We start from the raw sequence: 57671 nt of genomic DNA on the forward strand, positions 1-57671 counted from the left end.
CGCGTGTACTCGGCGTTGCGCTGGACATCGCGGCCGATCATCACCGCACCGATGATCACGCCGATGATGACCAGCACCACGGCCATTTCGACCAGAGTGAAGCCGCCCTGGCGGCGCTTGGATCGCATTTGCATTGAAGAGCCCCTTGTGGAAGAACCTGAGTACCCGGCGCGGATGTGTAGCGGCGACGGATTTGTTTCAGCGGACTAGATACGAGGCCGGCGTAAGACGTGCGTAAGAGCGGTGCCTGGGCTATCGTCGAAACACCTCCACGTTGGCCACTGCCATGCTGCGTACTGCGCTGTTGCTCGCTCTATCCACGATGCCGGCGACGGTGCTGGCTGCAGACCGTGTCACCGGTCACGAATTTGCCACCCGTTCGGAAGTCATCGCGCCGCATGCGATGGCTGCTACCTCGCAGCCCCTGGCCACACAGATCGCCCTGGACGTGATGAAAGGCGGCGGCTCGGCGGTGGATGCGGCCATCGCCGCCAATGCCGCACTGGGATTGATGGAGCCCACCGGCAATGGCATTGGTGGCGATCTTTTCGCCATTGTCTGGGATCCCAGGACAAGCAAGCTCTATGGCTACAACGGCTCGGGCCGCTCACCGCGTTCGTTGAGCCTGGCCGAATTCCAGCGTCGTGGCTTGAAGGAAATCCCCGCGACTGGGCCGTTGCCGGTATCGGTGCCTGGCGCGGTCGATGGTTGGTTCGCTCTGCATGAGCGTTTTGGCCGCAAGCCAATGGCCGACAATCTTGCACCGGCCATCGCCTATGCGCGCAACGGTCACCCGGTGTCCGAGGTGATTGCGTACTACTGGGACCGCTCGGTGCCCAGGCTGTCGCCGTATCCGGGTTTCAAAGAACAGTTCACCATTGACGGCCACGCACCGCGCAAGGGGCAGATGTGGCGCAACCCGAATCTGGCCAATACCCTGCAGCAGATCGCCGATGGTGGACGCGATGCGTTCTACAAGGGTGCTATCGCCCGCAACATTGGTGACTACTTCAAAGCCAATGGCGGCTACCTGAGTTACGAGGATATGGCTGCACACCAGGGCGAGTGGGTGGAGCCGGTCAGCAGCAACTACCGTGGTTACGACGTGTGGGAGCTGCCACCGAACAGCCAGGGCATCGCCGCACTGCAGATTCTCAATGTGCTGGAAGGCTACGATTTCTCGAAGATTCCGTTTGGCTCGCCTGAGCACATCCACTTGTTTGTCGAAGCCAAGAAACTGGCATTCGCCGACCGCGCCCGCTTCTATGCCGATCCCGCGTTCTCACCGGCACCGGTACAGCGGCTGATTTCCAAGGATTATGCCGCGCAGCGACGTGCGCTGATCTCGATGGACAAGGCCTTGAAAGAAGCGCAGCCGGGCACGCCAAAGCAGTTGGAAGAGGGCGATACCATCTACATGACCGTGGCCGATGCCGACGGCATGATGGTGTCGCTGATCCAGTCCAACTACCGCGGCATGGGCAGCGGCATGGCTCCGCCCGGCCTGGGCTTCATCCTGCAGGATCGCGGCGAGATGTTCGTGCTGCAGAAAGATCATCCCAATGGCTACGCGCCGGGCAAGCGGCCGTTCCAGACCATCATTCCTGCCTTCATCACCAAGGACGGCAAGCCGTTCGCCAGCTTCGGCGTGATGGGCGGTGCAATGCAGCCGCAAGGGCATGCGCAGATTGTGATGAACCTGGTCGACTTCGGCATGAACCTGCAGGAGGCCGGTGATGCGCCGCGCATCCAGCACGAGGGCTCAACCGAACCGACCGGGCAGGCCACCGCGATGAGCGATGGTGGCGAGGTCAATCTGGAAACCGGGTTTGCCTATGAAACGGTACGCAGCCTGATGCGCAAAGGTCACCGCGTGGTGTTTGCCGATGGGCCCTACGGCGGCTACCAGGCGATCATGCGTGATCCGGACAGCGGCGTTTACTACGGTGCTTCGGAAAGCCGCAAGGATGGGCAGGCGGCGGGGTATTGAGCCTTGCTGCTTGGGGTTGTGGCGGGGGCAGAGCCAGAGCCAGAGCCAGAGCACCCCTCCCCAACCCTCCCCTTCGCTGCGCGAAAGGGAGGGGGCTGTTCTTGGCGATCTGCAAGGTTGCGGCGGAGCCGCTTCTACTCCCTCCCTTTCGCGTAGCGAAGGGGAGGGGCCGTTCTTGGCGATCTACAAGATGGCGACGGAGCCGCTTCTACCCCCTCCCTTTCGCGCAGCGAAGGGGAGGGTTGGGGAGGGGTAGCGCTTCGCTGCCGTCCTTGTCACCCAATTGTTCAGAAGCACTACGCAACTGGACGCCTGGCCAGCTGCACGCACCGCGTTGATTCACAACCCAACGCAGCTTCCGTCTACTTGTCCAAGCCTGACGAATGCTCACCCGCCGCACGTGCTTCTTCCTGCGCAGCCTGCTCACGCTCGATCCAGGCCTCGACAATGTGCCGCGTGCGCAGCGCAAGCCGGCGCTGGCGGTTGTGTTCGGCATCAAGCACCCGGTACAGCGACACCATCACCAGTACCATCAGCAACGCGAATGGCAGCGCGGCGATGGTGATCATGCCCTGCAACGCCTCCAGTCCGCCGGCGAGCAGCAACACGGCGGCAATAAGCGCAACGGCGACGCCCCAGACCAGTTTGCGTGACAACGGCGGGTCGCCGGCTTCGTCGGTGGACATGCTGGCGAGGACCAGCACCGCCGAGTCGGCCGATGTCACGAAGAAGATCACCAGCAGTACCAGCGCCAGCCCAGACAGCCAGAGCGAGGCGGGCAGACTGTCGAACAGCGTGAACAACACGGTTTCATAGCCATTGCCGAGCGCCTGCACCAGGTCCGCATGGCCGAACAGCTGCGACCACAACGCGGTGCCGCCGAACACGGAGAACCACAGGAAGCCCAGCAGGGTGGGGGCAAGCACGACGCCCACCACGAACTCACGCACGCTGCGGCCGCGCGACACACGTGCGATGAACGCGCCGACGAACGGTGCCCAGGCAATCCACCAGGCCCAGTAGAAGATGGTCCAGTCCGCGACCCAGGTGCTGCCGGAGAAAGGCGACATGCGCAGACTCATCGTCACCAACTGGTTGAGATAGGAACCGAGCGTGGTGGTGAAGGTGTCGAAGATGAAACCGGTGGGGCCAAGCACCAGCAGTGCGGCAAGCAGCAGTGCAGCCAGTGCCAGGTTGAAGTTGGACAGCCACTTGATGCCGCGATCAACGCCGCTGGTAGTTGAAAGCATGTACAGGACGAAGGCCACCGCGATGACCGTCATCTGCAGGGGAACCCCTGCCTTGACGCCAAACACGCGCTGCAGGCCGGCGGCGATCTGGATGGTGCCGAACCCAAGTGTCGTGGCCACACCGATGGCCGTGGCGACCACTGCGGCGATGTTGACCAGCTGGCCGAACCAGCCGCGATGATGGCGGCCGATGATGGGTTGCAACATGTCGCTGATCAAACCGCGTCCGTTGCGGTTGTACTGGAACCACGCCATCGCCAGCCCGATCAGTGCATAGATCGCCCAGGGATGAAGGCCCCAGTGGAAAAACGCATAGCGCATGGAGGCGCGCGCGGCGTCCATGCTCTGCGGCGGCAACCCTTCCGGTGGGCTGACGAAGTGCGATATGGGTTCGGCGGCGCCCCAGAACACCAGCCCGATGCCCATGCCGGCGGCAAACAGCATCGACAACCAGCTGGCGCGGGAGAAATCCGGTTCGGCATCTTCACCGCCGATGCGCAGGCTGCCAAAGCGGCCAAACGCCAGATACATCAGAAAGATCAGGGTCAGGAACACGATCAGCAGGTACATCCACCCTGCTCCGCGCACAACCTGGCCCAGCATGGCCTGGACCACGTCGTTGAAGGGCCCGGGGGCGAAGCCGGCAATCAGCACCAGCAGTGCGACCAGCGCAATGGAGACACGGAACACCATCGAGGAGCTTCTCCGATCAGGTGGGCGAGAGGAACTCGCCCGGGCCGGCAGGGCAGCCGGCGGGCGCCCCAGCAGGGGTCAGGAGGGCGGGCCGGCAATTGCCGCGCGGGCGGCGTTGGAAGGGCCCATGAGCGAATGCTATGTAATCTGGCGTCACGACTGCGTTAGCGCGCCGTCTGCGCGGGTGTGGCCCACGCAGCGCTGGGTTAATGCAGGGCCAGCTGCTGCGGTCTGTCGCACTGCGGTTAAACACGTGCATGCACGCCACAGCCGGCTTTTTGCCGGGTTGGCTTTCCCGCCGATTGCAGGTCTAATGGCGCCCGAAGCGGGGGTACCGCGGCCATTGGGTCGCGGTTGAGACATACCCTTCGAACCTGATCCGGCTCATACCGGCGTAGGGAAGCTTCGTGTGCTGCCAGCCGCTGCGCCCGTAATGGGCCGTGTGCGGGTAGCGTGCGCCTTCGCTTCGTTCCGCCATGCGAATCCCTCGCGTGGCCTTCGCACCCCGTGTGCGGATCGACCAGGACGAATGCCAATGAATGCACAGCCCAGCCTGCAGCAACAGGCCCAGCAACTCTCCGAATCCGTGACCCGGCCGATTCCCGGCTCGTGCAAGGTCTTCGTCAGTGGTTCGCGCCCGGACCTGCAGGTACCGATGCGCGAGATCGCGCAGACTCGCACGCCCACCTTGTTTGGCGGGGAGGAGAACCCGCCGGTCACCGTATATGACACCTCCGGCCCGTATACCGATCCGCAGGCCAATATCGATCTTGCCGCCGGACTGGCAGCGGTGCGTGCACGCTGGATCGAGGAACGTGGTGATACAGAGCAGCTTGCGGGTTTGAGTTCCGACTTCGGCCGTGCCCGCCAACACGATGCCAGGCTCGATGCGGTGCGCTTCCCGGGGCGCATGCTGCCGCGCCGCGCCATCGGCGGCGCCAATGTCACCCAGATGCACTACGCGCGCCGCGGCATCGTTACCCCGGAGATGGAATATGTCGCCATCCGCGAGAACCAGCGGCTGGATGCCGTGCGCGATGCCGGCCTGCTTGCACAGCATCCGGGGCAGAGCTTTGGCGCCAATATCCAGCAGATCATCACGCCCGAATTCGTACGTGACGAGATCGCAAGGGGTCGTGCGGTGCTGCCGAACAATATCAACCACCCGGAAAGCGAGCCGATGATCATCGGCCGCAACTTCCTCACCAAGATCAACGCCAACATCGGCAACAGCGCGGTGTCTTCCGGTATCGCCGAGGAAGTGGAAAAACTGGTGTGGGCCATCCGCTGGGGCGGCGATACGGTGATGGATCTGTCCACCGGCAAACACATCCATGAAACCCGCGAGTGGATCGTGCGCAATTCGCCGGTGCCGATCGGCACGGTGCCGATCTACCAGGCCTTGGAGAAAGTGGATGGCCGCGCTGAAGAACTCAGTTGGGAAATCTTCCGTGACACGCTCATCGAGCAGGCCGAGCAGGGCGTGGACTACTTCACCATCCATGCCGGCGTGCTGCTGCGGCATGTGCCGCTGACTGCCAAACGCGTTACCGGCATCGTTTCGCGTGGTGGTTCGATCATGGCCAAGTGGTGCTTGGCGCACCACAAGGAGAACTTTCTCTACACCCACTTCGAGGACATCTGCGACATCATGAAGGCCTACGACGTGTCCTTCAGCCTCGGTGACGGGCTGCGCCCAGGCTGCATTGCCGATGCCAACGATGCGGCGCAGTTCGGCGAACTGGAAGCACTTGGCGAGTTGACCAAGATTGCATGGAAGCACGATGTGCAGACCATCATCGAAGGCCCAGGTCACGTGCCGATGCAGCTGATCAAGCAGAACATGGACAAGCAGCTGCAGGAGTGTGGCGAAGCACCGTTCTATACGCTGGGGCCGCTGACCACCGATATCGCGCCAGGCTACGACCACATCACCAGTGCGATCGGTGCGGCGATGATCGGCTGGTACGGCACGGCGATGCTCTGCTACGTGACGCCGAAGGAGCACTTGGGCCTGCCCAACCGACAGGACGTGCGCGACGGCATCATGGCTTACAAGATCGCAGCGCACGCCGCCGATCTGGCCAAGGGCCATCCCGGCGCGCAGGTCCGCGACAATGCATTGAGCAAGGCGCGTTTCGAGTTCCGCTGGGAAGACCAGTTCCACCTCGGGCTGGATCCGGAGAAGGCCAAGGAATTCCACGACGAAACCCTGCCCAAGGACGCGCACAAACTGGCCCATTTCTGCTCGATGTGCGGCCCGCACTTCTGCTCGATGAAAATCACCCAGGACGTGCGCGAGTACGCGGCCGAGCAGGGTGTGGAGGAAGCGCAGGCGCTGGCGACAGGCATGGCTGAAAAGTCGGCGCAGTTCCGTGAGCAGGGCGCGCAGGTTTACCGCGTCGAGTAAGGCGGCAACCGGTAGCAGGGCATCCTGTCGGGTGCCCTGCTGGCCACTTGACGCCGGGACGGGTACGGACGTGCTAGCTTGCAGCCGTCCACACCAGGGGTCTGCCATGAAAACTCGCGTCATTGCACGGTTTTTCGTCGTCTCGTTGCTGCTTCTGCTGGCCGCCTGCGCCAGCACCCCGCGTGTCGCCAGCCAGGCCGATCCCAGCGCCGACTTCTCGCGCTACCGCAGTTTTGCGTTCTTCAGCCCGCTGGCGCTTGAACAGCACGGCTATACCACCATCACCAGCAACCGCATCCGTGCGTCGGTGCGCACGCAGATGGAGGCCCGCGGCTATGTGTTTGATGAAGCAAATCCGGATCTTTGGGTGAACCTCAACGCCTATCTGCAGGACAAGACCCAGGTCACCACCATGCCGGAAGTGGATTACGACTATTACTACAGCTACCGCGCGCGCAGCTATGTCGCCGTGCCCTATTGGCGTGATCGTACCGATGTGCGCCAGTACACCGAAGGCACCTTGAATGTCGATGTGGTCGATGCGCGGCAGAAGCGTCTGGTCTGGGAAGGCGTCGCGGTCGGCACGGTAGGGCGGATGAAGCCTGAGCAGCGGGGCGAGCGGATTGATGCGGCGGTGGCGGCGATCTTCGCCGACTACCCGTACCGTGCCGGGATGTCGGCCAAGTCGACGCCCTGACACCGGCTTCGGCCGGCAACACGCCCGCAACCCACCGCAGCATTGGCCAGTGAGCGAGAAGGAAGCGTATGTATTCGCGCTTGAGATGGATCGTCATGGCGCGCAAGCATCCCTCGGCCTGGCTGCTGGCGGTGCAGTTGCTGGGCGTGCTGCTGTACCCGGCCATGGAACATACCCCGGCCGGGCGCGCCTTGTTCGGCGTGTTTGGCATGGTGGTGCTGGGCCTGGCGGTGTGGGTGGTGCGGCGCAGCCCGCTGGGCATCTGGATGGCGTTGACGCTGGCCGTTCCGGCGGTGGTGTTCTCCATCGCCGGGGCATTGCTGGAACGGCACTCGCTGATTGCCGTGTCGCAGGTGTTCGAGTGCCTGCTGTACTTCTACACCTCGTGCAGCCTGATCGCCTACATGCTGCAGGACCACAAGGTCACGCGCGATGAGCTGTTCGCGGCGGGTGCCACCTTCACCTTGTTGGCCTGGGCTTTCGCGTTTGCTTATTCGGTCTGTCAGCACTTCTACCCAGGCAGTTTTGTCGCCACCAGCGAGGGTGATTTCAGGAGCTGGGTAGAGCTGCTTTATCTGAGCTTCAGCTTGTTGTCAGGGGTAGGCCTGAGCGACGTCGTGCCGGTACATCCGCAGGCACGCGGGTTGGTGATGCTGGAGCAGTTTGCAGGCGTTATGTACGTAGCTTTGGTGGTTTCCAGGCTGGTAGGCCTGACCATTTACAAGGCCGAGAAAACTGAACGCTAGATAAAAAAATCGCGCCATACGGCGCGAATCATGTAGCTGATTATGTAATTACGTCGGCGAGAGAGAGCCTGATGTCATCCACGTGCAGGCACGCGGGGAACGCCAGTAGAGTAATATCCATTTCAGACGAAACATTTGCTCTTTGCGTTGATGCCTTTTGCGGAACTTGGCGGCTTATAGGGCTTGAGCCCGGCGAGCTGGACACAGGATGAGTGTCCGCCAGCGACTTGATTGACCGCGATGGCACTGAATCTCACAGAAAAAAATAGCTCTGACCGACTGCGCGTCGGTGAGTGTCTGGTGGTGCTCTCCTCACGTGAGGTGCATCTGCCAGGGACACGCAAAACCCCACGGCTCACTCCCAAATCGGTAGGCGTGTTGCTGGCGCTTGCGCGTAATCCCGGGCAGGTCGTCACGCGCGAGGAGTTGTTCGCCGAGGTCTGGCCGGACACCATGCCGACCAACGACGTGCTTACCCAAGCCGTTACCCAGTTGCGCAAGGCCTTTGCCGCAACCGGTGCGGAGGAGGGCGCAGGTTATATCGAAACCATCGCCAAGACCGGCTATCGCCTGCTGGCGCCGGTGGCGTGGGAAGCGAGTACTGACGCGGCAACGATCGATGCGCCCACGGCAGGCGGAGTTTCCGTAGCGGAGGCCGCCGTTGCACCCGTGCAGCCTGGTGTACGCGGCAAGCACCGCCGGCTGCGTCGTCATGTATTGCTGGTGCTCGGTATCGTCCTGCTGCTCAGCACCGTGGTGATGGCCTGGTTGCTGTGGGGTCGTGCTGCGCCGGCAGCGCAGGACACGACGGTTGCCGAAGGCAATCGCGTATTGGGCAGCCCTGCGCGTCCGTATCGGCTGATCACCGCCACCGAGGATGTGGAGGTCAACCCATCGCTTTCACCCGACGGTGCCTTGGTGGTGTTCGCACGCGAGCGCGACAACCGCTCCAGCCTTTGGATACAAAGCGTCGGCAATGCCACCGCAACACCGCTGCTGGCCACGCCGACGGGCGCCTCGGACCGCTTCCCGGTGTGGTCGCCCAATGGCCGCAGCGTCGCATTCGCCCGGTTCCTGCCGCAGGGTGATTGCGAGGTGTTGGTGGTATCGGCTACCGGTACCGGCCTGCGCCGTGTCACCCGTTGCGATGGCACCGACATGCTCAGCTTTGACTGGGCGCCAGATGGCGGCAGCCTGCTGTTCGGCTCGATGACCGGGCGTTATGCCAGCCGTGGTATCCGCAGCCTGGACCTGGCATCCGGGCGCTGGTCCTCGTTGCAGTACGCGATGGGCGCCGACGATTTCGACTATGCACCGCGCTATTCGCCCGATGGCAAGAAGATCGGCTTTGTGCGCAATCCACAGGTAGGCGATATGTGGATGATGGATGCCGATGGCAGCAACGCGCAGCGCTTGACCGACGACGCAGCGGAGATCCGCGGCTGGAGTTGGCTGGGTTCGGACGAGATGGTGTTCGGCCGGCGCATCGACAGCGAATCGCGCCTGTACAGGCTGGATGTGGCTACCCGGCTGTTGCGCGACATGGGTATCGATAACGCGCAGAGCCCGGCGGTATCGCGCGGCGGTGGCAACCTGGCCTTCATGCGCAGCCAGTTCCAGTCCGGCCTGTTCCGCATTCCGCTGGGCGCGAATGGTGGGCCGCCGCAACGGCTGTTTGCCTCCTCGGCGCGTGATGGGCAACCCATGGTGTCGCCCGATGGCGCGCAGCTGGCGTTCACGTCCGACCGCTCGGGCACGTTCGCACTGTGGTGGGCACGTTTGAATGAGCCGGCTTCGTTGCAGGTGCTGGAAGGCGTGCGGCCGGAGGCGCGCCAGCCAATGGACTGGGCCGCCGATGGACGGCATCTGCTGGTGACCGGGCGTGATGCCGACGGCGCCCCCGGCATCTATGAGGTGGCACCGGAGGAAGGGCATTGGGTGAAGCTGGCCGTACCGGCGGCTGAGCCGCTGCAGGCGGTCTACGGCGCAGCGCCCGATACTCTGCTGGTGGTGGAGCGGGGCGATGAGGAGCGCATGACGTTGACCCTGTTTGATCGCAGCCAACAACCGTGGAAGCGGCTAGCTTCGCTGGAAGGGGTATCGCAGGTGCGCTATGACCGTGCCGGGCAACGCATCCTGTTCACGCGTCTGGCCAGCGGTGGGCTGTGGCAGGCGGCGCCGGACCTGGCGGCGGACAGCGTTGAACCAGTGCATGCCGAGCTGCCCAGCCGCTGGCGTTACCGCACCTGGGCAGTCGCTGCCCATGGTGCGGTGGAGTACCAGGACATCAGCCGCGAGTGCAGCAGCAGGCTCACCGCCATTGCCGGCGACGGGACCAGCCAGTGCCTGGACGCAAAGCGCTTCAGTGCCGGCAATGGGCTGAGCCTGGCGCCGGATGGCAGTGCGGTTTTCATTGCCTTGGCACTCACCGACAGCGCCGATATTGGGATGATGCGCATTCCCCTGCGCGCACCTCGACGGGTGATGGGCTTGGCTAAGTGGTTGTCGCCGTAAGGAAATTTTCCTTCGGAAGTTTTTCGTACGCTCTATCGGGAAGAATTCGGAGCATTCTCGCCGGACTTTCCTGACCAACGCCGCCAAAGTTGGCAAAACGTTCGCCCAATGAAGGCAAACGATGGTGTGCGACATGCGGCAGGTTTCGTGGGTGGATCGTGGTCAGTCGGTTTCGTTCGAAAAGCAGGCAGAGGATGGACCGCGTCCGGCCTGTGTCGGCGTGGCCCGGCTGGGCAGCCTGCAGACCTCCGGCACGGTATTCACGGTATGGCTGCAGCTGCGTGGCACCGCCTGGGTGGAATCCAAGGAGGGCAAGTTCCGCCTGCGTCAGCGCGAATGGATTGCCTTTGAAAAGGAATCGCGCCCGCTGATCCAGGCGGGCCGTGATGGCATGTGCATTGGTATCAGCCTGGATGCCGATGCGCTGCGCATGTTGGGCACCTTGGCCGACAGCAGCGTCTATACCGGACGTGGCCGCATGAGCCTGGGTGAGGCGCGGCTGGCGCTGCGCCTGTGGCGCGAAGCACAGGCGCCGGGCGCCACCATCCATCAGCTGCGGCCCTTGCTGCTGCATCTTGCCTCCCTGCAGCGTGACCTGGCCGGCACCGTGCAGCGCTGCCCGGGCCGCTCGCGCATCCGCAAGCGTCAGGTATTTGGCCGCATGCAGCGTGCGCGCATGTATCTGGAAGGCAACAGCCACCGCGTCGTGCGCATTGGTGAGCTGGCCGAGCTGACCAACTTCTCCAGCTGGTATCTGTCCAAGACCTTCCAGGCACTGTATGAAGAAAGCCCGCAATCACTGTCGGCGCGCCTGCGACTGGAACGTGCAGCGATGCTGTTGCGCGATACCGACATGATGATCGGTGAAGTGGCCTCTGCCAGCGGATTTGATAACTGTTGCAGCTTTGCGCGTGCTTTTCGTGCACGTTTCGGTGCATCCGCAACGCAGTACCGGGAGATGCCAATTGCGTTGAGGCCAGATTCGGCAAAGTTTAAGGATGGCTTGAGCAAAACCAAGGCGGCAGTACGAACGTAACGTTCAGGGGTGTTTAACACACCGCTAACTTTGTCGTTTGTTTTAGCTCTTTGGAGAGATTGATGAAGCTTCGTAATTCTGCAGTGCGGTTGGGCTTGCTCCCGGCCGGCATTGCTATTGCCTTGACCCCCTCTTTTGCGTCGGCGCAGGAAGCTGCTGCCGGTGCCACCACTCTTGATCGCCTGGAAGTCACCGGCTCGCGCATTCGTGGCGCGAACATGGAAACCCAGCAGCCGATCCTGACCCTGAGCCGTGAGAACCTGGAAAAGCAGGGCTTCACCTCGGTCGCAGACGTACTGCAGAACATGACCTCGGCCGGTTCCCCGGCAATCTCGCGTTCGGAAGCCCTGGCTTCGGGCGAGAACGTGGGTGGTTACTACATCGACATCCGTAACCTGGGCGCTACCCGCACCCTGGTGCTGATGAACGGCAAGCGTCTTGGCGCTACCTCGGGCGGTTACCAGGATCTGAGCCAGATCCCGATGTCGGCCATCGAGCGTATTGAAGTGCTGAAGGACGGCGCCTCGGCCATCTACGGTTCGGACGCCATCGCCGGCGTGGTCAACGTGATCACCCGCAAGCGTTTCGACGGTGCTGAAGCCCAGGTCTATCTCGGCCAGTTCGGCGAAGGCGACGGCGAGACCAACCAGTACTCCTTCACCATGGGCTCGGAAGGCGAGCGTGGTGGCATCACCCTGTCTGCCGAGTATTCGAAGCAGGATCCGGTGATGGCCAAGGATCGCTGGTTCTCGAAGGGCGGCGCCAAGGGCCCGAATTCGACCACCGCTGACTGGAGCGCACTGAGCCAGAACGGCACGTGGTGCGACCCGCGCGTGTTCAACGACTGCATCAAGCAGGAAGGCGAAGTAAACCCGGTTTGGCAGACGCTGAACCCGGGTGGCGATCCGAAGAACCCGAACGACTACCACCCGATCACCGGCGCCGAGTTCGCAAACTCGAACCAGCAGATGATGCTGCAGACCGGTATCGAGCGTAAGTCGGTCTATGTGAACGCTAACTACGACTTCACCGACAACGTGTCGTTCAACGCCGACATCCTGTACAACGAGCGCACCACGGACCAGCAGATTGCCGGCTATCCGTACCAGTCGCAGGCGTTCGACACCCCGCTGACCGCAGGTAGCGCATTCAACCCGATCGGCCAGGACGTCGAGTTCCGTCGCCGCCTGTGGGAAATGCCGCGCACCACCGAAAGCAAGCTGAAGACCCTGCGCTTCGCGCCGACCGTCAGCGGCTTCTTCGAGTTCGCCGGCAAGTCGTTCGATTGGAACGTCGGCGCGCTGTTCAACCGCAACGAGTCGACCAAGACCAACCACGGCGACATGAGCCTGATCGCTGCACGTCAGGCCCTGGGCCAGTCGTTCATCGATGCTGACGGCGTTGCCCGTTGCGGCACCTCGGCCAAGCCGATCGATGGCTGCCTGGCGTGGAACCCGCTGTTGCCGGCCGGCGTTGCTGGCCCGGGTTCGTTGGACAACAAGGATCTGCAGACGTTCCTGTTCCCGACCTTCACCACCACCGGCGTGACCAAGACCACCTCGTTCACCGCTGACCTGGCTGGCTCGATCGTGGCCCTGCCGGCTGGTGATCTGGGCTTCGCCATTGGCGTTGAGCACCGTGAAGAAGAAGGTCGTTTCGTCCCGGACGCATTCATGCAGTCGGGCGAGTACACCGGTCTGGCACAGACCACCACCAATGGTAAGTATGATCTGGACGAGGTCTACCTCGAACTGAACATCCCGGTGCTGGCCGACATGGCCTTCGCCAAGGAACTGACCATCAACGTTGCTGGCCGTTACTCGGACTACAGCAACTTCGGTGACACCGTCAACGGCAAGTTCGGCGTGACCTGGCGTCCGCTGGACGAACTGCTGGTCCGCGGTACCTACGCTGAAGGCTTCCGCGCTCCGTCGGTCGACAACATGTACGGCGGCACCGGCTCGAGCTTCGAGAAGTACACCGATCCGTGCTCTGTCGGCGTTGCCGGCTCGATCGCTGGCAGCCCTGCCTGCACCACCGCAGGTGTTGCTCCGAACTACGTCCAGCTGGGTCAGGGCCTGGAGCCGTGCACCACCTGGCCGTGCGCCACCCCGGACCAGTTCATCTCGGGCTCCAACCCGAACCTGATGCCGGAAACCTCCAAGAGCAAGACGGTAGGTATGGTGTGGAGCCCGCGTTGGGTGCAGGGTCTGGACATCTCGCTTGACTGGTACAACTACCAGATCAACGACATGATCATCACCGACAGCGTCGATCGCATCCTGCGTGATTGCTACGTGCTGGGCGATGCAGCGCGTTGCAACGGCATCGTGCGTGCTGCCGACGGTCACATCACCCAGCTGTTCTATGGCCTGGCCAACCTGGGTCAGATGGAAACCGAAGGTTACGACCTGGGTGTGAAGTACCGTCTGCCGGAACTGGCCATCGGTCAGATCAGCCTGGATTGGCAGACCACCTACGTCGCCAAGTATGACGAGCAGGGTCAGAATGCGGCCGGTGAGACCATCACCAGCGGCTTCGTTGGCAGCCCGGGTATCTTCCGCGTGCGTTCCAACCTTGGCGTCAACTGGGAACTGGGCGATTGGGGTGTCAACTACACCGCGCGCTACTACTCGGGCATGAACGAGAAGTGCGTCTCCCTGGCTGATGGCTGGTGCGACCAGCCGAACCGTTACCAGAACGGTGAGAAGGCTCCGCTGCGCAGCACCGGTTCCAACACCTTCCACGATCTGCAGGTGAGCTACAAGGCGCCGTGGGATGCGACCATCGCTCTGGGTGCGAACAACCTGTTCAACCACCGCGGTGCGCTGCAGTACTCGGCACCGAACAGCGATTACGCCTACTACGGCGGCTTCGACATCGGTCGTTACGTGTACATGAAGTACACCCAGCGCTTCTGATCCATCGAAGCTCTGTGATGCATGACAAAGGGTGGGCCGAAAGGCCCACCCTTTTTCTTTGCGCGGATCAGCGAAGACTGCGGTCGCATCACGGAAGTCATGCAAGCTGCTGCAACGCGCTCAAGTCCGTAGCCGGGGTATGCACAGCGCAGCTAGGGCAGCAGAGTCACATGAAGCATTCGTAGCTCGGGCAATTAGCCCGGGTAAGCGCAGCGCAGCCGGCACCTGGCAGAACCACCCAAGGCAGCAGTCTTGGCAATGCTTGCCGCGTTCGATCCACACAAACAACAACGGCCGCATCTGCGGCCGTTGTCATTCAATCGCTGTCCCGCAGTTGCTGCGGATCAGGCTCAGGCGTCGACGCTCAAGCCCATCATTTCATCGGCTATCGCGCGCCATTGCTCCAGCTTCGGCAGCACGCCGACGCGGGCCAGGTACTGCTCATCCACCTCGCTGCCGGAGGCCAGCGCGCTAGCCACGTGGACGGCACCGGCCACCCAGAAGCTACGGACATTGGAGCGGCCTGGCTGCAGCTGGAAGGCGACGGCTTCGATGATCGGCATCGGCAGGCCCCACAGGCCCATCAGATAGGCACCGGCTTCGGCGTGACCGGGCCGGGTTTCTTCAGCATCGGCAGGCTGGCGCTCGTCGCGCACGCCGGGCAGCAACAGGCCGATATCGGCCAGCAGCGCCGCCGTGGAGCCCAGCTCGGCGCTGGCGGCTGGCAGCATCTTGGCGGCCAGGCGCGAGGCCAGCAGCGCGCGTGACTGCATGGCGTTGCGATCAGGGCCGGACATGCCCGGCAGGGCGAAGACTTCGCTGGCCAGCACCAGGTCGCGCAGCGTCGCCATGCCCAGCCGGGTCACCGCGCCGCGCAGGTCGGAGATCGCGCGGCCATTGTTGAAGAACGCCGAGTTGGACAGCTGCAGCACCTTGGCGGCGATGGCCGGGTCGGCGGCTACCAGCTTGGCGACTTCCGCGGCGTTGCTGTCCTCGTCGTCTTCCAGCGCGTGCATCAGGCTCAGGTAGAGATGCGGCGGCGAGGGCAGCTTCTCGATGCGGCCGATGGCTTGGCGCAGACGCGGGCTGTCCAGCAGCTCGCGCAGTTCTTCCAGGCTGGTCAGCGCCTCAAGCAGGACTTCCGGCGGCAGCGGCAGGGGCAGGAAGCGATGGGCCACGCCAATGATCCGCGCCGAAGGCACGCGCTGGCTGTTGTCGCCATCGATCAGGGCGATGCGGATGGTTTCCGGGCGCAGTGTCCGGATCTGGCCGAGCAGGGTGGCCGGGGCCAGGTCGGGCAGCACCGGGGCGACGATGACCGCGTCGATCGTGGCGGAGGACACCGCAACGATGGCGGCGCTGCCGTCCGGAACCGACTCTACTTCCCACTCGTCGCCGAGATCGCCGATGTACTCAAGCAGCTCGGCCGACAGGCTGGCTTCGCCGCCGACTAACAGGATTCGCAAGACACTTCCCCTTGGACAAAACGCAAAATCCGAACAAAAAACAGGCCGGAAACCGGCCTGTCAATGTAGCTGCTCGCTGGCAAAGGGTCATGCCCTCTGCAAGGAAAACGTGATGGTTGTCGCTGCGCGGGGCCAGGTATTACGACCGCACGCAGGGCAAATCAGACGTCCTGTTCCTGGGTGGCGAGGTAGCTCTTGTGAGCTTCGACCAGGATGCGCTTGGCTTCAGCAGCGTCGCCCCAGCCTTCGATCTTGACCCACTTGCCCTTTTCCAGATCCTTGTAATGCTCGAAGAAGTGGCCAATACGCTCCAGCCAGTGGCTGGACACCTGGGCGATGTCTTCGACATGGGCGTAGCCGCTGAAGATCTTGGCGACCGGCACGGCCAGGATCTTCTCGTCGCTACCGGCCTCGTCGCTCATCTTCAGCACGCCGACCGGACGGCAGCGCACCACCGAGCCCGGGACCAGCGGCAGCGGCAGCACCACCAGCACGTCGGCCGGGTCGCCGTCGCCGCACAGGGTCTGCGGCACGAAGCCGTAGTTGCAGGGGTAGCGCATCGGGGTGGACAGGATGCGGTCGACGAACATCGCGCCGCTTTCCTTGTCCATTTCGTACTTCACCGGCTCCGAATCCTTCGGGATCTCGACGATGACGTTGATTTCTTCCGGCGGGTTCTTGCCCGGCGAGACCAGTTTCAGGCCCATTGCGCTGACTCCGAATCGTTGTTGGTTGAAAAAGAGCTCCATTCTACGCCCACGGCTATTGCGGCGCACCAAACCGCGGGGGTGGGCGGGGTAGCGGGGATTACAGTCGATGTCGTAATTGAGAACAATTGTCATTAACTCGCGGTTTTGGCGGTGCGAGGCGGTTTGAAACAGTGTCCTAAGCCGGCCGCACCGGGCCAGCCGACAGCGCAGGGCGAGCCAGGCCGCCAGAACCAGCTTCGGGCGGGGCACCGGGGGCAGGGGCCCAGGCATCGGCGGCAGGCAGGCCAGGGCGTGACGGGGCGGCGCCACTGTTCATAAATCGTGGGTAGGGAGCAGGTGCCGGGGCGGCCGTCCGATATGGCGTGGGAGCAGGACTGCAGGCGGGCTGCGCCATTCGCCCGCAGCGCGTAGCGGTGATCAGGCATTGCCACCAGGCATTCGCTCCAGCCAATGAGCACGCGCGTCGCGCAGGCATCGAAGTCTGTGCGCCTGCGTCAAAGTGCATCCGCCGATGCCGGCAGGTAGCCTGCAGCAATGGATTCCCTGATTGCGGCCTCTGCCCGCGCCCTGGCCAGCGGTGATGTCCTTACCGCGCTGAAGCATGTTGCCCTGCGTGACGATCCCCCTGCATTGGCCCTGCGCGGCATCGCGATGGCGCAGCTGGGCGAGCTGCCGCTTGCGCGCGAGTTGCTGCGGCGTGCGCAGCGGGGTTTTGGCGCGCATGAGGTCGTGGCGCGTGCGCGCTGTGGACTGGCCGAGGCCGAGGTGGCGCTGGCGTTGCGCGAACTCGGTGGTTCGTCCGAGCCGCTGGCGGCTATTGCCGCCCAGCTGGATTCCCGTGGCGATACGGCAAATGCATTGCAGGCATGGTTGATCCTGGCGCGGCGTTTGCTACTGCTGGGCAAGCTGCAGGAAGCCGCCCGCGTGCTGAGGCTGCTGGAAAACCGGCCCATGCCTGCGGCCTTGGCGGCGATGAGCGCGTTGACGGCGGCGACGCTGGCGTTGCGCACGTTGCAGACCGAACAGGCACGCACGGCGCTTGAGCGTGCCCGGGTCGCGGCCGCGCAGGCCGGTATTGCCGCGCTGCAGGCGGAAGTCGACGAGGCACTGCTCAAGCTGGATCAGCCGGCTGCACGCTGTCTGGGCGGCGGTGCCGATGCGCTGCTGCGCATTGATCAGGCGCAGGCGCTGCTGGCTTCGGGGGCGTGGGTGGTGGATGCCTGCCGGCGCGGGCTGAAAGTGGGCAGCCGTTGGCAATCGCTGGCAAGGCGCCCGGTGCTGTTCGCGCTGGTTCGCGCCTTGGCGGAGGCGTGGCCAGGCGACGTCGATCGCGATGTCCTGATCCTGCGCGTGTTTGGCAGGCGCGACAGCGACGAGACCCTGCGCGCGAGGCTGCGGGTGGAGATCGGTCGCCTGCGCGCGCTGATCGCCAGTCATGCGCGCATCGAAGCCACCTCGGCGGGCTTCCGGCTGTCGCCGTGTACTGCAACGCCGGTGCGGGTACTGGTTCCGCCCATCGAGGGCGAACAAGCCGCGTTGGTGGCGCTGCTGGGCGATGGCGCAGCGTGGTCCACGTCGGCCTTGGCACTGGCGTTGGGCGCTGGCCAGCGCAATGTGCAGCGGGCGCTGGTGGCGCTGGAGTTTGCAGGGCAGGCGCGCTCCAGCGGGCGCGGCCGGGCGCAGCGCTGGCGGTCGATGCCCTTGAACGGATTCACGACCATCTTGTTACTCCCTGCTGCGCTGCCGATTGACTAGTGTCGGTGGCAGGCAGCCAATCGCGGACATGCCAGGAGATTGCAGCGATGAACAGTGAAACCCTGAGCCCGGCCAGGACCGTGGCGAGTGTGCATGCCGCCGAGGTGGTGCGCGAGTACGGGCCATTTGCCGGCTCGGACCCCATCAATGGCGTCAGCTTCGATGGACAGAATGTCTGGGCGGCGACCGGCGCGGCGCTGGTCGCGTTCGACCCGCGCAATGGTGAACCGGTACACACGTTGGCCGTGCCCTGTGACGCCGGCACGGCATTCGACGGTACCTATCTTTGGCAGATCGCCGAAGCACGTATCGACAAGATTGACCCGCGTAGTGGCGAGGTGCTGGCTTCGATTCCCGCGCCGGGCGCAGGGACGGATTCCGGCATGGCCTGGGCCGAAGGCAGTCTATGGGTAGGGCAGTACCGGCAGCGCAGAATCCACCAGATCGATCCGGCCAATGGCGCGATCCTGCGCACCATCGAATCGGACCGTTTCGTCACCGGCGTGACCTGGGTGGATGGCGCGCTTTGGCATGCGACCGGCGAAGGCGGGCAAAGCGACATCCGCCGCTTGCAGGCCGATACCGGCGAGGTGCTGGAGCGTCTGCAGATGCCGGACAACATCAGCGTCAGTGGGCTGGAAGCCGATGGCGGCGGGTTGTTCTATTGCGGTGGTGGTGATGACGGCCGGGTGTATGCGGTGAAGCGGCCGCGTTGAGTGGTGTTGTCGTGCTTTTACGGGTAGCTGATGTGATGTCAGCTTCGCGGCTTACGCCGCTCCCACAAGTGCTGCTGGTTGCCGAAGCACTCCGCACACCTACCAACCTTCCAATCGCTGGATACGAGAGCCCCTCTCCCGCATGCGGGAGAGGGGTTGGGGTGAGGGCAGCTTTTCGCTGCCAGCGTGGATTACAGCAATGGCACAAGCAGCAACGCGAAAATATTGATGATCTTTATCTGCGCCTGCGGCGCCCCCATCCCGTTCCCTTCCCCCGCGAGCGGGGGAAGGGCGAAGGTGCCGTGCGCAGTCGGCTTCGATCAGAGCAGCGGCACCAATAGCAACGCGACAATATTGATGATCTTGATCAATGGATTGATCGCCGGCCCAGCGGTGTCCTTGTACGGATCGCCAACCGTATCGCCAGTTACCGCAGCCTTGTGGGCTTCACTGCCCTTGCCACCGAAGTGACCATCTTCGATGTACTTCTTGGCGTTGTCCCAGGCGCCGCCGCCAGTGGTCATCGAGATCGCCACGAACAGGCCGGTCACGATGGTGCCGATCAACAAACCGCCCAGCGCCTTCGGCCCAAGCAGCAGGCCAACCACCACCGGTACTGCGACCGGTAATAGCGAAGGCACGATCATTTCCTTGATCGCCGAGCGGGTCAGCATGTCCACTGCCTTGTGATATTGCGGCTTGGCGGTGCCTTGCATGATGCCGGGAATCTCGCGGAACTGGCGGCGTACCTCTTCCACCACCGCACCCGCCGCGCGGCCCACGGCTTCCATCGCCATCGCGCCAAACAGGTAGGGAATCAAACCGCCGATCAGCAGGCCGATGATCACCGTGTGGTCGGACAGATCGAAGGCAAAGGTTTCGCCCGGATGCGCCATCTGCAGGTTGTGCGTGTAGTCGGCAAACAGCACCAATGCTGCCAATGCTGCCGAACCAATCGCATAGCCCTTGGTCACCGCCTTGGTGGTGTTGCCTACCGCGTCCAGCGGATCGGTGATGTTGCGGATTTCCGGCGGTAGATCGGCCATTTCGGCGATGCCACCTGCGTTGTCGGTGATGGGTCCATAGGCATCAAGCGCGACGATCATGCCGGCCATCGACAACATTGCGGTTGCGGCGATGGCAATACCGTACAGGCCACCAAAGTGGAACGCCGACCAGATTGCCGCACACACCGCAATCACCGGCAAAGCGGTGGATTTCATCGACACACCGAGGCCGGCGATGATGTTGGTGCCGTGACCGGTGGTTGATGCCTGCGCCACGTGCTGCACCGGCTTGTACTGGGTGCCGGTGTAGTACTCGGTGATCCACACGATCAAACCGGTCAACACCAGCCCGATCAGCGCGCAGATGTACAGGTTGGTGGCGCCGTGGCTGTTGTCGGCCATCAGCTGCGTGGTTACCGGCCAGAAGGCGATGGCCGCCAACACGCCGGAGACAATCACGCCCTTGTACAGCGCGCCCATGATCGAGCCACCGGCCTTCACCTTGACGAAGAACGCACCGATGATCGAGGCGATGATCGATACCCCGCCAAGCACCAGCGGATACAGCACCGCATTGCGGCCAACCTCCGCCATCATCATGCCGCCGAGCAGCATGGTGGCGATCACCGTCACCGCATAAGTCTCGAACAGATCGGCGGCCATGCCGGCGCAGTCGCCGACGTTGTCACCGACGTTGTCGGCGATCACCGCCGGGTTGCGCGGGTCGTCTTCGGGAATGCCGGCTTCGACCTTGCCGACCAGATCCGCACCGACGTCCGCACCCTTGGTGAAGATGCCGCCGCCCAGTCGCGCGAAGATCGAAATCAACGAGCTGCCAAAGGCCAGCCCAACCAGCGCGTGCAGGTTGTCGGCCTGGCTCAGGCCCATGCGTTGCAGAATCAGGTAATAACCGGCCACGCCAAGCAGGCCCAGGCCGACCACCAGCATGCCGGTGATCGCGCCGCCACGGAACGCCACATCCATGGCTGCACTCATGCCATTGCGTGCGGCTTCGGCAGTGCGCACATTGGCGCGTACCGATACGTTCATGCCGATGTAGCCGGCAGCGCCGGACAGCACCGCGCCGATCGCAAACCCAATCGCCGTATACCAGCTGAGGAAGAAACCTACCAAGACGAACAGCACCACGCCGACGATGGCGATGGTCAGGTATTGGCGGTTGAGATAGGCCCGCGCGCCTTCCTGGATGGCGGCGGCGATTTCCTGCATGCGGGCATTGCCGGCAGGTTGGCGTAGGACCCATTGGGCCGAGATGATGCCGTAGACGATGGCGACAGCGGCGCAGACAAGCGAAAGCACAAGACCGTACTGTTCGAGCATGACCCCTCCAGCGTTGGTGGATGCCATCCAGCTGTGGATGAAGCGGGGACACGCCGGGTAGATCGAAGCACTGGAACAGACCCGGGCCGCATGCGGCTGTGGTACGTGTCGCTGTGTTCAAACACTCTGAGGCCGCCCGAGTATGACTGGCAGCTGTCTCCACCGCCAGCGGCCGCTTCTTGCTGCTCGGTTCAGTCAAGGGGTGGCAACGTCGGCGCCTGTCCTTGTGGAACTGCTGCCGATGAAAGCCCTGCTTACCCTTGCCGCGACGGTGTTGTTGCCGCTGCCATTGCTGGCGGCCCCCACCAAACCCGAGATCGAGCGCCCGGCAGCCACAGCGCAGGCCATCGGTGCAGTGCACACCGTGCGGCAGATTCCCGAAGCCTGTACCCGCATCGAAGGGCGCTTTACGGATACGGCGGCGCAGCCGTATGACATGCAGCTGGTGCGCACCAGCGCGCAGTGCCAGCCGCGCGCCTTGTTTCTGGATGCCAGCAAGGTCAATCCAAGCGAGGCGAGCGGTTGGAAACTAAACGAAGTGGTGCGCGTACCGTCGGCGGCCTGTAGTTCACAGCAGGCGCTGATTGAAGTGTGGCGCAAACCGGCGGGCCAGCAGGTGGCGCTGGACGGACAGGGCCAGAACCGTGTCTATCTTGAAGACGCCAAGGCGGAGGCTGCGGCGGGTCGTCTGGCGGCGTTGCCGGCGTACTCCGCGAAACTGGCAATGCAGGGTGCCGCCTGCCGATGACGCTTGCTGTGTTGCGAGCTCAGTGTTGTCGTGCGGGGGCGATATCGCCGTCGTGCTGTGCGATCTGCTGGCCGACGCGGTAGCCCGCAGCGGCCAGGACACAGACGGCAAAAAAACCAAGCATCCCGATCAGTATCTTGCGGAACATGGTGCACCGCCTGTGTGGAGACCCTGGGCGGAGGATGCGCCGCCGACTGCGGCGGCACACCTGTCTGAAGTCATGGCCTGCGCCCGGAGCGGGAGCGCCGAACCATGCTCGGCTAAAGCGCCTCACCTGTAGAGCCGAGCCATGCTCGGCTGGGGCTCTATCGGGAAAGCCTCTGCCGAGCATGGCTCGGCACTACAGTGCAGCCGCCTCTGCCGAGCATGGCTCGGCACTACATTTTCTGCTTAGCCTTCCCAGCCCACCAGCTTCTTGGCTACTGCCACATTCTTCAACGTCACGTACTTGGGCAAACCATCGCGGCCATAGGGCAGCGGCGCTTCGCCGCGGATCAGCGGCTGCAGGTAGCGGCGCGCTTTCTCGGTGATGCCGAAACCATCCTTGCGGATGAAGCCGGCCGGCATCTTCTTCTCGTGGTTGGCAACCTTGGACAGCGGCGCTGCCTCGATCTTCCAGCGGTAAGGCACATCCGAGCTGCGCACGATCACCGGCATCACCGAATTGTGCCCCTTCAGCGCGAACTGCACCGCTGCCTTGCCCACGGCCTGCGCCTGTTCCCAGTCGGTCTTCGAGGCGATATGGCGGGCCGAGCGCTGCAGATAGTCGGGCAGGGTCCAATGCACCTTGTAGCCGAGTTCGGCCTTGACCTTGCCGGCCAGGTAGGAGGCCACGCCGCCGAGCTGGGTATGGCCGAAGGAGTCCTTGACCCCACCGGCGTCGGCAACGAACTGGCCGTCGGCGGTGTGGATGCCTTCGCTGGCCACCACCACGCAGAAGCCAACCTTCTCGACGACCTGCTTCACCTTGGCCAGGAATACCGGCTCGTCATAGGCGCGCTCCGGCAGCAGGATGATCTGCGGTGCATCGTCGGGGTTCTCGCCAGCCAGGCCGGCGGCCGCCGCCAGCCAGCCGGCGTGGCGGCCCATCGCTTCGTAGATGAACACGCGGGTGGAGGTTTCGGCCATTGCCGCCACATCCAGCGCCGCTTCGCGCACCGACACGGCGGTGTACTTGGCGGCTGAGCCGAAGCCGGGGCAGGTGTCGGTCACCGCCAGGTCGTTGTCGATGGTCTTGGGCACGCCCACGCAGGTCAGCGGGTAGCCGTATTCCTTGGCCAGCTGCGAAACCTTCAGTGCGGTATCGGCCGAATCGTTGCCGCCGTTGTAGAGGAACCAGCGCACGTCATGCGCCTTGAAGACCTCCAGCAGCCGCTCATATTTGGCGCGGTCGGCATCCAGCGACTTGAGCTTGTAGCGGCACGAGCCGAAGGCCCCGCCCGGGGTGTGGGCGAGCGCCGCTATGTTGGCTGCCGACTCCTTGGAGGTGTCGATCAAGTCCTCGCGCAGCGCGCCGAGAATACCGTTGCGCGCGGCCAACACCTTGATTTTCTTCGATCTTGCTTCAGCGATGACGGCCGAGGCGGTGGCATTGATGACGGCGGTGACGCCGCCGGACTGCGCATACAGCAGGGTGCCTTTGGACATGGGCAATACTCTCCAGACTGGGGGACATTCCGGGACATTGGCCGGATGCGGTAAGCTGCACATATTGCGGTGCAGCGTGAATCGGCCCATGAGTCTAACGCCGCTGTCCGTCCCGTTTCCTCAAAACATATGGGAGTCAGGAATGCGATTGGTTCTGTTGGGACCGCCCGGTTCGGGCAAGGGCACGCAGGCAACGAGCCTGAAGGAACAACTGCAGGTTCCGCACATTTCCACCGGTGACCTGCTGCGCGCCGAAGTGGCCGCCGGCACCGAACTGGGCAAGCAGGCTAAGGCGGTGATGGATGCCGGCAACCTGGTGTCCGACGATATTCTGCTGGGCATGCTGGAATCGCGCCTGTCGCAGGCCGATACCTCCAAGGGCTTCATCCTGGACGGCTACCCGCGCAACGTGGCCCAGGCCAATGCGCTGGGCGAGCTGCTGGCCAAGCTGAACCAGCCGCTGGACGCCATCGTGCAGCTGGATGTGCCGACCGAACTGCTGGTCGAGCGCATCGCTGGCCGCGCCCAGGAGCAGGGCCGTGCCGATGACAATCCGGAATCGGTGCGTCAGCGTCTGCAGGTCTACAACGATTCCACCGCACCGGTGATCGATTTCTACGCTGCCAAGGGCACCTTGGCGCGCGTTGACGGTGTTGGCGCGCTGGACGAAGTGCTGGCCCGCATCCTGGCGGCGATCAAGCGCTGAGGATGCCGCGCTGTGGCGGGTGACCGTCGCAGCGCACAGCGGCCTGGCCGCTCAGGACGCCGCACATACTGAAACGCCCGGATCCATGAGCTGGATCCGGGCGTTTCGTTTGTAAAAGCCAGCTAAGGGCGTGCTCACGGCCCCATCAGCATGAGCTCCCTGGGGATGGCCTCTTGGGGAGTAGGACCTGAGGGATACTGAGGCTGGCGTCACGTATTCTCACTGTGAAGCGTGTGTGACGGTATCGGGGAATCCCCTACAGACGTTAGGGGTACACCTACACGGCTTCAGGCTTACCCCTTGGCGGCGCGCATCGGCGACAATCTGCGGATGAGCAAGATCCATATTCTCGGCATTGCCGGTACTTTCATGGGCGGTGTGGCCGCCTTGGCCCGCGAACTTGGCCATCAGGTCGAAGGCAGCGATCAGGCGGTGTATCCGCCCATGTCCACCCAGCTGGAAACGCTGGGGATCAAGTTGGCGCAAGGGTATCTACCCGGCAATATCAGCCCGGATTGCGACGAAGTGGTGGTCGGCAACGCGCTTTCGCGCGGCAACCCGGCGGTGGAGGCGGTGCTGGACTCGGGGCGTCGTTATACCTCCGGCGCGCAGTGGCTGTCCGAGCAGGTACTGCCCGGCCGTGACACGCTGGCCGTCGCCGGTACCCATGGCAAGACCACCACCACCACCATCCTGGCCTATCTGCTGCAGGCGGCCGGGCGCGAGCCGGGTTTCCTCATTGGCGGTGTGGCCGAGGATTTCGGGGTGTCGGCGCGGTTGGGAACGGGGCGCGAATTTGTTGTTGAAGCCGACGAATACGACACCGCGTTCTTCGACAAGCGCAGCAAGTTCGTCCACTACCGGCCGCTGGTTGCCATCCTCAATAATCTGGAATTCGACCACGCCGATATCTTCCCGGACGTGGCCGCGATCCAGCGCCAGTTCCATCATCTGGTGCGTACCGTGCCGGGCCGTGGCCGCCTGATCGTCAACGGCGAAGACAAGCACCTGGCCGAAGTGCTGGCGATGGGCTGCTGGACGCCGGTGGAACGCTTCGGCTTCGATCACTCGCTGGAATGGAGCGCTCGGCTGATCAATGCCGATGGCAGCGTCTTCGCGGTGCTGCATCGGGGTACCGAAGTGGCGACGGTGGAGTGGTCGCTGCTGGGCCGGCACAACGTGCTCAATGGTCTGGCGGCGTTGGCCGCAGCGCACGCGGTCGGCGTTGATGTGGCCAGCGTCGCGCCTGCGTTGGCGGGCTTCCATAGTGTCAAGCGGCGCATGGAGGTCATCGGCCAGGCGCAGGGCGTCACCATCTATGACGACTTTGCCCATCACCCCACCGCCATCCACACCACGCTGGAAGGCTTGCGCGCCAAGGTGGGCGCTGCGCGCATCGTGGTGGCGATGGAGCCGCGCAGCAATTCGATGCGGCTGGGCGCGCATTCGCAGGCCTTGGCGCCGTCATTGGATATCGCCGATGCAGTGGTGTTTCTGGCCCGTCCGGAGCTGCCCTGGGATGCTGCCAAGGTGATCGAGGCGGTGCGTGGTGATGCACTGGCCGTTGCCGATACCGATGCATTGCTGGTCAAACTTGGTGATGTCGCGCGTGCAGGCGACCACGTGGTGTTCATGTCCAACGGTGGTTTTGATGGCGCACCGCGGCGCTACCTTGCGCAGTTGCAAGGCGGCTGATGCGGTGTGATTGCAGCCGGGTTGCGTGCAACCCGGCGCTGCACTGAGTGCAGTGAAGTGGGCGATGAATTGTCGCCACAGTGCGGTGGAGTACCATCGCTACTGTCTGCCGAATATCTGTAGTTGCCCGGATGATGCAATCGTCAACTCTTGCTTTGTTTCCCCTGCACGCGGTGTTGTTGCCCGGTGCGGCTTTGGGCCTGCGCGTATTCGAACCGCGCTACCTGGACCTGGTGCGCGAATGCGGCCGCAACGGCAGCACCTTCGGTGTCTGTCTGATACTTGAGGGAGAGGAAGTCGGCGCGCCGGCGACCCCGGCGGCCTGGGGCGTTGAGGCCGTGGTCGAGGATTTCGATGTAGGTGCCGACGGCGTGCTGGTATTGCGGCTGCGCGGTGCGCGTCGCTTCCATGTGGTGGCAACCCACGTGCGTGACAGCGGCCAGGTGATGGCCGAGGTGGAGTGGTGCGAGCGCGACAGCGACGACGAGCTGCAGCCCGAGCACGGTTTGCTGGGCACCTTGTTGGAACACATCCTTGAACAGGTCGGCGGTGCGTATGCCGCTGCTGGTCCGGCGCAGTTGGATCAGGCCGCATGGGTGGGTTGGCGGCTGGCCGAGTTGCTGCCGCTGCGCGAGACCCAGCGCCTGCAGCTGGTGCAGGAGAACGATCCACGCGAGCGCTTGAATCGCCTGCTGGAATGGATCCCCGAACTCGATGTGCCCATCGAAGAAGATTTGTAGGGCGAGCGTTGCTGGGCGCCGTTTGCGGTTGCTGTTTGTAATTGCAGCTTGTGGGAGCGGCGTAAGCCGCGAAGCCGGGATATCGCCGGCGGACGGGCTGGGCGCGGGGTCAGATCTTGCCAGCTTCGCGGCTTACGCCGCTCCCACAGTGTTGTGATGGATTGCTGTGAAAGCCATTGCCGAGCATGGCTCGGCACTACCGGATTGCTGGGCAGTTCCCCACCGAGCACGGCTCGGCACTACGCTCCCTCCCTTGCGCCGAAGGCGTAGGGGAGGGTTGGGGATGGGTAGTTTTTGAAGCCTTCGCGCGGTGCGCGCTTCGCGGCTTACGCCGCTCCTACAGTGTTGTGATGGATTGCTGGGAAAGCCCCTGCCGAGCATGGCTCGGCACTACCGGATTGCTGGGAAAGCCCCTGCCGAGCATGGCTCGGCACTACGCTCCCTCCCTTGCGCCGAAGGCGTAGGGGAGGGTTGGGGAGGGGTGGCTTTTGAGGCTTCGCGCGGTGCGCGCTTCGCGGCTTACGCTGCTGCCACCGTGCGGTGATGGATTGCAGGGAAAGCCCCTGCCGAGCATGGCTCGGCATTACGGTTTTTCGCGGATCATCAACAATGGCAGGCCGGTCTCCGGCTGCACCTGCTGCTGGGTTTCCAGTCCGTCCAGCGATTGCTTGAGCGCGTCCAAGGCCGGATCAACGCCGCGCAGTGGCCGCCACATGCCAAACAGCTTCAGGTGCCGCTGGTAACGCAGGGTCTGTGCGCTGCCCAGCCATACCGTGGTTTGCCCCGGTTGCAGGCGCGCCGAGGACGGCCATAACCGCAGTGCGTAGACTTCATCCGGGCGTTCGCCGGGGTGCAGCATCAGCAATGCTTCGACATTGGTGTCCAGCGTGGCCGGCAGTACCGGCACCTGCTGCGGGGTGGCCTTCATGTCCAGCATCATCAGCGCTTCCTGCCAGCCCGCCTGCGTCTGCCGGTGCCAACCGTTGCGCTCGAGTTGCTGCTGCAGGGCGGGCAGCGGCCCTGCCACCTGCACGTCCAGCGGCCAACGCTGGTCGTCATCGAAATCATTGCGCCGTGCCGGCAGCTCGCGCCAGCCCTGTTGCCACCAGTGCGAGGCATCCATCAAGGCCGGAGCCTCCGCCGCCGGTTCGAATTTGGCCAGCTTGGCCGGCACATTGCGCGGTGCATACCAGAGCCCGGCAATCAGGAACACGCCATAGAACAGCCAGGCAACCGGCTTGACCCAGAACGAACGGTTGAAGCGGCGGCGGTAGGCGATGCCCAGCACCAGCAGCCAGAACAGGCCGAACAACATGCCGCCGATGACATCACTGAGCCAGTGCGCGCCAAGATAGATGCGGGCAAAGCCAATCACCGTGACCACCGCACCGGACAGCAGATACGGCCACACGCGGGTACGGCCGGGCAGCTCGCGGCCGATCAACACCGCAAAGAAACCAAAGGTGATGGTGGCCATGGTCACCGCCACCGACGGAAAGCCAAAGCCGCTGCTGGCGGCGGGCGGCCGCACCACATCCACCGTGGCACCCAGCAGCTTGGTCAGCGCAAGGCCGAAGGCCAGTGCCGCCAGCCAATGGAATACCGCCATCCAGCGCCGCCGCCAGGCCAGGTAACCCATGCCGGCTGCGATTGCCGGCAACAGCACCTGCCAGTCACCCAGCGACGCCAGTGCCGCCATCGGGTAGTCGGCCAGCGGGTTGCGCAAGGCCAACATGAGCCGGTGTACGGCCAGATCCAGGGCCAGCGGTTCACCGTGCCCCACCACCACCATCAACAGCACGAACCAGCCCCAACCCAGCACCAGCAACATCAGCGCCAGCATTGCCAGCGGCACCGACTCGCGACGCTTGGGATCGAATACATCGGTCAGCGAGTGGCCGAGGAAATGCGGGTGACGGTGCGACCAGGCCAGCAGGCGCGCCAGCCAACCGTCCATGCGCGCCGCCGACCAGCGGTAGCTGTACAGCACGATGGCCCATACCAGACCCAGCAAGGTGCCCAGCAGTGCCAGCACCACGAACAGGCGCCCGGCCACCGCCGCCACTGCATCGTAGGCCTGCCCCAAAGCCCAGCCGGGCAGCAGGAACAACACCGCCCAGGACAGGCAGGCAAGGCCGCTGGCCTTGAGGTAGCTGCTGAAACGCATGTTGGCCATGCCCGCAATGGCCGGCACGAACGGCCGGATCGCGCCCACATAGCGTGCGATCAGAATGCTCTTGAAGGCATTGCGGCGGAACATGACTTCGCCGCGGTCCAGCAGCTGCGGGTAGCGGCTGAACGGCCACACGCCGCGCAGTCGATCGCCCCAGCGACGGCCCACCCAATAGCTCAGGCCATCGCCGGCAAAGGCGCCCAAGGTTGCGCAGACCACGGCATACGGGCCGGACAGCTCGCCCATGCCAATCAGTACACCCACCGCGATCATCAGCGGCAGCGCCGGCACGATGGCACCGAGGATGATCACGGCATCACAGAAGGCAATGGCGAAGATCGCCAGGCCAGCGAGGACGGGATGGGCTGCGATCCACGCGAGCGTGGCATCGATCCAGGAAGAATTCATCTGCCGATTATAAAGGGAAGCCCCAGTCAGACCGATGGCAGCGACGGAGGTTCAGTGGATCGGCAGGGTTCTCGTTCACTTGCGATGCCGGTCAATGAATGCCACCGCGGGCACTAGAATGTCGCAATGACTGAATCTTCACCGGCTACCCCCGTTGCCCTGAAAGCTGACAGCTTCGGGCAGATCCTGCTGATGCAGGGCCCGCACGGGCAATTCGTGCGTCGCGACCTGGGCGCGACCCCGCTGTGGCTGCGGCTGCCGGCCTGGTGGCTGGCGCGGCGCGAGGCGCGGGCGTTGGCCAAGCTCGATGGCATGGAGGCTACACCGCGTCTATTGGCCTGGGACGGGCATTGGCTGGACCGCAGTTATATGGAAGGGGCGGCCATGTACCAGCGTCCGCCGCACGGTGACCTGGCGTATTTCCGTGCCGCGCGCCGGCTGCTGCAACGCGTGCACCGGCATGGCATCGCCCATAACGACCTGGCCAAGGAAGCCAACTGGCTGGTACGCGAGGATGGCTCACCGGCCTTGATCGATTTCCAGCTGGCGGTGTGCGGCAATCCGCGCTCGCGCTGGATGCGGCTGCTGGCGCGCGAGGACCTGCGCCACCTGCTCAAGCACAAGCGCATGTATTGCCGGCAGGCGTTGACCCCGGTGGAGTTGCGCCTGCTCAAGCGGCATTCGTGGGTACGTGAGCTGTGGTTTGCCACCGGCAAACCGGTCTACCGTTTCGTCACCCGTCGCATCCTGCATTGGGAAGACAACGAGGGGCAGGGGCCCAAGCCTTGAGCAGTGATGTGCGGGCGCACGAGGTCGAGATCTCGCCGGGCGCGTTGCTGCATCCGCTTTTGCCGGGCAGTCATTTCGCGCATGCCGCGCGGATCAGTCTGGTTCGCGGGCCCGACAGCGCCGTGCAGGCCTATCTGGACATCGCCCGGCAGGTGCCTGCCTGGTTTGACGGTTTGATGCGCATGCGCAATGCGGGCATGCGGCGGCTGGGAATGAAGGACCTGGGCGCCATACGCAGCGTGCCGACACACGTGCCGCCCCAGCTCGCGAGCGGGGATCGGCTGGGAATATTCACGCTGCAGGCGTTGCGGGCCGATGGCGTAGTGCTGGGTGACAGCGACCGCCACCTGCGGGTGGATCTATCGCTGGAGCTGCAGCCGGCAGATGAGGGCTGCGAGCTGCAACTGAGCACCGTGGTGCATCTGCACCGACCCTTCGGCCGGTTATACATGTTGCCGGTGGCACCGTTGCACCGGCGCATCGTGCCGCGTCTGCTGGAAACTTACGCGCGGCGGTTGTCAGCGCCAGCACGCGGCTGAGGGCCCACTGCCGGTTCTGGCTGGCAGCGACCGAAAGCCCTGTCCAATGACCGGCTGCAACTCAGCGCAGCTCGAGCAACTGCTTGCCTGTGAAGCTGCGCTTGCTGTCGAAGTCGTAAGCAATGGTCACCTGGCCATCGTCGGCACAGGCATGGCAGCTGCGCAGCGGCGTGCTGTACAGCAGGCGCACGCCGCCTTCGGGCAGGGGCTTGGTGCCGCTGGCAACGGCCGGGGCGAACGGGCCGGAGTCCGGATGCTTGGCGCTGAACGCCTTGTAGGCAGTGGAGGCGCGCGCTGCATCGTCGAGCACATCTTCATCCACGTCGATGGCCTGGCCGTTGGCATCCACCAACCAGGTGCCCTGGTTGGTATTGGCGCGGAACGGGAACTCCAGCGTGGCAACGCCGATGCCGTCGACGTTCTGCCACGCCGTGACATAACCGGGCTTGCCCTGCGCGGACAAAGTGCTGGCAGCGGCCAGTGCAGCCGGTGTGGCGCCGCCATCGCGCATTGTCTGCAGCAGGCAGTTGTCAGCGGCGGTACTGCTGTTGCGACAGGCTTCCACCGAGCCCTGCCAGACCGCGTTGGGGCCGATGCGGGCCGCCGCCTCGCCCAGCCCGGTGGTCTGCGCGGTGACATCCTTGGCTGGCGGCGGTGTCTGCGCGGCTGGCTGCGGTTTCTGGCAGGCGGCCAGGGCCAGCACCAGCAGTAAGGGTGAAGCTTGAAGCAGCGTTTTCATCGGGAATCCCTGCGCGATATCGCACCAGTATCGACATCGCGCATGAACGCAAAATGTCGCTGATGAAACGCCTGGCGGGACTGTGCGGGAAGGCCGGTATCGGCATAATGCCGATTGCTTTCTTACCGGTTCTGGAGTGCGTATGAGCAGCTTGCAAGGCAAGACCCTTTTCATCACCGGCGCTTCACGCGGTATCGGCCTGGCCATTGCCCTGCGCGCGGCGCGCGACGGTGCCAATGTCGCCATCGCGGCCAAGTCGGCGGTCCCCAATCCGAAGTTGCCGGGCACCATCCACAGCGCTGCCGCAGCGGTCAATGCCGCCGGTGGGCAGGGCCTGGCATTGAAGTGCGACATCCGCGAAGAAGAACAGGTCAATGCAGCGGTGGCGGCCACCGTGGATACCTTCGGTGGCATCGACATCCTGGTCAACAATGCTTCGGCAATCTGGTTGCGCGGCACCCTGCAGACGCCGATGAAGCGTTTCGACCTGATGCAGCAGGTCAACGCACGCGGCAGTTTCCTGTGCGCACAGGCCTGCCTGCCGCACCTGCTGCAGGCGCCGAACCCGCATATCCTCACCTTGGCACCGCCGCCCAGCCTGGACCCGAAATGGTGGGCGCCGCATACGGGTTACACCCTGGCCAAGATGGGCATGAGTTTCGTCACCTTGGGCTTGGCTGCGGAGTTCGGCCCGCAGGGCGTGGCGGTGAATGCATTGTGGCCGCGCACGGTGATCGCCACTGACGCGATCAACATGATTCCCGGCGTGGATGTGAGCGGCTGCCGCAAGCCGGAGATCATGGCCGATGCCGCGCATGCGGTGTTGACCCGGACCGCGGCCGGTTTCAGTGGGCAGTTCCTGCTGGACGACGAGGTGCTGGCCGAAGCAGGCATCACCGATTTGTCAGGTTATGCGATGGACCCGTCGCGTCCATTGATGCCGGACCTGTTTCTCTGATTGCCTCGCCCCCTTGCGCTGAAGGCACAAGGGGGGAGCCCTGTAATGCCGAGCCATGCTCGGCACTACGCTCCCTCCCTTGCGCCGTAGGCGTAGGGGAGGGTTGGGGAGGGGTTGGTTTTCAGGCCAGTTCCAGCATCAGCAGCTTCGCGGCTTACGCCGCTCCTACAGCCTGCGCGGAGCGGCTCAGTGCTCGATGTGCTCCGGCAGTTCATGCCCGCAGCGGTTGCAGTACTGCGCTTTGAACTCATGGCCTTCATGCCCGCAGACCGTGCAGCCACGGTTGTCGTGGCGGCTTTCGCGCAGCATGTTGCCGGCCAGCTCGGCGGTGTAGATGCCGGTGGGCACGGCCAGGATGCTGTAGCCGATCAGGATCAGCGCCGAGGTGATGAAGCGGCCCAGCGTGGTATGCGGGACGATGTCGCCAAAGCCGACCGTGGCCATCGTCACCACCGCCCAGTACATGCTGGTCGGGATGTTGCTGAAGCCGTATTGCGGGCCTTCGATCACATACATCAAGGCGCCGGCGATGATGGCGATGGTCACCACCATCGACAGGAACAGCAGGATCTTGCGCCGGCTGCGCCACAGTGCCGCCATCAGCACGCCGCTTTCCTCGATGTAGCGGGTCAGCTTGAGGATGCGGAATACCCGCAGCAGGCGCAGCACACGCACCACCAGCAGGCTCTGCGTGCCGGGGATGAAGAAGGAAATATAGGAGGGCAGGATCGCCAGCAGGTCGATGATGCCCCAGATGCTGAACGCATAACGCAGGGGCCGCCGCACCACCAGCAGGCGCAGCACGTACTCGGCGGTGAACAGCAGGGTGAAGCCCCATTCGACGACATAGAAGCCGGTGGCCCAGGCCACGTGGATGCGTTGCACGCTGTCGAACATCACCACCAGCACGCTGATGAGGATGGCCCAGACCAGCAGCAGGTCGAAACGCCGCGAGGGCGGGGTATCGGTACGGTGGATGATGTCGAACCAGCGGCGGCGCCAACCGCTGTCGCTGGCCGGGTTCAGTTGGGGGGCAGAGAACAGTCGCATGTGCCCATTGTGCCGCAGCCCCGTGGAATGGAGGACAATGGCACATTCATACCCACTGATCTGGAACGCCATGACCGCTGTCGTCGAGCCGCTGTTGTCCCTGTCCAATTACTACCTGCCGGTCTATCGCCCGCGCCAGCTGGTGCTGGAGCGAGGCCAGGGCGCGCGACTGTGGGATACGCAGGGCCGTGAGTTCATCGACCTGGCCGCCGGCATCGCCGTGTGCAGCCTGGGTCACAACAACCCGGACCTGAAGGCCGCGTTGTTCGAACAGGCCAACAAGCTGTGGCACACCAGCAACATGTTCTACAGCGAGCCGCCGCTGCACCTGGCGCAGGAGCTGGTGGAGGCCTCGCGTTTCGCCAAGCGCGTGTTCCTGTGCAACTCCGGCGCCGAAGCCAACGAAGTGGCGATCAAGCTGGTGCGCAAGTGGGCCAGTGCGCAGGACCGTGGCCCGGACAAGCGTTTCATCGTGACCTTCCGCGGCAGTTTCCACGGCCGCACCCTGGCGACGGTGACCGCTACCGCACAGCCGAAGTACCAGGAAGGCTACGAGCCGCTGCCCGGTGGCTTCCGTTATGTCGATTTCAACGACGTGGCCCAGCTTGAAGAAGCGATGGCCGGCGGCGACGTGGCCGCAGTGATGTTCGAACCGGTGCAGGGCGAAGGCGGGGTGATGCCTGCCTCGGCCGAGTTCATGCGTCGCGCCCGTGAGCTGTGCGACCAGCACGACGCGCTGCTGGTGCTGGATGAAATCCAGGTCGGCATGGGCCGCACCGGCGAGCTGTTCGCGCATTGGCACTGGGGCGTGACCCCGGACATCGTCACCCTGGCCAAGGCACTGGGCGGCGGTTTCCCGATCGGCGCGATGCTGGCCGGCCCCAAGGTTGCCGACATCATGGGCGTGGGCGCGCACGGCAGCACCTTCGGTGGCAATCCGCTGGCGGCGGCGGTGGCCCGCGTGGCGCTGCGCAAGCTGGCTTCCGACGAGATCAAGGCCAACGTGGTTCGCCAGTCGGCTGCGCTGAAAGCGGGGCTGGAAGCCATCGGCGAAGAGTTCGGTGTATTCGAACAAGTGCGTGGCATGGGCCTGATGTTGGGCGCGGTGCTCAAGCCCGAGTACGTGGCTGATATCGGCGTGCTGTTGGATCTGGCCGCTGAAAAGCAGGTGCTTATCCTGCAGGCCGGCACCAGCGTGCTGCGCTTCGTGCCGGCGCTGAACATCAGCGATGAAGAACTCGCAGAAGGCATCAAGCGCGTGCGTGAAGCGATTGCGGCGTATATGGCGTCGCGCTGAGTCAGGCTTGCACAGCTCGCGCAGGCCGGGTGAGCGGCCTGCTGCAGCTTGGCTTCTCCGGCGGGGAGAGGGGTTGTCCAATGGGGGCGCTCAGTCTGGGCTGGGCGCTCCGTCGTCGGCATGTGTCGCTGGGGGAACAGCCGCTCTTACGTTTGCATTCTAGAATGCGGCCAGGCATCGCCGTCGGCTGATTGCTGTCCGTTTCAACTGTTCTGTGCTGCCCAGGCTGGCTGCTGTCGAGGTTTGATATGCCTGCGCCGGATGCCGTCGTCAGATCGGATGCGCAGTGCCCTAGCGGGCATGGGCGTGTGCTTTCAGCAGAGGGGCAGGGCTAGGGCGGGAAGCCACATCGGTGACTTTCCGTGTTGTCTTGTAAATATCAAACAGGGGCTGGTGTCTTGGGATGCAGCGGATCTGAACTTCGCTGCTTGCCCGTGGCTGGCGGGTACTTGTGTAGACGTCAGCGTATGAATTTCGCATTGCATTTTCTGCGGGTCGCGGCCTTCAGAGGCGGCTTTGCGCGCCGCTATTCCATGTATGAGCAGGCTTCCAGGAAGGCGTCGCTGATGGCACGCCGGCCGGAAATGAAACTGAACCGCCACATCAAGGCGCCAGTGCGCGCCACTCCATATTGCGTCACCCAGGGGACCACGTGTCGAAGCTAACTTTTTTCCCGTTCGGAAAGGCCTTCCGGCGCTTGTGCCGAGTACCCGTGGCCTTGCTCTTGTCCGCTTGCCTTGCATCCGGTGCACAGGCGGCGTCGATTCCCGCGCCGGTGACAATCGACTTCAACTCCTCAGGCTTCGCGGAGCTTAAGGATCATGGCTCAACCGAGTTCAACCAGGGCGATTTCAGGATCACTCATAGCGCCAGCAACTGGTTGCAGCTATCTGTTTCTGGCAAGGACGGGTCTCCCGCTTTGTATGCGCAGTGGTTAGGTCTCGACGCGACCGTCAGCGTCGAGACGGTGTCCGGAAACGAATTCAGCTTCACGGGGTTCTACGTCGAATTAATTGACTCCCTCGCGGGGGGGATCATGAATATCGTGGGCTACAAGGATGGTGTGCCGGTCGGTGCCCAGTCCACGGGGCCAGGGTTCGGGGCATTTGTCGGCAAGTACACCGTGAGCTTGGATCCGTCCGTCTTCGGCAATGTCGACAAGGTCGTCATTACGTCCGGTCCGGGCGGTTTTGACGTTATTTTCGACCAGTTCGTGTTCGCCACCGCTGCTGACACCACCGCGCCCACCGTCACCAACGTCACTTCCAGCACCGCCAACGGCAGCTACAAAATCGGCGATGTTGTTTCCGTCCAGGTCAATTTCAGCGACGCGGTGACGGTCACCGGAACGCCGCAGCTGATTCTGGAAACCGGTGCGATCGACCGGGTGATCAACTACGCCAGCGGCAGTGGCACCAGCACGCTGACCTTCAGCTACACCGTGCAGGCCGGTGACAGCACCCCCGACCTGGATTACGTGGCCAGCAACTCGCTGTCCTTGAACGGCGGCAGCATCAAGGACGCGGCAGTTAACAATGCGGTGCTCATCCTGCCTTCGCCCGCCACGGCCGGTTCGCTGGGCGCGAACAAGAACCTTGTCATCGACGGCGTGGCACCCAGTGTCACCGGCATCACGATCAGCGGTTCGCCCGCCAGCACCGACAGCTCGATAGCCTTCACTGTGGCCTTCAGCGAGCCGGTGAGCGGCGTCTCCATGGACGACTTCACCCTGACGGCTACCGGGACCGCATCCGGCAGCATCGCCGTCGTGTCGGCCTCGAGCGGCACGATGTACGACGTCACCGTCGCCTCGATCAGTGGCAACGGCACGCTCAAGCTTGACCTCAAAGCTTCCACCAACATTGCCGACCCGGTCGGCAACACCGGCGTGGCCGCGTTCACCTCCGGCGCCGCCCATACCGTTGCCTTTGCTACCGCGCCGGGCGCGCCGACCATCGGCACGGCGACGGCTGGCGACGGCCAGGCCACGGTGACCTTCACCGCGCCGGGCAGCAACGGCGGCTCGGCCATCACCACCTACACCGCTACCGCCAGCCCCGGTGGCGCGTTTGGCACCTGCGCCGGGCCGGCGGCGTGCACCGCCACCATTACCGGTCTCAGCAACGGCACCGGCTATACGTTCACCGTGACGGCCACCAATGCCACCGGCACCAGCGTGGCTTCGGCCGCGTCGAACGCGGCCACGCCCAAGGGCAACCAGACCATCACCTTTGCGCAACCCACCAGCTACAACTTCGGCGCCACGCCGACCCTGAGTGCTTCGGCCAGCTCCGGGCTCGCGGTTGTCTTCAGCTCGTCCACGACCGGCGTGTGCACGACCACCTCCGGCGGCGCGCTGACTTTCGTCACCGCTGGCACCTGCACCATCGACGCCGACCAGGCCGGCAACAGTTTCACCAATGCCGCCACCACGGTCACCCACAGCTTCACCGTCAGCGCCATCGCCCCCGATGCGCCGACCATCGGCACCGCAACGGCCGGGGACACCCAGGCCACGGTGACCTTCAGCGCGCCGGCCTCCACCGGGGGGGCGGCCATCAGCCCCAACGGCTACACCGTCACTGCCAATCCGGGCGGCGCTACCGGCACCGGCTCCAGTTCGCCAATCACCGTTACCGGCCTGACCAACGGGGTCAGCTATACCTTCACCGTCGCCGCGACCAACAGCGCCGGCAACGGTGCTTCGTCAAGCGCGTCCAACAGTGTCATCCCGGCAGCGGCCCAGAAGATCACCTTCAGCAACCCCGGTGCGCAGAACTTCGGCACCACGCCTGTGCTGAGCGCGACCTCCGATTCGGGGCTGACCCCATCGTTCTCCTCGGCCAGCACCGGCGTGTGCACGATTACCGGCGGCGGCGCGCTGACCTTCATCAGCGCCGGCAGCTGCACCATCAATGCCAACCAGATCGGCAACGGCAGCTATCTGGCGGCGCCCCAGGTCAGCCAGTCGTTCCCCGTCAACGCGATCGTTCCCGGCGCGCCGACCATCGGTACGGCCACCCCGGGCGGCACCCAGGTCAGCGTAGCCTTTGCCGCACCGGCCAATAGCGGCGGCACCCTCATCACCGGCTACACGGTGACCGTCAGCCCGGCGGACGTGGCGCCGGTAAACGGTGCGGCCTCGCCGATCGTGGTCACCGGCCTGACCAACGGGCAGGCCTACACGTTCACCGTCACCGCGACCAACAGCGCCGGCACCGGGCCTTCGTCAAACGCGTCCAACAGTGTCATCCCGGCAGCGACCCAGACGATCACCTTCAACAACCCCGGTGCGCAGAACTTCGGCACCACGCCGACGCTGAGCGCGAGCTCCGATTCGGGGCTGACCCCGACGTTCACCTCGTCCACAACCGGGGTGTGCACGATCACCAGCGGCGGTGCGCTGACCTTTGTCACCGCCGGCACCTGCACCATCAACGCCGACCAGGCCGGTAGTGGCAGTCATCTTGCAGCGAGCCAGGTCAGCCAGTCCTTCACCGTCAACGCGGTGTTACCTGGCGCACCGATAGTCGGCACGGTCACGGTGACCGGCGTAGGGCAGGTGGCAGTGGCGTTCACCGCGCCGGCCAGCGACGGCGGCGCGGCAATCACCGATTACACGGTCACTTCCAATCCGGACGGGGTGACCGGCAGCGGTACGAGCTCGCCGATCACCATCAGCGGCCTGGGTACGGGCAAGAGCTACACCTTCAGCGTGACCGCGACCAACAGCACGGGCACCGGCGCGTCGTCGGCGGCCTCCAACACCGTCACCACGATGGCACCCCAGCTCATCGCTTTCGCCAACCCGGGTGCACAGGTTTTCGGCACCACGCCGACGCTGGTGGCCTCGGTGGATTCGGGGCTGCTGCTGCGCTTTGTCGCCTCGACGCCGGCAGTATGCGCGGTCACCGCTGATGGCCTGTTGAGCTTCAGCAGTGCCGGCAGCTGCACGGTAACGGCCCATCAGGACGGCGATGCCAGCCACCAGGCGGCATCAGTGACGCAGACGTTCAACGTGACCGCAGTGGTGCCGGCGACCCCGGTACCGGGGGCAGTGACCGTGGTTGGTTCGGGCGCAGTGGAAGTTGCCTTCACGCCCTCGGCCGCCACCGGCGAAACCATCACCTACGTGGTGACCGCACAGCCGGGCGGCATCACCGCCAGCGGCACGAGCTCGCCGATCAAGGTGACCGGTCTGACCGATGGGGTGAGCTATACCTTCACCGTCAGCGCCACCGGCCAGGCCGGCGACAGCACGACGTCGGCGCCGTCGGCTCCGGTGGTGCCGCAGGTGTTGCAGGAAGTGACCTTCGACGCGGTGGGCACACAGCCTTTCGACAAGCTGCCGGTGTTGTCCGCCCGCACCGACTCCGGCTTGCCGTTGACGTTCAGTTCGCAGACGCCGGCGGTGTGCACGGTCACGGCCGAGGGTCAGCTGGCCTTTGTGCTGGCAGGTGACTGCACCTTGGTTGTTGAGCAGGCCGGCGATGCCAGCCATCGCCCGGCCTCGGCTTCGCGCACGTTCCGGATTGAAGCGGTGCCGCCAGGCATGCCCGCCATCCAGACGCTGACGCCGCAGGGATCGGGGCGGGTCAGTGTGGCGTTCGCGCCGCCGACGTTCAGCGGTGGCGCGATCATCGACGGCTACCGCGTCACTGCCACGCCGCAGGGCACGGCGGCACCGGCCATCCGCGCGATGAGCCTGCGTGCGGCCGGCACACCGGGCGTGGTCACGACCACCGGCAGCGGCTCGCCGATCCTGGTGCAGGGGCTGGCCGACGGCGTGAGCTATGTGTTCACCGTGGCGGCCTACAACACGGCCGGCGAAGGTGAGTCGGACAGCGCGCAGGAACTGCTGGCCGCACCGGCCCTGAGCTGGATCGGCGACCTGCAGAAGGTATACGGCGAGGCCGATTTCGAGCTGCCCCTGCCGCAGAGCAACAGCTCTGGTGCGTTCACCTTCACCAGCAGCAACCCGGCGGTGGCTACGGTCAACGGCCGCACCGTCAGCCTGGTCGGCGAAGGCAGCGCCACGCTGACCGCCACCCAGGCGGCTACCCCCAACTTCCTCACCGGCGCGGTGATGCTGACGCTGGTGGTCAGCCCACGTCCCGACCCGACGCTGGATGCGCAGGTCAGCGGCGGTATCCAGGCGCAGGTTGATGCCAGCGTGCGCTTTGCGCAGGTGCAGGGCGACAACATCCGTGACCGTCTGCGCCAGGTGCGCAGTGGCCACAACGCCAGCAACGTCAACTTCGCGCTGGCCTATGCCGGCAGCCGGGGCGTCCCAGGGTTGTCGGTGCCGGTTGGCCGTGTGGCCGAGACGGCGCTGCCGGCCCTGCCCGAGGGTTGGGGATTGTGGCTGGCTGGTACGGCGACCTTCGGCAAGGCCGGTCGCAATGGCCGCAGCGGCGGTGGTTTCGACTTCAACACCGGCGGTATCACGCTCGGCGCCGACCGCGCGGTGGGTGAAGACCTGTTGCTTGGCATGGCCGGCAGTTGGGGCAAGCAGGGCACCGACTTCGATGGCACCCCGTCCAAGGTTGATGCAGACCAGCGTTCGCTGGCCGCCTACGGCCTGTGGCGGCTGGGCGAGCACCTGTTTGTGGATGGCCTGCTGGCCAACGGCCAGCTGGACTTCGATCTGACCCGCTGGAGCGAACCGGCCAACGCCAGCGCGCAGGCATCGCGCAACGGCGACCAGTGGTTCGGTTCGCTGACGCTCGGCTATGAACACCGCAACGCCGCGGGCATGACCCTGACCGGTTATGGGCGCTATGACGGCCACCGCGCCACGCTCGATGGCTATCGGGAGCAGGGGTTGGGCATCTATGACCTGGCCTATGGCCGGCAGAAGGTGGACAACAGCGCGCTGGCAGTGGGCCTGGAAGGCAGCCTGGCGTTCAAGCGCGAGCGTTTGAACTGGCGCCCGCACTGGCGCATCGAATACCGCAGCGCACTGGAAAACCGCAGTGATGTCGCCATGAACTACCTGCAGCGCCCGCAGAGCACGGACTACGTGCTGGCGATGCGCAGCTACAACGACGACATGCTGGCGCTGGGGGCAGGTATGGACCTGCAACTGGACAGCGGCTGGATGTTCTCGTTGCTGCTGGGCCACGAGCAGGGTCGCAATGCGATGCGCAGCAACAGCATCGGCTTGCAGGTGCGCTTTGGGCAGCAGGGTGCAGATGTGCCGATGTACAGCGATGAAGGGGGCGTGCAACAGGCCGGCGGTTCTTCGCGTCCCTGTCGCGTTTCTTCCATGCGCTGTAGCGCCCCATCGGGTGCTCAGCCCAGGTGATCAACAACAACGCCGGCGAAAGCCGGCGTTGTTGTTTCATCGCAGCCAACAGCGCAGCGCTGACGGACCGGCTTGCTCAGCGCAGCTGGTAGCGCTTGAGCAGCTTGCGCAGCGATTGAGTGTGGTGGGCGGTATCGGCCAGCAGGCCTGCGGCGCGTGCACCTTGCACATTGCGGAACAGATGATCGACAAACAGTGTGCGCGCCGGTTCGCAGTGCAGGGTCGCGCAGGCGGCGCGATAGACGCCCGGATCGGGTTTGCGCACGCCCAGCGTCGCGCTGCACAGCACCTGGATGCCGGGTAGCAGCTGTTCGATCACCGGTTGGGTGAGCAGGCCATTGTTGGTGAGGATGGCCACCTGCACACCCGGTCGCAGGTGGTGGAGCAGGCTCACGCTGTCGCGCCGCACGACGGTAGCGGCACGGCGTGCACGGTGCCAGTCCTGCGCCTGCAAGCGGCTGCCCAAGCGCAGGTTCAGTGCGGCCAGCAACTGCGGGCCACCCAGTTCGCCACGCGCATGCGCCAGTTCCAATCCTTCCTCGCGTAGTGCCGCATCGACATCTGCGCAGGTGCAGTGCGCGACCTCGGCCAGCTCGCTCAGATGGGTGCGATGGTCGTAATCGGCCAGCAGGCCGTCGAAATCCAGCAGTAAGGCGTGCGGTTGTTGCATGGGTGGCAAGGCAGACGTGGGGCTGCAGTATCGCTGGCGCTGCGCCTCAGTGCAGCCTGCGACATCGCGTCACAGGTGAAATCTGCTGGGCTTGCCTAGAATTCAGACACTGTAGTTGTCACTTGCACGGAGTTCACCTTGAAGCGTTCCAGTCTGCTGTTGTTGGCCCTTGCCGGCCTGTTGCCTGCCGCACCGGCGATGGCGCGCACCTGCGCGGTCACCATTGAAAGCAACGACCGGATGCAGTTCTCGCTGCCGCAGATCCGGGTTGCCGCTGATTGCACGCAGGTGGACTTGACCTTGAAGCACACCGGCAGGATGCCGGCCACCGCGATGGGGCATAACTGGGTGCTGACGCGCACGCCGGATTTCCAACCAGTGGCCACGGTGGGCATGCGTTCGACGCTGGCTGAAAGCTATCTGCCGAAGAACGATGCACGGGTGATCGCGTTCACTCCGGTGATCGGTGGTGGCCAGACCACGCAGGTGCGCTTTGCAACCAGCAAGCTGACGCGTGGTGGCGACTACACCTTCTTCTGCTCGTTCCCGGGCCATTGGGGAATGATGAAGGGCAAGCTGGTTTTTGGGTGATTGATGCGTTTCGAGGTTCCCGGGTGCGCTGCGCTTACCCGGGGTGCATTGGCGGTTCGTAGGCGGGTGTTTGTAGGAGCGGCGTAAGCCGCGAAGCACGCGACATCATCAGATTGCACGCGGGCCAAGGGGCGCAGCAACCTCAGCTTCGCGGCTTACGCCGCTCCTACAAACGATTGCACCATCCGCTCCTCGTTTCGGGTAACGCTGCTTCGCGAGGGCGAACAGCGTTATCCGCTGCAGGATCAACCTGCAGCAACCACCTTGAACGCCTCGCGCGCTGCTGCCAGCGTGGCTTCAATCACGGCATCGTCGTGCGCGCTGGACAGGAAGCCGGCCTCGTAGGCCGATGGTGCCAGGAACACACCGCGTTCCAGCATGGCGTGGAAGAACACGTTGAAGGCCTTGATGTCGCAGGCGGTAGCCTGGGCGTAGGTCTCCACTTTCTCGTTGGTGAAGAACAGGCCGAACATGCCGCCGACGCGGTTGGTGGTCACGGCAACGCCGGCCTCGCGTGCGGCCGCTTCCAGGCCATCGCACAACGTGTTGGTAGCTGCGGTCAAGCGCTCATGGAAGCCCGGTGCCTGCACCAGCTGCAGCATTGCCAGACCGGCGGCCATTGCCACCGGGTTGCCGCTCAGCGTGCCGGCCTGGTAGATCGGGCCGGCCGGGGCGATCTGCGACATCAGTTCGCGGCGACCGCCATAGGCGCCCACCGGCATGCCGCCGCCGATGATCTTGCCGAAGGTGCTCAGGTCCGGGGTGATGCCGTAATAGGCCTGCGCGCCACCCAGCGCGACGCGGAAACCGGTCATCACTTCGTCGAAGATCAGCAGTGCGCCGTACTGCGTGCACAGCGCGCGCAGGTGCTGCAGATAGCCTTCGCGGGGCGGGATGCAGTTGGCGTTGCCGACCACCGGTTCGATGATCAGGCCGGCGATTTCCTTGCCCTGTTGCTCGAACAGCGCAGTGGCGGCGTCGAAGTCGTTGTAGGGCAGGGTGAGAGTGAGTTCGCTCAGGCCGGCCGGCACGCCGGGTGAGGTGGGCACGCCCAGGGTCAGCATGCCGCTGCCGGCCTTGACCAGGAACGAGTCGCCGTGGCCGTGGTAGCAGCCTTCGAACTTGATGATCTTGTTGCGGCCGGTGGCGCCGCGTGCCAGGCGGATCGCCGACAGCGTGGCCTCGGTGCCGGAGTTGACCATGCGCACCATCTCGCAGGACGGCACCAGCTGGGTGATGGTTTCAGCCATGGTGACTTCAGCCGCACACGGCGCGCCGAACGACAGGCCATTGCCGATCGCATTCTGCACCGCCTCGCGTACCGTCGGGTGGTTGTGGCCAACGATCATCGGGCCCCAGGAGCCGACGTAGTCGATATAGGCGTTGCCATCCACGTCATGCAGGTAAGCACCGTCGGCGCGCTGCACGAAGAACGGTTCACCGCCGACCGACTTGAACGCGCGCACCGGCGAATTGACGCCACCGGGCAGCAGCGTCTGGGCGCGCTCGAACAGGGCGTGGGATTGGGCGTGGTTCATTGTGAGTCCTTTGAAAGAGCGCTGGATCGAGTTGCTGAGCGGAGCAGGGCGTTAGCCCTTCTCCCGCGTGCGGGAGAGGGGTTGGGGTGAGGGGAAGCTTCTAGCAAGCGAACGCCGAAACCTACCCTCATCCGACCCTTCGGGCCACCTTCTCCCAAAGGGAGAAGGAACATCATTGGTGCTGGAAACAACGCCGATAAGCCTCCAACGCAGCTACCGGGTCCGGCTCGCTGAACACGCCACTGATCACCGCGATCAGGTCCGCACCAGCTTCCACCACAGGCCGACTATTGTCCGGGGTCAAACCGCCAATCGCCACCCGTGGCACGCCCAGTGCGGCGCTTTGTCGCAGCAGCTCCGGGTTGGCGCGGCGCGGCGTGACCTTGCTGCGACTGGGGAAGAACGCGCCGAACGCCACGTAGCTGGCACCGGCAGCGACCGCGCGCTGGGCCAAGGCCAGTTCGTCATAGCAGGAGGCGCCAATGATGGCCTGCGGGCCGAGCAGGGCGCGGGCTGCGGCGATGTCGCCGTCGTCCTCGCCCAGATGCACGCCGGCAGCACCGACCTGCTGGGCCAGGGCAGCATCGTCGTTGATGATCAGCGGCACGCCAGCGGCGGCGCACAGCGCCTGCAGGGCGGTGGCCTGGGCCAGGCGGGTGGGGGCATCGACGGCCTTGTTGCGGTATTGCAGCCAGGTGGTGCCAGCCAGCAGCGGGCGCACCCGTTCGAGCAGGCGCGCGCTGTCGGTTTCGTCGGGGGTAATCAGGTAGACGCCTCGGGCGTCGGCAAGCTGGGTCATGGATGGCTACCGGTACGGCGGCGGGAGTGTGACAATCAACGCCGTTTCTCTGTCCGGTGATTATCCCCGATGTCCGACGCTACGGCCTCTACCCTGCGCAACTGGATGTGCGTCGTCTGCGGCTTCATCTACCGTGAGGCCGACGGCTTGCCGGAAGAAGGCATCGCCCCGGGCACGCGCTGGGAAGATGTGCCCGAGACCTGGACCTGCCCGGACTGCGGCGTGACCAAGGACGATTTCGAGATGGTCGAACTGGATTGAGCCGCGCAACGCGCGGGCTGTAGGAGCGGTGTCAGCCGCGAAGCCACTGCCGCATCCGAACCCAGCCAAGAGCATTCGCCTGCCGAAGAGGCGTCTTGGCGCGCACTGCGCAACGCCGCTTCTGCCGAAGTGCTGCGTTGATCAATGGCTTCGGATGCCGCAATGGCTTCGCGGCTTACGCCGCTCCCACAAGAGGTGGGATTGGCCTCGCGCGGCTCAATGCAGCCTCGGTTTTCCGCCACTCAACTCGATCAGGCGCTCGCGGATGTTGATGGCGTCCGCCGCGCCGGGTTCCATCTTCAGGTAGCGCGCCAGGTCATTGCGGGCACCTGCCAGATGTTCCAGCTGCAGATAGGCCAGGCCGCGGTCGCGCACGGCATCGGCCTGGTCGGGCGCCAGCTTGAGGATGCGGTCGGCGCTGCGCGCGGCGCGGTCCCATTCGCCGCGTTCGGCGTACACGCCATGCAGGTTGCGCAGCATGCGCATCAGGATGGCGCGGTGCGGCGCGGGGTCCAGGATCTGGGCGAGCACGCTGTCGTCCGGGGTCTCGCCGCCGAGGTTGCTGCGCGCGCGTTCACGCAGTTCGTCCACGCCCAGCGGCCGGCCGCCATTGAACGGGTCCATGATCAGTACGCCGTCTTCCACCGGCAGCCGCACCAGGAAATGGCCGGGGAAGGAAATACCCTCCAGCGGCAGGCCCAGCCGGCGCGAAACCTCGATCTGCACCAGCGCCAGCGAGATCGGGTTGCCCAGACGCCGCTCGAACACTTCGTTGAGATAGCTGTTGCGCGGATCGTAGTACTCGTCGTTGTCGCCGCTGTAGCCCACCTCGTTGAACAGGTGGTTGTTGATGGCGGCAACCTTGAGCGGCCATTCACCGATGGCTTCCACTTCCACCCGCAGGTGATCGGCATGGGCCTGCAGCACGCGATCGTAGGCGGCCGGGTCCAGCTGCGGGTACTCGTCGCGGGCGATCAGCAGGGCAGTGGGCAGCAGCGGCAGCGCCTCGTCGGGCAAGGCGGCCAGTTCTTCCCACTGCGGCAGGGTAATGCGTGTTTCAGACATGCCCCAAGACTGGCGGCAAAGCGGCGCCGGTTCAAGGGCGCCGCGGTTCAATCTGTGGGTCCGAGTCAGTTGCCGGTGGCAATGCCCGGGCCGAAGGTCAGCACGGCGCCGTCTTCGAGCTTGAGCTTGGCGGCCTGGCCGGCGTTGAGCTCCAGCACGTAAAGGGCTGGGTTGAAGCTGGGGTAGGGCGGGCACATGTCGCCAGCCGAGCACGGCGGTACGTCGCGCTGCTGGCCGACCAGGCGGCGCTGGCTGTCGAAGTACAGGATGTCCAACGGAATCTTGGTGTTCTTCATCCAGTAGGCCTGCGGTTCTTCGCGGTCGTGGACAAACAACATGCCGTGGTCGGCGTCCATCTGGTCGCGGAACATCAGGCCGCGGGCGCGGGTTTCATCGTTCTGCGCCAGTTCCACGTTGTAACGGGTGCCGGCCAGTTCCACCCAGTGCTTGCCGTCGGCGCTGGCGCAGCCGGCGAGGGCCAGCAGGGAAAGGGTGAAGATCGTACGCAGGAAGGATTTGGGCATGGGTTGGGACCTGGTTCCTATAGGGGGCCTTCTGGCAGATTCGGTGGAAGTCAAAAGCTTCCCCTCATCCGCCCGTTGGGCACCTTCTCCCGTGAACGGGAGAAGGGAAAAACATCAAGCCAAGGCTGGAGCGACAGCCAGAGCCAGAGCATCAAGCCAAAGCTCCAAGCCAGAGCATCAAGCCAGAGCATCAAGCCAGAGCATCAAGCCAGAGCATCAAGCCAGAGCATCAAGCCAGAGCATCAAGCCAGAGCATCAAGCCAAAGCTCCAAGCCAAAGCCTCAAGCCAAAGCCTCCAAAGCCGTGCTGCTTTGGCTTACAGCACCTGCGGCGGCTCGCCGCCGATGATGACCACGTCGGCCGGGCGGCGTGCGAACAGGCCAACGGTCACTACGCCCGGAATCTGGTTGAGCTGCTGCTCAAGCTTGACCGGGTCGGTGATGGCCAGGTTGTGCACGTCCAGGATCAGATTTCCGTTGTCGGTGGTCACGCCATCGCGCCATACCGGCTGGCCGCCAGTCAGTGCCAGGATTTCGCGGGCCACCAGGCTACGCGCCATCGGGATCACTTCCACCGGCAGCGGGAACTTGCCCAGCACCTTGACCTGCTTGCTGGGGTCAACAATGCAGACGAACTGCTTGCTGGCCTCGGCAATGATCTTCTCGCGGGTCAGTGCGGCGCCGCCGCCCTTGATCAGGTTCTTGTTGCCATCGCATTCATCGGCGCCGTCCACATACAGCGACAGGCCGCCGGTGTGGTTCAGGTCCAGCACCTCGATGCCGTGGCTCTTGAGCAGGGCGGTGCTCTGGTCGGAACTGGAAACCGCGCCTTCGATCTGGTCCTTGATGCGCGCCAGGGCTTCGATGAAATAGGCAACGGTGGAACCGGTGCCGACACCGACGATCATTCCCTTCTGCACGTACTCGATGGCTTTTTCGGCGGCCAGGCGCTTGGCTTCAGACATGGTGGGCTCAATCAGGTTGGAAAACATGTTTTTGTAGGAGCGGCGTAAGCCGCGAAGCTGACGTTGTCTCAGATAACCAGCTTCGCGGCTTACGCCGCTCCCACAACAGGAAATGCTTATCTAGGCTTCTTTTCCAGCGACAGCAGCAGCTTCCACTGGGCGGCGGTGACCGGGAACACCGAGAGCCGATTGCCCTTGGCGGTCAGCGGAAATCCTTCGCCCAGCTCCTCCGCATGCAGCTTGATCTCGTCCAGCGCGATCACCTGCGCCAGCTTGCGCTCGAAACCCACGTCCACCAGCATCCAGCGCGGTTGCTCGCGCGTGCTTTTGGGGTCGTAGTAATCGGATTTGGGATCGAACTGGGTGTCGTCCGGGTAGGCCTGGCTGGCCACCGTGGCAATGCCGACGATGCCCGGGACCTTGGTGTTGGAGTGGTAGAACAGGATGCCGTCGCCAACCTTCATGCCATCGCGCATGAAATTGCGCGCCTGGTAGTTGCGCACGCCGTTCCACGGTTCGGTGCCTACGCGCTGCAGGTCGTCGATGGAAAAGGCGTCCGGTTCGGACTTCATCAGCCAGTAGCGCTTGCGGGCGGTCATGCGTTCAACGGTTCCGGGTAGAGAGTGGCCTGCTCGGTACAGATGGCATCCACCGCCACATCCCAGTCCTCGACCGGCAATGACGGTACCTGCTGGGCGGAAAAACCTACTCCCACCAGCCACGGCGGCGCGGCCTGGCGCTGCCGAAATGCGAAGCTGCGATCATACCAGCCGCCCCCCATGCCCAGCCGCCGGCCGCCGCCATCAAAACCGACCAGCGGGGCGACCACCAGCGCCATTTCTTCCGGGCGCAGCGCCTGCGCCGGGTCCACGTCCGGCTCGGGAATGCCATAACGGTTGCTGACCAGCGCCTGCCCGGGCCGCCATGGCGCAAAACGCAGCAGCTTGCCGTGCAGCACTGGCAGGCAATAGGTCTGCTGCGCGGGCAGCTGCATCTGCCAACGGTGCAAGGCGATCTCGCCGTCCATTGCCCAGTAGCCGGCGACATGGCCGCTGATACCGGCGAAGGGCAGGGACAGCAGATGTGCCGCAAGTGTCTCGGCGGCGGCAATGCGCTCGGCGGCAGGGATATCGCGGCGGCGCTGGCGCAGTTGCTGGCGGAGGAGTTGGCGGGGATCGGTCATATGTGTACGTCGAGGCTTGGAAGCCCCTCTCCTGCGGGAGAGGGGTTGGGGTGAGGGTAAGTGCGGAGCACTCGTGCAGCCAAGTCTCATTGTGCTTCGCGCTTACCCTCATCCGCCCCTTCGGGGCACCTTCTCCCGCAGGGAGAAGGATAAAAAAAGAACGGCGCCCGTTGGGCGCCGTTCTGGAATATTGCATTCTCCGCGGTGACGATGCGTGCGAAACGACCTTGAACCCGGGGTTCAAGTGGGAACGCTGGGGGGCCATCGGGCTTCCCGCTACAAGGCGGACTTGCACACCCGGCTCCGTCGCGCCCCCGTGGTCGTAATTAAGGGACAAGGCGAATGTTTGCACACGCCGTCGTTCACAGCAGAGAACGCGTCGCCAGTATAGCGAGGTTGCACGGCTGCGTGCAGCCGTATTTCACTAATTGCGGATTCATCTGTCTGAGCTGCTCAGCTGGATCAACGCGCGTTGTCGATGGCCAGGTCCAGGCGCCGGTTCAATTCGTTCATGGCCGCTTGAAAACGCTGCTGCTGGGCGACCTGCTCATCGCGCAGCTGCTGCAGCTCGTGCGCCAGATTGAGCGCGGCCAGCACTGCGATGCGGTCCACCGCCGCCATCCGGTTGCTGCCGCGGATTTCGCGCATCTTGCCGTCGAGCACACGGGCGGCGGCGGTGAGGCTTTCGCGCTCGGCCGGCTCCACGCCAACGGTGTACTCGCGGTCGAGGATGTGGACGCTGACCGGTTCGGTTTGGCTCACGTGTGCTGCTCCAGCGACTTGAGGCGGGTGATCATGGCTTCCACCCGGGAGCGGGCCTGTTCGTTCTTGGTCAGCAGCTGCGAGCGCTCGCTGATCAGCTGTTCCTGCTGTTGGCGCAGGCTGCGGTTTTCATCGCTCAGCCGCTGGTTGCGCTCGAGCAGCAGCTCGATGCGGGAGACAAGGGCCTGCAGCTGGCCAGCGGGGTCGAAGGAGTCCATGGGCGGCACGATAGGCATGGCGATGAGGGCCGGTCAAGAAGGAGTTTGCGGCGCGGTTGATACACTGTACGGCCGCCGTCATATCAGTGTGCCGGTGATCCTCTCCGCTTTACAGACCAGTGACATGACCGATCTTCCTGCCGTCAACGACATCCTCCAGGCCAGCCAGTCGCTGGGCCTGGGTGCTTCCCCGGCCGAACTCCACGGCGGACTGTGCGGCTGGTTGGCCGCCGGTGGCGCCGATGTGCCCGCGTGGCCGGCCAAGGTATTGGCCGATGACGGCCTGCCAACCCCCGAGCCGGGCTCTGCCCTGGACCTGCTGCGGCAGGCCACGGTTGCGCAGCTGGAAGACCGCGACTTCGCCTTCGAGCTGGTGTTGGTGGACGCTGCCGAGCCACTGCAGGCGCGTACCGATGCGCTGTTCGAGTGGTGCCGCGCCTTCCTCGGCGGTTTCGGCTTGGCCTCGGGCAAGCGCCCGGCGCTGAGCGAGGAGGGCGAAGAGGCGCTGCAGGACCTGGCGCGTCTGGCGCAGGCATCGAGCGATGAGTTCGACAGCGCCGATGAAGACGAGGACGCCTTGTCGGAAATCGAAGAGTTCGTGCGGGTTGCGGCGCTGCTGTTGCACGGCGACTGCGTGATGGGCTCGCGCCATCGGCAAAGCCTGAACTGAGGTTGGCGATGAAGCGTCTGTCCGGGATAACCCCTGCCGAGTACGCCCGCCGCCGCCGCCAGTTGATGGAAGCGGCTGGCGATGACGCCATCCTGGTGCTGCCCGCCGCCCCTGAGCGGGTGCGCAGCAACGACACGTTCTACCCCTACCGGCAGGATTCGGACTTCTGGTACCTGAGCGGTTTTCAGGAGCCGGAAGCGGTGCTGGTGCTGATCCCGGGGCGCAAGCACGGCGAGGTCATCCTGTTCTGCCGTGAGCGTGATCCTGAGCGGGAAGCCTGGGATGGTCCGCGCGAAGGTCAGGATGGCGCGGTGTCGCGCTATGGCATGGACGATGCGTATCCGATCGATGATCTGGATGAAATCCTGCCCGGGCTGCTGGAAGGGCGGTCGCGGGTGTACTACCACTTCGGCCGCGATGCGGACTTCGATCTGAAGCTGATCGGCTGGGTGAACCGGGTCCGTTCGCAGGTGCGCGAAGGTGCGCAGTCGCCACACGAATTCCTTGAGCTGGGACATCTGCTGCATGAGCAGCGGCTGTACAAGAGCGCCGACGAGATCGCGCTGATGCAGGTGGCGGCCGATATCAGCGTGCGTGCGCACCGCGCGGCGATGCGTGCGGCGCGGCCGGGTATCCACGAATACGAATTGCAGGCGGCGTTGGAATGCGAGTTCCGCGCGGCGGATGGTTGGCCGGCGTACAACAGCATTGTTGGCGCTGGCGCCAATGCCTGTGTGCTGCATTACCGCGACAACAACCATGGCAGTGCCGATGGTGACCTGGTGTTGATTGATGCCGGCGCCGAATATCGCGGCTATGCCAGTGACATCACCCGGACTTTTCCGGTGAACGGTCGGTTCAGCCCGGAACAGCGTGCCTTGCACGATCTTGTGCTGGCGGCGCAGGCGGCCGCGCTGGAGCAGGCGCAGCCGGGCATCGCCTATGAAGAGGGTCATCTTGCGGCGGTCGAGGTCTTGACCGAGGGTCTGCTGCGACTCGGGCTGCTGAAGGGGGACCTGGAAGAGAACATCATCGAGGGCCATTACCAGCGTTTCTACCGGCACAAGACCGGGCATTGGCTGGGCCTGGACGTGCACGATGTCGGTGATTACCGGGTGGCGGGTGAGTCGCGTCTGCTGGAGCCGGGGATGGTATTCACGATCGAGCCGGGTCTGTACATCTCGCCGGAAGATCGGGGTGTGGAGGCGCGTTGGCGCGGTATCGGCATCCGCATCGAGGACGATGTGTTGATCACCGAGGATGGTCACCGGGTGCTGACGGCTGCGCTGGAGCGCAGTGCCGACGAGATCGAGGCTTTCATGGCCAAGCGCTGAGGCGCGAGGTGTTTGGCGGTAGTGTGCGAACTCGCACCCGCACCCGCATCCGCATCCGCACCCGCACTCGCACTCGCACTTGCACTTGCTGTTGCTGTTGCTGTTGCTGTTGTTGCCGTTGCTCCTGCACTTGCCCTCCCTTACGCAAAGCGTAGGGGAGGGTATGGGAGGGGTGCTCTGCTTTGGCTCCGGCAGTTGCAGTTGCATGTGCCTTTGCAGTTGCTCCAACGCTTTTGATCCACCGGGTCCCCTTCCGCAGCGACGCAGCCGACGGATAAGACCCCGAAAGGGGCGACGTGCAGGACGCACGTCGTTTTTCGACGATACAAGGATGTATCGTCGAAAAATCCCGGCGGCGGAGTGGACCCGCGTCGCGCAGCGGCGTGGGCGCGGAGGCAGGGTGTGCTTTCTTTTGGTTACTTTTTCTTTGCACAAGCAAAGAAAAGTGACTCGCTCCCCGAAGGGGAGTGAAAGCCTTTGCCTTTGCTTTCGACTTTCGCTCCAACCGCAACCGCAACCGCAATCAAGATCAAGGGCTTTCGCCCGCCTGCGGCGTGCGAGCACACCTTTCTTTGCTTGTGCAAAGAAAGGTGGCCCAAAGAAAGCACACCCTGCCTGCGCGCCCACGTCGCTATGCGACGCGGGTCCACTCCGCTGGCAGGATTTTTCGACGATACATCCTTGTATCGTCGAAAAACGACGCACATCCGTGTGCGTCGCCCCGTGCGGGGTCTTGTCTGCCAGCTCCGTCGCTGCGGAAGGGGACCCGGTGGATCAAAAGCGTTGGAGCAACTGCAAAGGCAACTGCAAAAGCAACTGCAAAGGCACTGCAAAGGCACTGCAAAGGCAACTGCAAAGGCAACTGCAAAGGCAACTGCAAAAGCAACTGCAAAAGCAACTGCAAAGGCAACTGCAAAAGCAACTGCAAAGGCAACTGCAAAAGCAACTGCAAAGGCAACTGCAAAGGCAACTGCAAGGGCAACTGCAAGGGCAACTGCAAGGGCAACTGCAAGGGCAACTGCAGAGCACCCCTCCCATACCCTCCCCTGCGCTGCGCGCAAGGGAGGGCAATGGCCAGTGCACAGCCTAGTAACTGCAGAGGCAGCTCCGGCAGTCATTACCTTGGTAATGGGGAATGCCTTGTTTGCTGAGCCGAGGTCAGCGGAAGTGAAGGGCTGGCGAGATCACGTAGCCCGGGTAAGCGTCAGCGCACCCGGGAAGCCCTGGACGTCAAACGGGGCAGGGGACGCAGCGCAGCCGAATGCTGCCCGGCTTTCGCCCGACCACAAAACATCCGATGCGCACGCCAACAGCCCGGGCGACAGCTACCTGCCACCCAGGCAAACGATCATGCTTGTGCGGCAAATTCCGGGCGGGTCAGGTTGTCCGCTTCGCCGTCAGTGCACAGCACTTCGTCTTCGATGCGTACGCCGCCATAAGGACGGAAGAAGTCCACGCGGTCCCAGTTCACGCTGGCGGCGTTGCCGGCCTTCTTTACTTCGTCCAGCAACATGTCGATGAAGTACAGGCCCGGTTCAATGGTCACCACCATGCCCGGCTCCAATACGCGGGTCATGCGCAGATACGGATGACCGGCCGGGCGCTCGATGCGGCCGCCGTCTTCGCCAGCGGCAAAGCCGGCCACATCGTGCACCTGTGCGCCGATCAGATGGCCGATGCCGTGCGGGAAGAATGCAGCGCTCACACCCGTGGCCAACGCAGCTTCCGGGGAGACATTGATCACCCCGAAGTCCTTGAGGATGCCCATCAGCGACAGGTGGGCATCCACATGCAACTGCTTGTAATCGAAGCCTGCACGCACCGCAGTGCACATCTTGAGCTGCGCTGCATCCACCGCTTCAATGAAGGACTGGAATTCACTGTGACCAGCCGCCGCATAGGTACGGGTAATGTCGCTGGCATAACCGTATGCCGAAGCGCCGGCGTCGATCAGGAAGCTGCGCAGCGGCTGCGGTGCCTGCTTGCCGAGATCGGTGTAATGCAGCACGGCAGCGTGTTCGTTCAAACCGATGATGTTGCCGTAGGGCAGCTCATTGGCGTCCTGGCCCACGGCGCTGCAATAGGCCATGTGGATCTCGAACTCGCTGGCGCCGGTGCGGAACGCAGCTTCGGCGGCGCGGTGGCCGCGTACGGCCAGTACCTGCGCCTGCCGCATCAGCGCGATCTCGTAAGGCGTCTTGTAGCCGCGGTGCCATTCAAGATGATTGATCACCTTAGCCGGGTTGTTGGGGGCGAAGCCGCCCAGCGCGCTCTGCGCTTCACCGAGGATGGCGCAGCGGCTCGGGTCTGCCGGCAACAGCGCCAGCGCTTCTTCAGGCTTGCGGATGATGTGGATGTTGAAGTGCTCCACCCACCAGCCGCTCGGCGCGTCCGGTACCACGTGCCAATAGTCGAAAGGCTGGTAGAACACCAGGGTCGGGCGGCTGCCCGGGGTGTGGATCAGCCAGCTGTAGGGCAGCTTGGTCAGCGGCAGCCAGGTCTTGAACTGCGGGTTGACCGCGTACGGGTAATCGCGGTCGTCAAATACCTGGTAGTGCTGGGTGCCACTGGGAACCACCAGGTGATCGAAACCACCGCGCGCCAGTGCCGCATCGGCACGGCGGATCATTTCGCCAAGGTGTTGGGCGTACAGGCTGGCTGGATCGTATTGGTTCATCGCGGTGGCTCGCTGGGGCATGCGGAGTTGCAGGCCCCAATTTTGCCGCAATCGGCTGAACGCTGCTGTGCCGTTTTCGGCACTCAGGCTGGGGGAAGTCGGTCCTCGATCCAGCGCTGCAGGTGCGCCTGCTGGCCCTTGTCCAGGGTCAGGAAGCGGAACCCGGCCCACGACTGCTCGGGTGCGTGGGTGGGCTCGAACCACAGCAGGTGCGCGCCGACGTCGATCTGCAACTGCCCGCCACGGCCATCGGCAATGGGGAACTGCAGCTGGTACAGGGCGTCGTCCTGCAATGCCACGGAGGCGATCAGCAACATGCCGGTTTCGGATATGTTGCCAAGCCGGCCGATCTGGGCACCGGTCATCTGGTCGCGTACCGGCACCAGCTCGGGTACCTGCAGGCGCGGTGCGCGGCGGGTATTGGTGATCATGCGGACTCCCCGGTATTGGTGGGCTGGCCGGCAATCGAGCGCAGTGCGCGCACGGTGGCCTGCCAGGCGCGGTCGATCAGGCGGCCGCGGTCTTCGGTGACGATGCGCAGCTGGCCTTTGGCCATCAGCCGCGACATCGTGTCCAGCGAATGTTCCGATACCTTCTGGCCACGCTGGTTAACGAACAAGGCATTGCCGGTGATCAGGCTGTACCAGGACAGGCGCTGGCGGCGGTTGTCGCCCTGCTGGTTGACGGTGAATTCGAACCAGGTGCCGAACGGCAGCGTGCGCAGCTGGCGGTAATGCGCCTCTTCCTGTTCGGTGCGTGCTGGCTCGACTTTCTTGCGACGTTCTTCTTCTTCCGGCTCGCCGGACTCGCCCAGGCGCGCGCGCATCTTGAGTTTGGCGGCCAGCTCGGTGCGTGAGGTGATGTCGTCTTCGCCGCCTGGCGTGGACAGCCGGCGTGAGATGGCGGCCGCTTCGTCCTGGTGGTAACCCACCTGCAGCAGCGATTGTTCGATTTCCTCGCCGAAGCTGGTATCGGCCGCGCCGCCGGGTGCCAGCCCGGTGATCTCGCCGATGCGCCGGGTAGCCTGCTCGCGCTGCTGCCATTCGTCCGAACCTTCGCCCTGGCGCAGCAGGGTGAGCGTCAGCACGTCGGCCCAGGCTTTGCGCAGCAGGGTCTGCACGAACTTCGGCGGTTCGCTGTTCTGGCACAGCGTGTCGATGGTGCGGTTGGCCAGCTGCTTGGCGGCCTCCAGGCGTTCCTTGCCACGCGCGGCGTCGACCTGGCGGCGCTCGGCCATCTCCGCGCGACGGGCTGCCGAGCGCAGGTGGCCCTGGATGATGTTGTTTGCTTCGACGAAGACCGTCTCGTCGCCCTGGTAATCGGTGACGACCTTGTTGACCGCGTCCTTGAGCTTGAGCAGCAGCACTGGATCGCTGTCGTCATCGCTGAGCCAGACCGCGCCGGACTCGGCCACCGCATTGAGCAGTTCGCGGGCCGGGTGCTGGTCACGCAGGAAGAATTCCTGGTCGCTGATGGCGGCACGCGCCAAGGGCACCTGCAGGCGCCGCAGCAGGTCGGCGGCCGGTCCTTCGCTGCGGACTTCCCGGTGCAGCTCGGAATAGAGCATGCCGAGCAGGTCCATGGTGTCGCCGTCCTGTACCGACAGCGTTGCGGCCGCGCCGTGTTCGGCCTTGACCTGGGCGAGCAGTGCAGTGCGGATGTCCGCCATGCTGTGACGGCTGCCGGAGGATGCTGCGGCGGCCTGCAGCTTGCCCAACACGTCCATCGCGGTCTGGGTGGAGACCGGTTGGGCGGCAGGGTTGCCTGCAGGCTGTGCGGCCAGTGGCGCGCCAGCTGCGCCGCCGTGCTGGGCCTGTGCTGCCTGCAGGGCGGCGAAGTCGGGCATGGCGCCCATGCCTGCGCTGGTGCCGCCGGCGCGGCCTGCGGGCATTGCGCTGCCGCCTGCCGGCGCAGCGCTGCCAGCACCACCGGCACCACCAGAACCGCCAGCAGCGCCAGCAGCGCCAGCGCTCATCGTAAGTGCTTGGCGGGCGGCATCCAGCAGGCTGTGCAGGCTTTCCATTGGTGCCATGGCAGCTGCGGCACCCGGCGAATGCGTCGGGGCGCCGGTGGCATGAAGCGGTGCAGCCGCTGCACTGGTCTGCAGTTCATTGGAAATACTGGCCCACGATGCCGCCGGCGCCTGGCCTTGCCAGCTGGTCAGCGGGGCATTGCCTGCCGCGCGCGGACCGGCACTGGCGGCATCGGCTTGGCCGCTGACAGCACCGCTGCCACGCGGTGCGGAGGGGCGGGGGAGGTGCGGGCGATACACCAGCCCAGGCAGCACGCCCTCGCGCTCCAGCAGGATGTTGAGCCTGTCCACCAGTTCGCCATGGCGCGGCATCACCATGCGGTCGAATACCTGGTACAGCACCAGCTGGGTGTCGAGGTTGAGCTGCATCTGCTCGCCGCAGTCGCGCAATGCGCGGCACAGGGCGTACGGGCCAACTGGCAGCCGCTCGGGATCAAACGCCGGCTGCGCCGCCAGTACCGCAAAGCGCTGGCCCAACAGCAGCAGCGGGCTGGTTGCACGGAAGGCCTCGCGTCGGGCCATTTCGTGCAGCACGATGTCGCGGTCGATGTCGGTGTCTTCAACCAGCGTCATCGCCTTGAATGCCGCTGCATGCGCTTCCGGGCTGGCTTTGGGCGGGTCTTTGAACGCCGCTACCTGTGCGGCAAGCGCGTCCAGGAAAAAGTCCGGGAGCTGCTCGGTGTGTTCACGCAGGACCCGCAGCTGGGCGTAGATGTCGGACTGGATCTGGCTGTTGTGGGCCATTTCCGCCTGCTTGAACAGGGCGCGCTCCAGGTCGATGGCGGTCAGCTGCAGCGGCGTGCGCAGGACTTCATCCGTGGCCAGGAAGGAAATTTCCAACAAGTGACGTACGCGGGCAGGTGCCTGCGTGGCGGCGATCCGTGCCATGGCCTGGCTGGACGAGCGTGGTGCGGTGCCTGACATCCGGTTTTCCTTCCCCTGAATGGGGGTTTTCTATCATTTATGTGATGTAAGTGTCACTTACGGCACGTTTCAGGCCAGGAACAACTCCACAACATCGTTGGTGAAGCGGCGGCCAAGCTCGGTGGGGACCCATTGGTCGCCGCTGTTGGTTATCCAGCCACGTTCCGCTGCCACGGTCAGGGATGATAGAAGCACGCTTCGTGCCAAACCGGTACGCGATTCAAAATCGCGCAGGCTGAAACCCTCGTGCAGGCGCAGCAGGTTGAGCATGTACTCGAACGGCAGCCGCTCGGCGCTGATCACCTCATCGCCGCCAATGCTGGCCAGGCTGCCGGCGGTATCCATGAAGGTCTGCGGGTGTTTGTGCTTCCAGCGGCGCAATACGTGCTGCTCGGCGCCGGAGCTGATCTT

At 64.4% G+C, this 57671-nt stretch carries 47 protein-coding genes, 1 other RNA gene and 1 riboswitch (2 of these 49 cut by a window edge); of the genes, 22 read left to right on the top strand and 26 right to left on the bottom strand.

Features of this window, described 5'->3' with window-relative positions; genetic code table 11:
- Positions 1-134, bottom strand: partial view of a prepilin-type N-terminal cleavage/methylation domain-containing protein gene (locus ABE493_RS06650; RefSeq protein ID WP_346498158.1) — the beginning only. Its footprint begins 685 nt before the window's first position; 134 of the gene's 819 nt are visible here — the first part of the coding sequence; its start codon is at positions 132-134; its stop codon lies off the left edge, out of view.
- A gap of 152 nt (positions 135-286) precedes the next feature.
- Here ABE493_RS06650 and ggt point away from each other — a divergent pair, with 152 nt between their 5' ends.
- Positions 287-1990, top strand: coding sequence for a gamma-glutamyltransferase (gene ggt, locus ABE493_RS06655; RefSeq protein ID WP_346498159.1), 1704 nt, complete (start codon positions 287-289; stop codon positions 1988-1990).
- Between the two features lie 362 nt (positions 1991-2352).
- On the opposite strand, the gene ABE493_RS06660 is transcribed toward ggt, so the two are convergent.
- Complete coding sequence (locus ABE493_RS06660; protein ID WP_346498160.1) at positions 2353-3933, bottom strand: BCCT family transporter; 1581 nt, start codon at positions 3931-3933, stop codon at positions 2353-2355.
- Between the two features lie 317 nt (positions 3934-4250).
- A riboswitch (TPP riboswitch) is annotated at positions 4251-4352 on the top strand.
- 116 nt (positions 4353-4468) lie between these two features.
- On the opposite strand from ABE493_RS06660, the gene thiC reads away from it, so the two are divergent.
- The 6 genes from thiC to ABE493_RS06690 all read left to right on the top strand — a co-directional run bounded on the left by thiC (position 4469) and on the right by ABE493_RS06690 (position 14257).
- Positions 4469-6343 (top strand): phosphomethylpyrimidine synthase ThiC, encoded by a 1875-nt coding sequence (thiC, locus tag ABE493_RS06665; RefSeq protein ID WP_346498161.1) that lies wholly within the window; start codon positions 4469-4471, stop codon positions 6341-6343.
- A 106-nt stretch (positions 6344-6449) separates the two neighbouring features.
- Positions 6450-7040, top strand: coding sequence for a DUF4136 domain-containing protein (locus ABE493_RS06670; RefSeq protein WP_346498162.1), 591 nt, complete (start codon positions 6450-6452; stop codon positions 7038-7040).
- A 68-nt stretch (positions 7041-7108) separates the two neighbouring features.
- Entirely contained in the window at positions 7109-7786 is a 678-nt protein-coding gene (locus tag ABE493_RS06675) for an ion channel (RefSeq protein WP_346498163.1), read from the top strand.
- A gap of 240 nt (positions 7787-8026) precedes the next feature.
- Positions 8027-10300 carry a winged helix-turn-helix domain-containing protein gene (locus tag ABE493_RS06680; protein ID WP_346498164.1) on the top strand — a complete coding sequence of 758 codons (2274 nt, stop codon included), beginning with the start codon at positions 8027-8029 and terminating at the stop codon, positions 10298-10300.
- Between the two features lie 133 nt (positions 10301-10433).
- Entirely contained in the window at positions 10434-11336 is a 903-nt protein-coding gene (locus tag ABE493_RS06685) for a helix-turn-helix transcriptional regulator (RefSeq protein WP_346498165.1), read from the top strand.
- A gap of 62 nt (positions 11337-11398) precedes the next feature.
- Positions 11399-14257 (top strand): TonB-dependent receptor, encoded by a 2859-nt coding sequence (locus ABE493_RS06690; protein WP_346498166.1) that lies wholly within the window; start codon positions 11399-11401, stop codon positions 14255-14257.
- 350 nt (positions 14258-14607) lie between these two features.
- On the opposite strand, the gene ABE493_RS06695 is transcribed toward ABE493_RS06690, so the two are convergent.
- Positions 14608-15723, bottom strand: coding sequence for an HDOD domain-containing protein (locus ABE493_RS06695; RefSeq protein ID WP_346498167.1), 1116 nt, complete (start codon positions 15721-15723; stop codon positions 14608-14610).
- 161 nt (positions 15724-15884) lie between these two features.
- A complete protein-coding gene (ppa, locus tag ABE493_RS06700) occupies positions 15885-16430 on the bottom strand; it encodes an inorganic diphosphatase (protein ID WP_057627806.1) in 546 nt (181 codons plus the stop codon).
- Positions 16431-16967: 537 nt separating this feature from the next.
- Between ppa and ABE493_RS06705 the strand changes: the two genes are divergently transcribed.
- The gene (locus ABE493_RS06705) at positions 16968-18188 is read left to right on the top strand and encodes a helix-turn-helix domain-containing protein (RefSeq protein ID WP_346498168.1); all 1221 of its coding nucleotides are present in this window, start codon (positions 16968-16970) and stop codon (positions 18186-18188) included.
- Between the two features lie 47 nt (positions 18189-18235).
- Complete coding sequence (locus ABE493_RS06710) at positions 18236-18904, top strand: glutaminyl-peptide cyclotransferase (protein ID WP_346498169.1); 669 nt, start codon at positions 18236-18238, stop codon at positions 18902-18904.
- Between the two features lie 320 nt (positions 18905-19224).
- Here ABE493_RS06710 and ABE493_RS06715 read toward each other — a convergent pair whose 3' ends face one another.
- Positions 19225-21252, bottom strand: coding sequence for a sodium-translocating pyrophosphatase (locus ABE493_RS06715; protein WP_346498170.1), 2028 nt, complete (start codon positions 21250-21252; stop codon positions 19225-19227).
- Positions 21253-21493: 241 nt separating this feature from the next.
- Between ABE493_RS06715 and ABE493_RS06720 the strand changes: the two genes are divergently transcribed.
- On the top strand, positions 21494-22000 hold the full coding sequence (locus ABE493_RS06720; RefSeq protein ID WP_346498171.1) for a hypothetical protein: 507 nt from the start codon (positions 21494-21496) through the stop codon (positions 21998-22000).
- Between the two features lie 19 nt (positions 22001-22019).
- On the opposite strand, the gene ABE493_RS06725 is transcribed toward ABE493_RS06720, so the two are convergent.
- Complete coding sequence (locus ABE493_RS06725) at positions 22020-22148, bottom strand: hypothetical protein (protein ID WP_346498172.1); 129 nt, start codon at positions 22146-22148, stop codon at positions 22020-22022.
- A 242-nt stretch (positions 22149-22390) separates the two neighbouring features.
- Positions 22391-23647: a 6-phosphofructokinase gene (locus tag ABE493_RS06730; RefSeq protein ID WP_346498173.1), complete on the bottom strand. Its 1257-nt coding sequence runs from the start codon at positions 23645-23647 to the stop codon at positions 22391-22393.
- Between the two features lie 142 nt (positions 23648-23789).
- On the opposite strand from ABE493_RS06730, the gene ABE493_RS06735 reads away from it, so the two are divergent.
- The 3 genes from ABE493_RS06735 to ABE493_RS06745 all read left to right on the top strand — a co-directional run bounded on the left by ABE493_RS06735 (position 23790) and on the right by ABE493_RS06745 (position 26788).
- Positions 23790-24353 (top strand): adenylate kinase, encoded by a 564-nt coding sequence (locus tag ABE493_RS06735; protein ID WP_346498174.1) that lies wholly within the window; start codon positions 23790-23792, stop codon positions 24351-24353.
- A gap of 330 nt (positions 24354-24683) precedes the next feature.
- Positions 24684-26048 carry a UDP-N-acetylmuramate:L-alanyl-gamma-D-glutamyl-meso-diaminopimelate ligase gene (mpl, locus tag ABE493_RS06740; RefSeq protein WP_346498210.1) on the top strand — a complete coding sequence of 455 codons (1365 nt, stop codon included), beginning with the start codon at positions 24684-24686 and terminating at the stop codon, positions 26046-26048.
- Between the two features lie 131 nt (positions 26049-26179).
- Complete coding sequence (locus ABE493_RS06745; protein WP_346498175.1) at positions 26180-26788, top strand: LON peptidase substrate-binding domain-containing protein; 609 nt, start codon at positions 26180-26182, stop codon at positions 26786-26788.
- Positions 26789-27371: 583 nt separating this feature from the next.
- On the opposite strand, the gene ABE493_RS06750 is transcribed toward ABE493_RS06745, so the two are convergent.
- The gene (locus ABE493_RS06750) at positions 27372-29369 is read right to left on the bottom strand and encodes a bifunctional DedA family/phosphatase PAP2 family protein (RefSeq protein ID WP_346498176.1); all 1998 of its coding nucleotides are present in this window, start codon (positions 29367-29369) and stop codon (positions 27372-27374) included.
- 126 nt (positions 29370-29495) lie between these two features.
- On the opposite strand from ABE493_RS06750, the gene ABE493_RS06755 reads away from it, so the two are divergent.
- Entirely contained in the window at positions 29496-30158 is a 663-nt protein-coding gene (locus tag ABE493_RS06755) for a serine/threonine protein kinase (RefSeq protein ID WP_346498177.1), read from the top strand.
- Complete coding sequence (locus ABE493_RS06760; protein ID WP_346498178.1) at positions 30155-30697, top strand: DUF2867 domain-containing protein; 543 nt, start codon at positions 30155-30157, stop codon at positions 30695-30697. The genes ABE493_RS06755 and ABE493_RS06760 overlap by 4 nt, the downstream gene beginning before the upstream one ends.
- 61 nt (positions 30698-30758) lie before the next feature.
- Here ABE493_RS06760 and ABE493_RS06765 read toward each other — a convergent pair whose 3' ends face one another.
- The gene (locus ABE493_RS06765; protein WP_346498179.1) at positions 30759-31436 is read right to left on the bottom strand and encodes a hypothetical protein; all 678 of its coding nucleotides are present in this window, start codon (positions 31434-31436) and stop codon (positions 30759-30761) included.
- A gap of 142 nt (positions 31437-31578) precedes the next feature.
- On the opposite strand from ABE493_RS06765, the gene ABE493_RS06770 reads away from it, so the two are divergent.
- Positions 31579-32394, top strand: coding sequence for an SDR family oxidoreductase (locus tag ABE493_RS06770; RefSeq protein ID WP_346498180.1), 816 nt, complete (start codon positions 31579-31581; stop codon positions 32392-32394).
- Between the two features lie 186 nt (positions 32395-32580).
- Here ABE493_RS06770 and ABE493_RS06775 read toward each other — a convergent pair whose 3' ends face one another.
- Positions 32581-33444, bottom strand: a complete 864-nt coding sequence (locus tag ABE493_RS06775; RefSeq protein WP_346498181.1) for an ion transporter — start codon at positions 33442-33444, stop codon at positions 32581-32583.
- A 70-nt stretch (positions 33445-33514) separates the two neighbouring features.
- On the opposite strand from ABE493_RS06775, the gene ABE493_RS06780 reads away from it, so the two are divergent.
- Both ABE493_RS06780 and ABE493_RS06785 read left to right on the top strand, forming a co-directional pair.
- Positions 33515-34741, top strand: coding sequence for an acetylornithine transaminase (locus ABE493_RS06780; RefSeq protein WP_346498211.1), 1227 nt, complete (start codon positions 33515-33517; stop codon positions 34739-34741).
- Between the two features lie 1036 nt (positions 34742-35777).
- Positions 35778-41048 (top strand): fibronectin type III domain-containing protein, encoded by a 5271-nt coding sequence (locus tag ABE493_RS06785; RefSeq protein WP_346498182.1) that lies wholly within the window; start codon positions 35778-35780, stop codon positions 41046-41048.
- Between the two features lie 76 nt (positions 41049-41124).
- Here ABE493_RS06785 and ABE493_RS06790 read toward each other — a convergent pair whose 3' ends face one another.
- A complete protein-coding gene (locus tag ABE493_RS06790; RefSeq protein ID WP_346498183.1) occupies positions 41125-41718 on the bottom strand; it encodes an HAD-IA family hydrolase in 594 nt (197 codons plus the stop codon).
- Positions 41719-41916: 198 nt separating this feature from the next.
- On the opposite strand from ABE493_RS06790, the gene azu reads away from it, so the two are divergent.
- Positions 41917-42309 carry an azurin gene (gene azu / locus ABE493_RS06795; RefSeq protein WP_430980726.1) on the top strand — a complete coding sequence of 131 codons (393 nt, stop codon included), beginning with the start codon at positions 41917-41919 and terminating at the stop codon, positions 42307-42309.
- A 245-nt stretch (positions 42310-42554) separates the two neighbouring features.
- Here azu and hemL read toward each other — a convergent pair whose 3' ends face one another.
- Complete coding sequence (gene hemL, locus ABE493_RS06800; protein WP_346498185.1) at positions 42555-43847, bottom strand: glutamate-1-semialdehyde 2,1-aminomutase; 1293 nt, start codon at positions 43845-43847, stop codon at positions 42555-42557.
- Between the two features lie 172 nt (positions 43848-44019).
- Positions 44020-44646, bottom strand: coding sequence for a thiamine phosphate synthase (gene thiE, locus ABE493_RS06805; protein ID WP_346498186.1), 627 nt, complete (start codon positions 44644-44646; stop codon positions 44020-44022).
- A 69-nt stretch (positions 44647-44715) separates the two neighbouring features.
- Here thiE and ABE493_RS06810 point away from each other — a divergent pair, with 69 nt between their 5' ends.
- A complete protein-coding gene (locus ABE493_RS06810) occupies positions 44716-44907 on the top strand; it encodes a rubredoxin (RefSeq protein ID WP_346498187.1) in 192 nt (63 codons plus the stop codon).
- A 216-nt stretch (positions 44908-45123) separates the two neighbouring features.
- On the opposite strand, the gene ABE493_RS06815 is transcribed toward ABE493_RS06810, so the two are convergent.
- The 8 genes from ABE493_RS06815 to ABE493_RS06850 form a co-directional block, all read right to left on the bottom strand.
- Complete coding sequence (locus tag ABE493_RS06815) at positions 45124-45972, bottom strand: SirB1 family protein (RefSeq protein ID WP_346498188.1); 849 nt, start codon at positions 45970-45972, stop codon at positions 45124-45126.
- A 65-nt stretch (positions 45973-46037) separates the two neighbouring features.
- The gene (locus ABE493_RS06820; protein WP_346498189.1) at positions 46038-46496 is read right to left on the bottom strand and encodes a DUF192 domain-containing protein; all 459 of its coding nucleotides are present in this window, start codon (positions 46494-46496) and stop codon (positions 46038-46040) included.
- A 316-nt stretch (positions 46497-46812) separates the two neighbouring features.
- Entirely contained in the window at positions 46813-47460 is a 648-nt protein-coding gene (gene rpiA, locus ABE493_RS06825) for a ribose-5-phosphate isomerase RpiA (RefSeq protein WP_346498190.1), read from the bottom strand.
- 116 nt (positions 47461-47576) lie between these two features.
- Complete coding sequence (locus ABE493_RS06830) at positions 47577-48059, bottom strand: EVE domain-containing protein (RefSeq protein WP_346498191.1); 483 nt, start codon at positions 48057-48059, stop codon at positions 47577-47579.
- Positions 48056-48643, bottom strand: a complete 588-nt coding sequence (locus ABE493_RS06835; RefSeq protein ID WP_346498192.1) for a 5-formyltetrahydrofolate cyclo-ligase — start codon at positions 48641-48643, stop codon at positions 48056-48058. Before ABE493_RS06835 ends, ABE493_RS06830 begins: the two co-directional genes overlap by 4 nt.
- Positions 48644-48835: 192 nt before the next feature.
- Positions 48836-49020: non-coding RNA, 6S RNA (ssrS, locus tag ABE493_RS06840), on the bottom strand.
- A gap of 85 nt (positions 49021-49105) precedes the next feature.
- A complete protein-coding gene (locus ABE493_RS06845; RefSeq protein ID WP_346498193.1) occupies positions 49106-49405 on the bottom strand; it encodes a cell division protein ZapA in 300 nt (99 codons plus the stop codon).
- On the bottom strand, positions 49402-49623 hold the full coding sequence (locus ABE493_RS06850) for a TIGR02449 family protein (RefSeq protein WP_346498194.1): 222 nt from the start codon (positions 49621-49623) through the stop codon (positions 49402-49404). Before ABE493_RS06850 ends, ABE493_RS06845 begins: the two co-directional genes overlap by 4 nt.
- Before the next feature lie 124 nt (positions 49624-49747).
- Here ABE493_RS06850 and ABE493_RS06855 point away from each other — a divergent pair, with 124 nt between their 5' ends.
- Both ABE493_RS06855 and pepP read left to right on the top strand, forming a co-directional pair.
- Positions 49748-50293 (top strand): YecA family protein, encoded by a 546-nt coding sequence (locus ABE493_RS06855; RefSeq protein WP_346498195.1) that lies wholly within the window; start codon positions 49748-49750, stop codon positions 50291-50293.
- 8 nt (positions 50294-50301) lie between these two features.
- Positions 50302-51627, top strand: a complete 1326-nt coding sequence (gene pepP / locus ABE493_RS06860) for a Xaa-Pro aminopeptidase (protein WP_346498196.1) — start codon at positions 50302-50304, stop codon at positions 51625-51627.
- 631 nt (positions 51628-52258) lie between these two features.
- On the opposite strand, the gene ABE493_RS06865 is transcribed toward pepP, so the two are convergent.
- From ABE493_RS06865 to hemW, 5 genes are all read right to left on the bottom strand, one after another.
- Positions 52259-52639 carry a hypothetical protein gene (locus tag ABE493_RS06865; RefSeq protein WP_346498197.1) on the bottom strand — a complete coding sequence of 127 codons (381 nt, stop codon included), beginning with the start codon at positions 52637-52639 and terminating at the stop codon, positions 52259-52261.
- Between the two features lie 336 nt (positions 52640-52975).
- The gene (pepQ, locus tag ABE493_RS06870; protein WP_346498212.1) at positions 52976-54304 is read right to left on the bottom strand and encodes a Xaa-Pro dipeptidase; all 1329 of its coding nucleotides are present in this window, start codon (positions 54302-54304) and stop codon (positions 52976-52978) included.
- An 83-nt stretch (positions 54305-54387) separates the two neighbouring features.
- Positions 54388-54735, bottom strand: a complete 348-nt coding sequence (locus ABE493_RS06875) for a PilZ domain-containing protein (protein WP_346498198.1) — start codon at positions 54733-54735, stop codon at positions 54388-54390.
- Positions 54732-57260 carry a DUF1631 domain-containing protein gene (locus ABE493_RS06880; protein ID WP_346498199.1) on the bottom strand — a complete coding sequence of 843 codons (2529 nt, stop codon included), beginning with the start codon at positions 57258-57260 and terminating at the stop codon, positions 54732-54734. Before ABE493_RS06880 ends, ABE493_RS06875 begins: the two co-directional genes overlap by 4 nt.
- A gap of 69 nt (positions 57261-57329) precedes the next feature.
- Positions 57330-57671 carry the 3' end of a radical SAM family heme chaperone HemW gene (gene hemW, locus ABE493_RS06885; RefSeq protein WP_346498200.1) on the bottom strand. It continues 885 nt past the right edge of the window, so 342 of the gene's 1227 nt are visible here — the last part of the coding sequence; its start codon lies beyond the right edge, outside the window; it ends in the stop codon at positions 57330-57332.

Origin of the sequence: Stenotrophomonas terrae (assembly GCF_039674165.1) — a bacterium.
Lineage (GTDB): Bacteria > Pseudomonadota > Gammaproteobacteria > Xanthomonadales > Xanthomonadaceae > Stenotrophomonas > Stenotrophomonas terrae_A.

Coding starts and splice junctions, on each gene's coding strand:
- ABE493_RS06685 (WP_346498165.1), top strand. CDS start 10,434: ATGCGGCAGGTTTCGTGGGTGGATCGTGGTCAGTCGGTTTCGTTCGAA.
- ABE493_RS06880 (WP_346498199.1), bottom strand. CDS start 57,260: ATGTCAGGCACCGCACCACGCTCGTCCAGCCAGGCCATGGCACGGATC.
- ABE493_RS06690 (WP_346498166.1), top strand. CDS start 11,399: ATGAAGCTTCGTAATTCTGCAGTGCGGTTGGGCTTGCTCCCGGCCGGC.
- ABE493_RS06660 (WP_346498160.1), bottom strand. CDS start 3,933: ATGGTGTTCCGTGTCTCCATTGCGCTGGTCGCACTGCTGGTGCTGATT.
- ABE493_RS06675 (WP_346498163.1), top strand. CDS start 7,109: ATGTATTCGCGCTTGAGATGGATCGTCATGGCGCGCAAGCATCCCTCG.
- pepP (WP_346498196.1), top strand. CDS start 50,302: ATGAAGCGTCTGTCCGGGATAACCCCTGCCGAGTACGCCCGCCGCCGC.
- ABE493_RS06770 (WP_346498180.1), top strand. CDS start 31,579: ATGAGCAGCTTGCAAGGCAAGACCCTTTTCATCACCGGCGCTTCACGC.
- ABE493_RS06780 (WP_346498211.1), top strand. CDS start 33,515: ATGACCGCTGTCGTCGAGCCGCTGTTGTCCCTGTCCAATTACTACCTG.
- mpl (WP_346498210.1), top strand. CDS start 24,684: ATGAGCAAGATCCATATTCTCGGCATTGCCGGTACTTTCATGGGCGGT.
- ABE493_RS06725 (WP_346498172.1), bottom strand. CDS start 22,148: ATGTTCCGCAAGATACTGATCGGGATGCTTGGTTTTTTTGCCGTCTGT.
- thiE (WP_346498186.1), bottom strand. CDS start 44,646: ATGACCCAGCTTGCCGACGCCCGAGGCGTCTACCTGATTACCCCCGAC.
- ABE493_RS06670 (WP_346498162.1), top strand. CDS start 6,450: ATGAAAACTCGCGTCATTGCACGGTTTTTCGTCGTCTCGTTGCTGCTT.
- thiC (WP_346498161.1), top strand. CDS start 4,469: ATGAATGCACAGCCCAGCCTGCAGCAACAGGCCCAGCAACTCTCCGAA.
- ABE493_RS06680 (WP_346498164.1), top strand. CDS start 8,027: ATGGCACTGAATCTCACAGAAAAAAATAGCTCTGACCGACTGCGCGTC.
- ABE493_RS06830 (WP_346498191.1), bottom strand. CDS start 48,059: ATGACCGCCCGCAAGCGCTACTGGCTGATGAAGTCCGAACCGGACGCC.
- ABE493_RS06855 (WP_346498195.1), top strand. CDS start 49,748: ATGACCGATCTTCCTGCCGTCAACGACATCCTCCAGGCCAGCCAGTCG.
- ABE493_RS06745 (WP_346498175.1), top strand. CDS start 26,180: ATGATGCAATCGTCAACTCTTGCTTTGTTTCCCCTGCACGCGGTGTTG.
- ABE493_RS06790 (WP_346498183.1), bottom strand. CDS start 41,718: ATGCAACAACCGCACGCCTTACTGCTGGATTTCGACGGCCTGCTGGCC.
- pepQ (WP_346498212.1), bottom strand. CDS start 54,304: ATGAACCAATACGATCCAGCCAGCCTGTACGCCCAACACCTTGGCGAA.
- rpiA (WP_346498190.1), bottom strand. CDS start 47,460: ATGTCTGAAGCCAAGCGCCTGGCCGCCGAAAAAGCCATCGAGTACGTG.
- hemL (WP_346498185.1), bottom strand. CDS start 43,847: ATGAACCACGCCCAATCCCACGCCCTGTTCGAGCGCGCCCAGACGCTG.
- ABE493_RS06835 (WP_346498192.1), bottom strand. CDS start 48,643: ATGACCGATCCCCGCCAACTCCTCCGCCAGCAACTGCGCCAGCGCCGC.
- ABE493_RS06755 (WP_346498177.1), top strand. CDS start 29,496: ATGACTGAATCTTCACCGGCTACCCCCGTTGCCCTGAAAGCTGACAGC.
- ppa (WP_057627806.1), bottom strand. CDS start 16,430: ATGGGCCTGAAACTGGTCTCGCCGGGCAAGAACCCGCCGGAAGAAATC.
- ABE493_RS06850 (WP_346498194.1), bottom strand. CDS start 49,623: ATGGACTCCTTCGACCCCGCTGGCCAGCTGCAGGCCCTTGTCTCCCGC.
- azu (WP_430980726.1), top strand. CDS start 41,917: ATGGCGCGCACCTGCGCGGTCACCATTGAAAGCAACGACCGGATGCAG.
- ABE493_RS06810 (WP_346498187.1), top strand. CDS start 44,716: ATGTCCGACGCTACGGCCTCTACCCTGCGCAACTGGATGTGCGTCGTC.
- ABE493_RS06735 (WP_346498174.1), top strand. CDS start 23,790: ATGCGATTGGTTCTGTTGGGACCGCCCGGTTCGGGCAAGGGCACGCAG.
- ABE493_RS06710 (WP_346498169.1), top strand. CDS start 18,236: ATGAACAGTGAAACCCTGAGCCCGGCCAGGACCGTGGCGAGTGTGCAT.
- ABE493_RS06820 (WP_346498189.1), bottom strand. CDS start 46,496: ATGCCCAAATCCTTCCTGCGTACGATCTTCACCCTTTCCCTGCTGGCC.
- ggt (WP_346498159.1), top strand. CDS start 287: ATGCTGCGTACTGCGCTGTTGCTCGCTCTATCCACGATGCCGGCGACG.
- ABE493_RS06875 (WP_346498198.1), bottom strand. CDS start 54,735: ATGATCACCAATACCCGCCGCGCACCGCGCCTGCAGGTACCCGAGCTG.
- ABE493_RS06730 (WP_346498173.1), bottom strand. CDS start 23,647: ATGTCCAAAGGCACCCTGCTGTATGCGCAGTCCGGCGGCGTCACCGCC.
- ABE493_RS06775 (WP_346498181.1), bottom strand. CDS start 33,444: ATGCGACTGTTCTCTGCCCCCCAACTGAACCCGGCCAGCGACAGCGGT.
- ABE493_RS06705 (WP_346498168.1), top strand. CDS start 16,968: ATGGATTCCCTGATTGCGGCCTCTGCCCGCGCCCTGGCCAGCGGTGAT.
- ABE493_RS06715 (WP_346498170.1), bottom strand. CDS start 21,252: ATGCTCGAACAGTACGGTCTTGTGCTTTCGCTTGTCTGCGCCGCTGTC.
- ABE493_RS06815 (WP_346498188.1), bottom strand. CDS start 45,972: ATGTCTGAAACACGCATTACCCTGCCGCAGTGGGAAGAACTGGCCGCC.
- ABE493_RS06750 (WP_346498176.1), bottom strand. CDS start 29,369: ATGAATTCTTCCTGGATCGATGCCACGCTCGCGTGGATCGCAGCCCAT.
- ABE493_RS06765 (WP_346498179.1), bottom strand. CDS start 31,436: ATGAAAACGCTGCTTCAAGCTTCACCCTTACTGCTGGTGCTGGCCCTG.
- ABE493_RS06720 (WP_346498171.1), top strand. CDS start 21,494: ATGAAAGCCCTGCTTACCCTTGCCGCGACGGTGTTGTTGCCGCTGCCA.
- ABE493_RS06785 (WP_346498182.1), top strand. CDS start 35,778: ATGAATATCGTGGGCTACAAGGATGGTGTGCCGGTCGGTGCCCAGTCC.